Raw genomic sequence first — 57,671 nt, 5'->3', positions numbered from 1 at the left:
GAGAATTCGATCTCATCTGCACGGAGCAACGCGTTGTTGATGCGGCGTACGACCTGCGGAACCGAGTTGGCCGGGTAGAGCGACTGGTCCGGGTAGGTCTGGCCGGAAATGTTTGCATCCGCGGCGACCTGCCAACCGGAGAGGTAGATGGCCCGCAGGCCGGCCTTGACCTGCTGGACCGCCTGGTTGCCGGTCAACGCACCCAGTGCGTTGGTGTAGCCGCCGGTCGGGGTTTCTTCGGTCAGCTGCTTCCACAGCTTCTCGGAGCCACGCTTGGCCAGGGTGTGCTCTTCCTGAACCCGGCCCTGCAGTTTCACGACGTCGGCTGCGCTGTAGTCGCGGGTGGTCCCGTTCCAGCGTGGGTTGTTCGCCCAATCGTTTTCGATAGTTGCGATGCGGTTGTCGATCGAATTCTGCTCGGTCATTGTTCTGGCCCCTTCGCCCACATGTTGGTGTTCGCCCGAATCGGAGAGATGCGGTGAACTTCTTCGTGACACTTACTTTTCCGTAGATGCAAGGGGGCGAATAGGGGTATTCGAGGGAAAGATTCCCGGTTCTTCGAGAAAGCTGAAAAAAGTAGGTTTCTTCGCGTGAATAAGTGAAAAATGGCAGAAATGGTTGATTTGGAGACTTCGTAATCTGAAGAAGTGTTTTTCTTGAGGAATGAAGTGGTGGTGGTTTGGGGTTTTTGGGCGCGCCAAAGGCAGCCAAACCAGGTGTGTGCGATCTATGGCGGTTACGGCAGGTCTAGCGAAACGACGGCCATGAATCCGCGCCCGGAGATCGTCGGTTCGGCCGTATCACCGCCGATGACGGTATCGCGCAGTTCGAGCTTGCGCTCTTCGCCGTGCAGCGTCAGGACGCCGTTGCCCTGCAGCATGATGCCCAGCTGGCCATCGAAGAGGTACTGCTCGCGCTTCTTGGAAAGCTCAACGATGCGCACCGTGCCGCGTACCCGCTCGGGCCGGGTGAGCAGATGCAGAACCAGCAGCTCCTGTGCGGGCTGGCTGGTGGAGACCGGAAGCGTTGCCTCGATTTTCAGCGGGCGCAGCGGTTCCAGGCCTTGCGCCTGCCCGTCGACGTCGAGCTGGAGAAAATCTCCGGCTAGCAGGGTGAGCACCTGCGAGGTCCCCGCGTTGTGGAAGGACCCGGCCTTTTCGATCGAGCGAATCGAAAGTTGCCAGCTGCCCGAATCTTGGGATGCCGCGGTGAGCTGCCCGCCGTCAGTCAATTCACCGGCGCAGATCTGGCGGATCTGGCCCAGCTCCCACTGCTTCTTGCTGCTCTGGGCAAGCGGGGTGATGGAACCTGGCAGGAATTGCTGGGGAGCTTCACTCATGGTTCGAGTTTACTTCTCCAAGAGGGTCATCAGCTCATCGACCACCCGCGCGGTGCTCTGCGTGGCATCGATGACGGGCCAGCCGTGGGTTGCCGCAAGCCGCAGATACTCTGCCCGGCTGGCATGCAAGAAGGCGTAGGTTTCCGAATCCTCGCCGCGCGCAAGGATGCGAGCATGAGCGGTGCGCACGTCGACGTCGAGGACGACCACCTGCGCCCGCTGCACGCTGTTCCGGGCCAGCCAAGTCAGGAAGCGTCCGTGCGGCAACTGGCGGATGCTGCGCAGCGCAAGCTGGCAAAAGAGGTGGCGGTCCATCACGGTCACGCCCGGGAACAGCGCGGCTCGCCTAGCGTTCAAGGCGATGTTGCCGGTGCGGATCATCGTCTCCATCGCGTCCTGAAGGGCTATTGGCATAGTGAGCCCGAGCTTTTGTTCCGCACGCGTCAGCCAGCGGCGCCCGGCAGGGTTTGCCAGGCTTTGGGCAGCTTGGCCACGGAGCTCCAAGCTGCGCACCAGTTCGCGGATGGTGGTGGTTTTCCCCGCACCGTCCATGCCCAGAATAATCAGGGCCTGGCAGGAATCCTCGGCGGGGGCTCGAACGGCAGGCGTGATGGGTCTAATGGCAATGGAGGCGATCTTGCGGCTCCCTTCGAATATTGGTGGATGGACAGTGTGCTCGAAACGTATAACGAGTGGCAACGCCGTGGTGATACCAATTTCTGGCTGAAAATTCGATGTGAATCTCATGAAGGCTGCTTGTGCGGGACGCGGTTCAACGGCGGTAACCGGAGTGGCCATCCCAGGCAAGGGCGAAAACAGAACTCAGCGGTGAAAGCGAAGAAGCCGAAAACTTTGGCGCGTAAGCTAACGAAACGACGTTATCGACGCGATTTTTACCGAATTTCTAGAAAAATTACCTGTTCTTCGCTTAGGCTATGAATGTGACTGCACCCACATGGAATCGAAGCTCATCGCAAGAACCGGAAACCGATCAGGGAATTGACGCCGCCCTGGACACGCTCGCGCTCGGCCGGCGGATCCGCCACCTGCGCAAATCCCAGGGGTTGACCCTGGACGACGTTTCAACCTTGGTCGATACGGCGCCGAGCCAGCTGTCGCTGATCGAAAACGGCAAACGCGAACCGAAGCTTTCCCTGCTGAAGTCTCTGGCCAGGGCGTTGCAGGTAGGTGTTGATGATCTACTAGGTGCGGAGCCTCCCACTCGTCGCGCGGCGCTGGAAATCGATTTGGAACGGGCCCAACGCGGCCCGCTCTACGAGGCATTGGGTCTGCCCACGGTGCGGGTCGGCACGCGGTTGCCGATGGACGTGCTGGAATCCCTGGTCGGCCTGCAGCATGAATTGGAGCGCCGGCTCAACGAACAGGCGGCAACTCCCGAGGAAGCTCGTCGAGCCAACACGGCATTGCGCCAAGAGATGCGCCAACGCAACAACTACTACAAGGAAATCGAGCAGGAAGCGGCCAAGGTGCTCGCGGCGGTAGGCCACGACGAAGGCCCGCTCTCGCACCATCGCGCGGCGGATATCGCCGAGCATCTCGGCTTCAGCCTCCGGTTCGTGGGAAATCTCCCGCACTCGACCCGTTCGGTCACGGATCTGAAGAACAAAAGGATCTATCTGACCCAGACCAGCCGCTCCGAGCATGATCCGCGCTCGGTGCTATTGCAGGCGCTGGGCCACTACCTGCTCGGGCATGAGGCACCCACAAGCTATGCGGACTTCCTGGACCAGCGCGTCGCCACAAACTATTTCGCCGCGGCGCTGATGATGCCGGAGAAATCCACCACGGCATTCCTGCGCCGGGCCAAGGCCAACCGGGAACTGGCCATTGAGGATCTGCGTGATGCCTTTGCGGTTTCCTACGAAACCGCGGCGCACCGGTTCACCAATCTCGCCACCGAGCATCTGGGCATGACCTGCCACTTCCAGAAGGTCCACGAATCGGGCATCCTGCACAAGGCCTACGAGAATGACCGGGTGAATTTTCCTGCCGACCATACCGGCGCCATCGAAGGGCAGAGCATCTGCCGCTACTGGACCAGCCGCGTGGTCTTTGACCAGCTGGATAAGTTCCGCTCCTTCGAGCAGTACACGGACACGGTCAACGGGACCTATTGGTGCACCGCGCGGACCGAGCGGCACTCCTCGGGATTGTATTCACTGTCCATAGGCGTTCCCTTTGAGCATGTGAAATGGTTCCGCGGCCGCGACACCAAGGAGCGTTGCCAGTCGACCTGTCCAGATGAAAATTGCTGCAGGCGTCCACCGGCCGAGCTGTCCAGCGAGTGGTTCGGCAACGCATGGCCTTCGACGCGCGCCAACACCCACCTCTTGGCCGCCATGCCAACCGGGGCCTTCCCCGGCGTGGATGAGACCGAGGTCTACCGCTTTTTGCAGCAGCAGAGATAGCCAATAAGTGGCGATGAATCGAAGCGATTTGTTCTTGCCGGTGCGTCGGATCGAGGCAAGCGAGCCGAATGCCGAGTTGCCCGCGCACTGGCCTATGGTGATGCCGCCGGTACGCCAACTTCTGCTCGAAGGCCTGGACTTGGGAGCGGTGACCGTAATGGTGGGGGAGAACGGGGTCGGCAAGTCAACGCTGCTCGAAGCTCTGGCCATCGCGTACGGGTTGAACGCCGAGGGCGGATCCACCGGCGCCATGCATGCCACCCGGGCCTCTGAATCCACCCTCTCGCAGCTGCTGAAACTTCACCGTGGTGCTGCCGCCTCACGCAAGGGGTTCTTTCTGCGTGCCGAAACCATGCACTCTTTCTACACGTACTTGGAGGAATCGAGAGTGGGATCGGCGTTGCATGAGCGCAGCCATGGCGAATCTTTCTTGGACCTCATCGAGGAACGGATCCGGCTCAAAGGGCTGTGGGTCCTCGACGAGCCCGAGTCGGCGCTGTCCCTAACCGGCAGCGTGCAGTTGATCGAGCGGCTGCGCGGGATCGTAGAGCGCGGCTCGCAGGTGCTCATCTCCACCCATTCCCCGGTACTGGCCGCCTTCCCCGGAGCACGAATACTGGAGGTCGGTTCCTGGGGGTTCCGCGAGCGCGAATACGACCACTTGGAACTGGTCAGAAACTGGCGGGAATTCTTCACCGATCCGGACGCTTTCCTCGGCTCGCCGGAGACGGAGTAACCGCGCAGAATTGCTGCACCGATGATGGTGAAACAGATGGTGATCACCGCCGGGGGCTTGGTGATCCAGGGACCGAAACGACTGGGGGTTCTGGCCTTGCCCGAAGGTACACGCAGTCATTCGGATACCGTCTGTTTTTGTGTTGCGATGTGCCAGACATCAGTTCAGGTGCCTTCGAATGAATTTCTCGGTGGCTTCGGTCAATTGTGCGCCATCCTCGGCGACGCTGCGACCGGAACGGGCAACCTTGAATGAATGGTCACCGCCCTCGAACCAGATAAGTTCGCAGTCGGCGTTCAACCCTGCGACTACGCGAGAGATGATTGCCGGGTTCGCGAAGGGATCACGGGTTCCTTCGAGGAAAAGCATCGGTGTGCTCAGCGGGTAGAGATGCTCGTCGCGAAGCTTTTCTTCCTTCTTGGGTGCATGCAAGGGATACCCAAGAAAAATGAGCGCTTCGGTGGGCATGTCCTCGGCAACCGCCAGAGACGCCATTCGCCCGCCGAAGGATTTCCCGGCGGTAAAAACGGGTAGGTCGCCTGTCAGGTGGGTGCCGGCCCATTCTCGGACGTGTTTCCACACCGCTAGGGCAACGGGAGCCTTATTAGGAAACTTCTTCCCGGCGTCCATATAGGGGAAGTTAAAACGCAATACCGATACTCCACGCTGAGCCATTGCTTGGGAAAACCCCGACATGAAGTCGTGGTCTTTGCCCGCTCCAGATCCATGAGCCAGAATCAGAAAAGCGCTGGGATGCTCCGCGTGGTCAACGATGGCGGTGAGGGTTCCGCTTTCCCATGGGATTCTCATTTCCTGGTCCATGCCTTCAAGGCTAAGTCTTGTTGTTCGGTTCCACGAACCGGGTGTTCACCACTTTGGCTCGTATGCGCGGGCCGGGGCCCGTCACTGACCAAACGCCTACTGGGTCCACTCTGATTTGTGTTCGGTACTCGTTTCCTCAGTTCCCTGCACCTTGACGGTGAGAGTTTCCACCTGCTCCGGTCCGTGGGCTTTGCTGTTGATTTTGAGCATCATGTTGCCCGAAACGAAGTCGACGCCGGGTATCGAATCGGTATCGTAGGTGTTCCCCTGCCAGATCCCCGGGGCGAGGGTGACGACTAGCTCGCCAATTGCCGGGGAAGAGACCGAATCGATGTAGGCGTGGGGATCGGTGGGAATGCAGTCGCGATAGGTTTCGATCTTCTTGATGTTCGCCGAGCAGAATGACTCGTAGGTATCATTCATTGCTTCGAGCCACTGCACGTACTTTTCCTCGGCCCAAGCCTCCCGGTCAGCCGGGTCCGCTCCGGTGCGGGCACGCGAGAAGGTGCCCGAATGCTGCTTGTTCTCCGTGGCAAAGGTGACCGATTCGAGCTCCGGGGATTTTTTGCCGATGCTTTCGAACATGATCCGCCCCATAAATCGCAGTTCGTCCGTGGAGACTTCATGGCTTTCGGCCGATCCGTCCTGATTAAAACGGTATGAGTTGTCCAGATGAATGGACAGATGCCCGGGCTTGGGTGAATCCCACGAATTCATGAGCTTGTAGGCACCGAGAAAACCCTTGACCGACTTGATGCCGGAGTTATCCAACCAGGCCTGGATCTTGGAATCGGCCCAGTCCTGTCCGCTAGCGTCTATGCCGCGCGCAGGATCATAGTCTTGCGTCGCTGAGGATTCGGCCGCAGCGGGGCTCGGGCTTGGCGAAGGTGATGACGTCGTGGCCGAAGCCGGAACACCTGCAGTTTCGCCGGGCGGTGGGGTTGCTTGAACCGAGCAACCGGTCAGCGCCAAGGCGGCTAGCGCCGCGGTGAAAACTACGCGCAAGCGCATGAGAACCTCCGGAGACTCGAGTAAATATCAGTCTATCGAAGCAAATTCGCTCAGCAAGTTTCGGTAGTGCGTGTGACTTAGTGTGGGTCGGAAAGGCAGAAGGTAATGCCGAAGGGATCGCGCAGTACGCTCCACCCAAAGCTAGGATCCTCGGTGTGTTCTTCAACCAAGACCGCGCCAGCGGCCACAAAGCCGGCCACGGATTGTTCGCGGTCGCCGTCGGCCTCTAGATCGAGATGCACTCGATTCTTATCAGCGGAGACCGACCCAACCTTCTGGAATCCAAGCCTGGCGCTGAAGCCCGGGGCGGTAAGCATGGTGAACCCCGGGTACTGCCCGGCGTATTCGGCTCCGAGACGTTCCCGCCACCACTCGGCGGCAGCCACTTCGTCTAGGGCATCGAGGGTGATCATGGCGATGTTTGGCATGAGCTCAACCTACCGCGAGCCGGCAGTGGTTTCTAGACTTAAACGAAAAGCAGACCCAACAGATCGCGATGATCTGTTGGGTCTGGCTTTCATGGGGTCTTAGCTGCCGAAGTAGTCCATAACCGGTGCAGCCGGTTCCGCGGCTACGGCCGGAACCTGCTTGGCAACCGAGAGCTGGCCTCCGGCGAAGTCCACCTCGATGGTGTCTCCGGCGGCGACTTCGTCGCCGATCAATAGATCGGCAATGGCGTCTTGCACCTTGCGCTGCACCAGGCGGCGCAACGGGCGGGCACCAAACTCCGGGTCATAGCCCTCGGCTGCCAACCAGGTGATCGCGGCGTCGGTGACGTGGAGCTTGAGTTCCTGCCCCGCCAGGTGCTTGCGAGTCTCATCGAGTACCAGCTTGACGATCTGGGCGATCTCGGATTCGCTGAGCTTGCCGAAGAGCAGTACCTCGTCGAGCCGGTTCAGGAACTCGGGACGCATGAACTCGCGTACCTTGCCCATTACCTTGGCTCGAATTTCGGCCTTCTCGCTGCCGGCATTGATCGAGGTGAAGCCGAAGTTGCCGGCCTTGCTGGCGAGGTGTTCGCCGCCGAGGTTACTGGTCATCAGGATCAGTGTGTTGGAGAAGTCCACGGTGCGTCCGGCGGTATCCGTCAGCCGACCGTCATCCAGTACCTGCAACAGCACGTTGAACACGTCCGGGTGGGCCTTCTCGATCTCGTCGAGCAGGATCACCGAATACGGGTTGCGGCGGACCTTTTCGGTGAGCTGCCCGGGTTCGTCGTGGCCGACGTATCCCGGAGGGGCTCCGATGAGCCGCGAAACCGTGTGCTTCTCTCCGTACTCGCTCATGTCGATGCGCACCAGCGACTCGGAGGAGCCAAAGAGGTTGTTGGCCAGGGCCTTGGCCAGCTCGGTCTTGCCCACACCGGTGGGACCGAGGAACAGGAAGGAACCGATCGGACGCTGTGCCGGGGCCAACCCGGTACGGCTACGGCGTACCGCGCGGGATACCGCGGCCACCGCGTCATGCTGGCCGATGACCGAAGCGTGCAGCTGCTCCTCAAGGGAGGCCAAGCGGGTCTTGTCGTCCCCGTTGATCCGCGAGGTCGGGATGCCGGTAGACCGGGAGATCACCTCGGAAATCTGGGCCTCATCGACGATGCGGGTAACCCCGGAGTCTCCCGCCTGCTCGGCAGCGGCGATGCGTTCGGTAAGTGTTGCGATGTGGTCGCGCCACGCACCGGCATCTTCGAAGCGTTCCTCGCCGACGGCTCGGGCCTTATCGCGATCTGCTTCCACCAGTTCGTTGCGCAGCGCCTGCACGTCTTCGGTACCGCCTGCGGCGATTGACCTGCGGGCACCGGCGATATCGAGCAGGTCGATGGCCTTGTCCGGCAGGCGCCGGTCGGTCAAATAGCGTGCGGACAGCGAGACCGCGGCCTTCAATGCTTCCGGGGTGTACTGCACCTGGTGGTGGTCTTCGTAGGATTCGCGCAACCCGTCGAGGATTGCCAGCGCAACTTCCTGAGAGGGTTCTCCCACTGTGACCTTGCCGAATCGGCGGGCCAGGGCGGAGTCCTTCTCTACCTTGCGGAATTCATCCAGGGTGGTGGCGCCGATCAGGTGCAGCTCGCCGCGGGCCAGGCGTGGCTTGAGGATATTCGCGGCGTCCATATTTCCGGACTCGCCGGAACCTGCACCGACCAAGAGGTGCATTTCATCGATGAATATCAGTGTTTGGCCCTCGGCGTCGGCTACCTCTTCGAGCAGGCCGGTCAGCCGCTGTTCGAAGTCACCGCGGTACCGGGTGCCGGAGAGCATGCCGGGCAGGTCGATGGAGATCAGCTGGACGCCACGGATCTGCTCCGGGACTTCATCGGCAACGATGGCACGGGCGAGCCCCTCGGCGATGGCGGTTTTGCCGACGCCTGCCTCGCCGATGAGCACCGGGTTGTTCTTGGTTCGACGGGCCAGGATCTCAATGGTCTGGGCCAATTCGTCCTCGCGGCCGATGACCGGGTCGATCTGGCCGTCGGAGGCCAGCGCCGTCAGGTCGGTACCGTAGCGTTCCAGCATAGAGACGTCTTGCTCTTCGCCGGACTCTGCCTCTCCCGTCTGGGCGCGCTGGGCCTGCTCCATGGCTGCCTGTTGCAGGGACTGGCCGGTGATACCGTGCTGCGCGAGTAGCACGCCCACAGGAGATTCGGGGGAGAAGACAAAGGCGAGGAACAGGTGTTCCGGGTCGATGTAAGTCGAACCGTAATTTCGAGCGACCTGATAGGCATCGAAAAGGCTGCGCTGGGCGGCGGAGGAGAGGCGCGAGGGCTTCTCGGTGGCTTCTTCCCGACGTGGCAAGCGTTCGATGGCGTCTTTGGCCAGGGCTTCCAGATCAACGCCCATGGCGCTCAAGTGCTGGCCAGCGGGTTCGGTGCGAAGCAGCGCGACCAGCAGGTGCAGTGCGTCGATTTCTGCATGACCGTTTTCATGTGCGAAGGCAGCCGCGATGGACACTGCTTCGTGGGTGCGCTGCGAGAGCAGGCGGGTAATGTCGATGGGTCGCGCGGCTTGGGTGCGCGAGGAAAGGAACCGGGAGAGGAATTCCTCGAACGAGCCATCTGACGAGGAGCCGAAAAATGCTGGCAAGTGAGCCTCCTAATAGAAACTTGAGTGGTCTATGCTCATGTTCAACGTAATACGAGCGAATCTATTCCCGCAATGTCGGTCAAGGCAACAATAAGAGGCCGAGTTCACAACTCTAGGCTTGGCGGGAGATCTCAACGAGTCCTAGCCTGGCTGCGGCCACAAGTGCCTGCACACGGTCGCGTACTTCGAGCTTCATGAAGATTTTCGCCATATGGGTTTTCACCGTCGCCTCGGAGATCACGAGCTGTCGGCTAATTTCCGTATTATTGAATCCCTTTGCCAAAAGATCCAATATCTGCATTTCGCGATTAGTTAGTCCGAGATCTTCGATAAGTCCTGCAATGTCGTGCGATTTACTATAGACGTTTTTTACAGCGGAGATTAGATCAGAAGAAACCGACGGGGAGATAGCCGCCGAACCTTGGTGAACGGCATGGACTGCCGCGATGATTTCGGCCGGTTCAGTGTCCTTCACGAGGTAGCCGCTGGCTCCGGCCATGAGGACCGGAACTAGATAGTCATCAGACGAAAAGGCCGTAATTGCAAGGACTGCTGGGCTGTTTTGGGCGGCCTTGATAATTTTGGTCGCTTCAATCCCGTCCATAATTGGCATTTGCAAATCCATAAGAACAACGTCTACATCATTTGTTTCACAATAATTAACCGCACCTTCACCATTTTCTTGAGTATTAACGGTCACAATTCGACGATCAGTTGCTAGGATCGTGCTAAGCGCATGCCGAATCAGCGGCTCGTCATCGACGATGAGCACCTTAATCTGTTCCATTGGAGTCCTTTGAACGGTGGTTGGCACAAGAACCAACCTGGCATGAATCGAAGTATATAAGTTCAAGAGTTTGGGGTTTGAAATGAAAGCTTTAAAGATCTTGGCGGTGGCCGCGCTGGCGGCAACTCCGTTGGCGTTTGCCGCGCCTGCTATGGCGGCACCAGTGGCAGAGCCTACCTATTCTTCATCGGGCGTTGCGAATCCTGCCGGTTGGGGCACTGACTTCTCTAAATGGGTGTGCGAGAATTACGGCTACGCTTGCGGTTAGCGGCATATTTGACTTTACCCGCAACCAGGTAAAGTATTCCGCATATGAGACTGCGAATAAAAACCGCCCTGACTAAGCTTTTTGCTGGTCGGGGCGTTGTCGTCTGGACGGGTATTCTCGCCTTTGTCGCCATTACAGCGACTGAGGGATACACCTTGCTTCAGGACGGGATTGATAATTCGTCCTCGAGCGTTATTCGCGGGGTGGCCGTTGGGTTGCTGCTGTCCGCCTCGTTGGCGATCGGAATGCGATGGGTTGCCACCTCGCTCGGCATGTATCTAGCCACGCTCTTTTTCTTCTTCTGGGATGGCGGCCTCTTGCTATGGCTGGTCTTCTCGCTCGTTATCTTCAGTGTTCTCGCGGCGACGGTTGCATCTTCACTGGTGCGTAACTGGTATCTGGTGATGCTATTCGTGTGGATGGGGCAATACGGAGTTAGGGCAGGCAAGGACGCCATCTTGCTGGTGATTTTCGTTCCGCTTGCCCTGTTGGCCTATATCCTGGCCCGCAGCATTTTCAACTTGCGCGAACGAAATCTAAATGCGATTCGGCAGATGCAGGAGAACAGCGAGCAGAGCAGGATTGCCGTTGAGCGCGAACGCAAGAATATTGCGCGCGATCTGCACGATATCGTCGCGCACGATATTACCGTTGTGGCCATGCAGTCCAAAGCTGCAAAGTTCGCCAATAATGGGGAAGCGGCCATCGAGGCAATCGACATCATCGCAAAGCTCAGTACCGAAACATTGCATGATTTGCGCCTGATGCTAAACGTCTTGCGGACCGACGGAACGATGAGTGGCTCGCCTGGGTCCGGTGTCGACAAGCCGGCGGCGACAACTGTTTATGCGGTCCAGGGCGTGGAGATCTTCTCTCAACGATTGCATGAGTCTGGATTTGAAGTGACATCTCACACGGGCGAGAACATTTCGGCGCTCCCGAGATCTGCGCAGACCGCGCTATATCGGGTTATGCAGGAAGCGACGACCAATATCATCAAACATGGTCGTCGGGGAGGAGCCTGCACCATGTGTTTGGAGATCGTAGGGCCGAATGCTGTTCTTGAAATGACTAATCAGATGCCGAATTCGCATTCCACGAGAGAGGAGCTCTCCGGCGGTGGAATCGGGCTGATCGGTATGAAGGATCGCATGAATGCCTTCGGTGGGCGGTTCAGCACTAGCGTTGTGAACGATCAGTGGATACTTAGTGCCAGCATCCCCTTCTGAGCCCTACCCTCCTACTTAAGTATGATTTCGGAATTCTTGTAATCGCGATAAGTTATATACGTATCGGTGAAGACCGATCACCGCAGGGAAATTGGTGATGTTTTGCGAGTGGCATCATCAAGGGTTCCGCAGTGATTAAAAGGTACGTTGCGTCATGGATGAACTGATCTTTCTTCGGCGTTGTGCCCCCATCGCACGCCTGAGTTCGTTAGTGGCGCGACGTACCTTTTATAATCACCTTCAGCCTCAGAGCGCTGTAAACCACTCCCCGATTTCGGGATGACCCCATCGAGCTTTCTTGCTAAGCCTCTTGAATCCTATTGTCATTCGAGAGTGGGCATCACATGTTGGTTCAGGCTGAAAACCAGCCCCGCGAATCGCTGAGCATTGGGTCGGAAGCGGCGGATCAACTGTTTTTCGAAGCCTGCAACGCAAACACCTTCAGCGATGAACCGGTTTCGGATGAAGTGCTTGAAGCTACCTACGAGACCATGAAAATGGGGCCAACGCTCATGGATAACCAGCCGATGCGCATCCCCTAGGTGAAGAGTGCGGACGCTCGCCAAGAGATCTCTGAGACTATGGCGGGAACCAATAAGCAAAAGGCACTGAATGCGCCGGTCTTTGCGATCCTTTCTGTCGAAACCGAGTGGCACGAAGGGTTCGCGTCTTTCTTCCCTCACGCCCCGGAATGCAAGGCGATGCTTGGTGATCAGGGCATGCGCGTAGCAGTGGGCAACCATAGTGCATGATTGCAGGCCGGGTATTTCATCACGGCAGTTCAGGCCGTCGGCTTTGCAGCAGGCCCAATGGCCGGGTTCGACAACTCTGCCGTTGACGCAATCGTAAACACCGATGGTCGAAACGAGTCATTCTTTGTAGTGAACGTGGGAAAGCCTGGCGCGGATGCGTGGTTCGGACGCATTCCACGCCACGCGGCCGAATTCGCTACGGGCAGCATCTAGGCTTCGCAGTGCTTAGACACCGGAGGGGTGGGAAACGCATCGCGTTTCTCACCCCTCCGGTGTTTTGGCCCAGTTACTCAGTCATGCCGACAGGGTCGTTCTCCAGCAGGTGATCCGACACCTTGGATAGCGCACGTTCCAATGCCGCGCGCAGGATCACCGGGACGGTGATTTCTTCCTCAAGTTTCAGCATTCCTTCGCGTTCAAAGGTCCGCAAGATCGCTTCAACCCGTGGGACGGACTCTTCGAGGCTCGTGATGAGGTGATGCTGCTCAACAGGCAGATCGTCTTCGGAAGGGATCTGCAGAGCGAATTCTGTGCGTGGTGGCTTCGAGGAGGCCGCATGGGTCAATAGCCCAGCAACCATCTCGGCAACCTGTGCCTGTCCGGGAATTTGCAAGGTGGTGATCAGCACATGCGAATAGATGATCTCTGCGATGAGTTCCTTGACCAGACGAGCACCCGGTCCGCTGGAGGCTAGCAGGGCCTCTCGCAGTGATTCGGTAGGGACCGCATTCGGCGCGCTGTAGCGAAGCATCGCGGTGCCGATCAAGGCATCCCAGTAGGCCGCGAGTCGGGGGATGGAGGCAAGATCCGAAACAACTGTGCCGTCTTCGGGTTCCCAGGCATTGGTGCCTTGGGCGGCGGGTTCATCGACGGAGACCAAGAGTCCCAGCGCGCCGGCGGCTTCCTGGAGCGTCTGTCCGCTGATCATTCCGGAGGGGTCGCTTGGCTTGCCGTCTCCAACCCACTCGATCAGCTCACGTGCCGCGAAAACGAATGGCATCGCCTCCAGGACTGCGTTAGCTTCTTCGTCATCCATGAAGGGGACCACGATCGGCGAATCACCGGCCATGCGGGAGAGGAATTCAAAGGTCTCCTTGAATTCCTCGACGCTACCGCCGAAGTTCGCAGTGGTGCCCAAGAAGGTCAGGTAATGCTTGAAGATCGCCGCGCTCGCTTCGGAGACCTCTTTGCCCAGTGAGGAAAGGTGGCCTAGCTGTTCACCGAGAACGGTGGGGTCCAGTGTGGTCACGTCGACTTTATTGCGCAACTGCGCGTGCGCGATCAGCAGGGTAGTCAAACCCTCCAGGCCGGCGCGAGTTTCGCTGGCCGGCTGGTCTTCTTCTTGGAAGTGGCGGAACAGCTGCGACTTGAAGGGCTGCAGAGCCTGGCGAACCTCGGATTCGAAGGGGGCACTGCTCCCTCCCGGACGTCGAGCTGGGTGACCTGTGGAGGCCTTCTTCTTGGGGGGCTTACGTGATGCCATGATCTACTGCTGTTCCTTCGCTATGCGGGAAAAGGTCGTTACTTCCAGTCTACGCAGGGCGCTCCGCCCGGCGAGGCCGGACGATCCTTGGGAGAACCACCTCTGGGGGATACCGCAGGGATAGCCTAAAAGCTACGTATTTTATACGGGAAGCATGTGGACTTGCCGCAGAAAATGCAGATCACTTAGTTGTGTGGTTGCGGTCACCGTTGAATCCTCAGTGCCCGTTGATTTTCCTTTCTGTTCGCGCGAGAGTGAAGGTATATGGCTCCGCATGCGGGCCTCAAAAGTCGTTCTAGGAGAGTAGCCCATGGCGGTAACACCAGCACCGGATCATGTTGTTATTGTTGGCGCCGGATTCGTTGGACTGTCGACGGCTTGGTACCTGCAAGAGGCCGGCGTCAAAGTAACCGTGGTTGATCGTGGCGGTGTAGCGTCCGGGTCTTCGTGGGGTAACGCTGGATGGCTGACCCCAGCACTGACCTTGCCGATCGCCGAACCGTCGATCTTCTCCAGTGGTCTGAAAATGATGTTCGACCCGGCTTCTCCGCTGTACATCCCGCTGAAGGCCGACGCAAAGCTCTTGCGCTTCCTGCTCGGTTTCACTTGGCATTCCACTCCCAAGAAGTGGGAGCAGGCCATGCGCGTCTTCTCCGAGATTGGCACCAACGGCCTGGACTCCTTTGACGAGATCGCAGAGGCCACCACGGCCGGAGCGGGCGTAGCCGAAAAGACCAAGCCCGCGGATCCATTCCTCGCCGGATTCACGTCCGTTAAAGACAGGGAAGGGTTGCTGCACGAATTTGAGATGATCCACAAGACCGGCGGCAAGGTCGAATTCGACCTGTTGAGTGGTGACGAACTGCGCACCATCGAACCGACGCTGTCCAACAGCGTCGCGGCTGGTATTGCCATCAAGAACCAGCGTTATATTAACCCGCCTAAGTTCATGGATTCGCTGGCGGAATCCGTGATCGCCCGTGGCGGCGACATCATCGGTTCCTTCAACGTCACCGACGTGCGCGATAACGGTGCATCGGTCACCGTGGTTGGTTCGGAGGGGCGTGCGATCACCGCGGATCACGTAGTAATGGCCACTGGCGCGTGGATGACAGATCTGGCCAAGAAGTTTGGCGTCAACGTGGTGGTTCAGGCGGGACGCGGTTATTCTTTCACCGTAGAGCCTGAAGACATGCCAACTCACCCAATTTATTTCCCGGCCCAGCGCGTGGCCTGCACCCCCTTGGGAGATCGCTTCCGCATTGCCGGGACCATGGAATTCCGGGACGTGAACCACAAACTCGAGCCGAAGCGCATCGAGGCCATCGTCGCCGCTGCCGCACCGGTATACCAGGGAATCAATTGGGAGAATCGCAAGGAAGAGTGGGTGGGCGGACGCCCATGCACCGCGGACGGGCTACCTCTGGTCGGCCAAACCGAATCTTCGCGTATCTCGGTCGGAGGCGGTCATGGCATGTGGGGCGTCGCCCTTGGCCCGTTGACCGGCAAAATTCTTGCCGCGCAGATTACCGGCCAGACGGTGCCTAGCTTGGCACGTCACTTCAATCCGTTGCGCAAGGGGTTCTAAACCAGGGCGCATAGGTGCAAATGCTGGGCTCGGCTAATCATTCAACTGACATTTGCCGAGCCTTGTGTTTGTCCTCTCGCCTACAGCGAGGCGGGAATCGAGGCCGTGAGGGCCGGACAGGCAGTTACTCGTGGCGAGTGGAGTCGCCGGCAAGAATTGATTTGTAGCCTTCGCGGTAGCTAGGGAATCGGGGGATGAATCCAGAAGCGAGCAAACGGGCGTTGTTCAGCCTGCGGTCCGCAGACCGACGAGAAGCGTGGCTTTCTGCTTCGATCTCGGGAGATTTTTCTTCGAGCTCTTCGGCGAGGAAGCGGTATACGTCAGCAAGCTGTGCCGGTTCGCTGTCGGTGGCTATATAAAGGCTCTCGGCTCTATTTCCGAGTGCGGCGACGTGGACGATCGCCGCGGCGAGATCATCTCGGTGGATTCTGTTGGTCCAATGAGAGGTTCGGGGAAGTCGTGCGGTCCCGTTGCGCACCAGATCGATCAGTCGCGTGCGTCCCGGTCCATAGATTCCTGAAGCTCGGAGAATCGTTAGCGGCAGACCACTATCGGCCAGCAACAGCTCGGTTTCGGCCAGGATCTGCGATGTGGGGCGAGTCGGAGCTAGCGGTGATGATTCGTTGGCCCATTGGCCTTCCGTACCGCCGGTGACCGCGGAAGAAGAGACGTAGATAAGTCGTTGTAGGCCGGGGCATGAGGTGACCAGCGTCTCGACGAGGCGACGCGCTACTTGCAGATAGCCCCGGTCGTATCCGTCGACATCTCGGGTGGCGGGAACCGGAGTCAAAAGTACGATGTCGGTTTCCGGATCTATCTCCGGCCAGGCTTCTGGTTCGAGAAGGTCTACGCTGTGTCCGGTGAAAGAGGGCGGAAGTTTGCCGCCGTTTCGGCGCCATGCGGTGACCTGGTGGCCCGCGGCCAGGAAGCGTAAGCCTGCTTCGGTGGCGACATCTCCGCAGCTGATCAACAGTATCTTCATTCGGCGCCTCTTCTGTTGGTCGGATGGCACCATTAGTGGAGCCCTGCTACTAACCCTAGGGCTTGCAAGGCGGGTTATGTGCTTGATGAAGAGGTACGTGGTCCGCGGTTGCGGATAAATCGATAAAATAGACTGGTTGTGTGCCTTGGGCCGCGGTCTTGTTGACGGCGGAGTGCGGGTCGCAGGGGCGTTCGCATTGGATCGGCCTTTATAGATCACCATAGAAGGGTGCAAGAAGATTCGGTCTTCAATTTTTCGTAAGGTACATCCAGGCACTGCAGTCCTTGAGATTCTGCTGGTCGCGGCTTTGATTAGTGTTCTCGTGGCTATCGAACCAACCGGTTGGGATCTGTCGGTATATCGAGAAGGCGCACTGACGCTGTTGCGTGAGCCCGAAGCTCTCTACGGTCCATTCGTCGGTCCAGCGAATGCTCCGGGTTTGCCATTTACCTACCCCACATTTGCGGCTATTTTGTTTCTGCCCATGGCGTTTTTCCCTTACTGGGTTTCGGTCTCGCTCACCATGGCCGCCTCGATCATTCTGACCTACCTTGTCGCAAAAAATCTCTCTGCCCGGGTTGTGCGGAAATGGTCGACCTTGGCTCCTGTTATCACGCCATTAACATTGACGTGCCTGATGCTGATGTCCGCTCCCTTCCGGGACACGGTGTGGTTTGGCCAGATCAACATCTTGATACTTGGCGCCTGCTATCTGACCTTCGTGCGCTACAAGTCATTGATGCCGTTCGTGATTGCGGTGGGTATCTGCGCCGGCATTAAGCTCACCCCTATTGCACTACTGATTCTGCCTTTCGCAATGCGCAAGTGGCGTGCGGTGCTGGTCGGGGTAGCAACATTTATTGGTACCCAGGTTGTTGGCTTGCTTTTTCAAACGCAGAACACCTTGGACTACTGGCTAGACGTGGTGCAGGATCCATCGCGTGTGGGCAATGTGGGCTACATCGACAATGTCTCGCTTCAGGGAATGCTTGAGCGACTCAATGCTCCGTCCTTGGTATGGCTCGTGCTGGCCCTGGGTGTGGGCCTTTCCTTCGTCATTTTGCTCTGGAAGTTGCATGAGAAGGTGGATCGGGTGGTCCTGCTCGGTGTGGCGTCGGCCTGTCCGCTGCTCGTCTCTCCGGTGAGCTGGTCCCACCACTGGGTGTGGTTGCCGGTGATGACGTTCGCCTGGACCGTCTTGGCCCTGCGCTTCGCCCCGGTGCTGCGTCGCACGATGCTGATTTCCTTGGTGCTGTGCTACGTCGTGTTGTCGATTGGGGCCAAGAAGATCGTGGCGTTCGCTGGATATTTCCCGGATGGGGAATTGCCAGTTTGGTGCTACATACTTCCCGCGGTGCCCGTGCTGGTGCAACTCTTGTGTCTTGCTATTTCCTTGGCAAGCACGCGGCAAGCCAGCAAAGCGGAGCCCGCCAGTCTGCTTTCCTGAGCCGGGTAACTAGGGGTCGGCAAGCGCTGTACAATTCTTAGTATTCGAAAGTTTGTTCTAGCTAAGGGTGGTGTCTAGGTGAGCGATGCTGACTCGGTGATGCCCCCGGGGGCAACCCAAGGTCCGGTGCAGGCGGTCTCCGCCATGGGCTTCCCCTCGCCTGCGCGAGATTATTTTGACGGCGGGCTCGACCTGAACAGGTTGCTCGTCCATGACCGGGTTGCCACCTTCATCATGCGGGTAGCTGGCCACTCGATGCATTCGGCCGGAATCTACGACGGCGACGAAATTATCGTGGACCGCTCGCTGAGCGTGAAACACGGATCGGTGGTTGTGGTGAGCCTGAATGGGCAGATGCTGGTGCGGCGCTGGCAAGTTGACGGAGCGCATGTTAGCTTGCTCAGCGACGAGTCGCCGCTACCGGTAGTGCTCACGGAGGGCGATGAAGTTGAAGTCTTTGGCGTGATCACTAGGTGCCTGCACCATGTCCGCTGAGCCGGGAGCTTCCGAGCAGAGTGACCACGTGGCGCTGGTGGACGTGAACAACTTCTATGTCTCGTGCGAGCGCGCCTTCGACCACTCGCTGCGGAACCGACCGGTGGTCGTCCTATCAAACAATGACGGGTGCGTGGTGGCTCGGTCGCAAGAGGCCAAGGACCTGGGGATAGCCACCGGTGAACCGTTCTTCAAAGTGCGTCGCTATATGCAAAGCCATAACCTCGCGGTTCGCTCTAGCAACTATGAACTTTACGGCGACATGTCTGCTCGCGTCATGGAACTGCTTGGCCGCTTCGGCACCTGGCATGAGGTGTATTCCATCGACGAGTCATTTGTCGGATTGAATGGAACCCTTGAACAGGTGCGGAGCACCGCCGCGCAGATCCGTGCGGCAATCGACCAGTCGATCGGCGTGCCGGTGTGCGTCGGCGTCGCTGCAACGAAGACACTTGCAAAATTCGCAAACCATATTGCCAAGCACAATCCACATATGCGCGGGTTGTGCATCGAAGGGCTGATGGAACCGGGCCAAGTGGACAAGATCATGTCGCAGGTTCCCGCGACCGACGTCTGGGGTGTGGGGAAGAAATCCGGCGAGAAGTTGACCGGCATGGGAATCCAAAGCATCGCCCAGCTGCGCGCCGCTGATCCGCAAGTGATTCGCAAGAAGTTTTCGGTGGTGCTCCAACGCACCGTGCTGGAACTGAACGGGCAGCGCTGTATCGGGCCGATCGAAGAGCGATCGGACAAGGGCCAGGTGATGTTCACTCGTTCCTTCTCCACACCGGTTCGCACGCGCGAAGCGATGGCGGATGTCATGTCGATCTACGCGCAGAAAGCGGCAAGCCGCTTGGCACGCGAAGGACGCTATGCCAGCCTGCTGACAGTCACCGCCGGAACCAGCAGATTTGCGAACTCGGCGGCCTCATTTCCCACCGCTCAGGTACGGTTGGCCCGGCCCACCAGAGACCCGATCACGCTGACCCGAATCGCGGTCGGTGCGATGAGTGAGCTGATGGCACCCGGGGTCGACTATGTGCGTGGGGGAGTCATCCTCTCGGGGCTCAGCGACCACCCGGGGGCGGAAGAACTCGATTTGGGACTGCTCGATTCGCACAGTGCGCAGGAGTCCGAGAAGATCAACGTGAGCGACGTGGTGCAGCAGGTATCCCAGCGCTTCGGGGCCAAGGCCATCGGTTTAGGACGGGCCGGTATTGCCAAGGATCCCGAATGGTCGATGAAGCGCGAACATATGTCACAGCGCTACACCACCGACTGGGACGAGCTGCTCATCGTGCAAGCGTGAGGTTTTCGGTGGCAGAATGTCGAATATGAATACTGCGCTTCGTCGAACTTTGGGACTGGGCCTGCTCGGCACCCTGTTGCTCAGCGGGTGCACGGCCCCCACTGGCACCGCCGACCGGCCCGAGCCCGGTCAATCAAGCAATCCGAATACCCAAACGCCGGGCTCTGCAGCACCCGCGCCGAGTCCGACAGCAGCAGATCCACAGGCAGAACTGCGCGAGAAGGCCGAAGCGCTCGCCGATGAGATGAGCCTTGTCGAGCAGGCCGGCAGCCTCGTGATGGCTGGCGTATCGGCCGACGGTGCTTCTGCCGCGCAGATCCAGGCGCTCAAGCAGCAAGGGATCTCCAACGTGTTCCTGCGTGGCCGTTCGCAACTCTCGCATGCGCAGATTTCCAGCCACGTCGCGGAACTGCATGACTCATTGGCCGCAAATGTTCCAGCGGACCTGCCCGTCTGGGTTGCCACCGACCAGGAAGGCGGGTTCGTCCGGGTCCTTCAGGGACAGGGCTTCTCCGAGCTGCCCACCGCATTGGAGCAGGGTGCTTGGGATGCGAAGAGGCTTGGTGCGGAAATCTCCGAGCTGGGCGGAGAGCTAGCCGACGCTGGAATCAACGTAAACCTCGCACCGGTTGCAGATGTGGTACCGGCAAGCCTGGGTACAGGCAACGCGCCCATTGGCAAGTTCGGGCGGCAATACGCCAACAATGCGGGGGATGCCGCGGCCGCCATGCTGATTGTTAATGAGGAGCTGGCCGAGGCCGGAGTGCAACCGGTGGTTAAGCACTTCCCGGGACTGGGCAGGGTCTCTCTGAATACGGATACCCATGCGCAGGTGACCGACACAAAAGTCGGTGACGACAGCACCGACCTTGAACCTTTTGCGGCGGCGGTAGACCAAGACTTGGCCTGGGTGATGATTTCGAACGCCAGATACACCCGGCTCGATAAGGCAAACGACGCACCATTCTCGAAGAAGATCGTCACCGGTCTGCTGCGGGAGGACTTGGGCTACGAGCGGCTCATCATTTCCGATGACCTCTGCGACGCCAAACAGGTTTCCGCGGTTCCGGTAGGCCAGCGTGCGGTGAAGTTTGTTCGGGCCGGTGGCACCATGCCACTGTGCGTGGATGAAAGCAAGGCGCTGACCATGGCTGAAACGCTGGCCACGCAGTCCGGCGAAGACGAAGAGCTGGCGGGGCAGGTCCGCGAGGCAGCAATCTTGATTCTTGCCGAAAAGCTTCGCCTGCAGAGTTAATGATCGGCCCATTTTCCGGGCAGCAAAGCCTTTTGCGACAAGGGAAGACCCGGGCGAAACCCTACTCGCTAGGGAACGCCCGGGTCTAGATTGAAGGTCTGCGCGATCAAGCACAGACGCTTAGCTCAGGTGAGGTTTAACCCTTGCCGTTTCCTTTCTTGCCACCCTTGGTGATTTCCAGGACCTGTGCACGGTCTCCGGTCTGGTTCTTCTTCTCGCCGAGCGTGCCGGTGCTGTTGTGCAGGTGCAGCAACAACGCCTTGGAAGCAACGGAAGGATCTGCCACGGTGACCGGGAGCTTGGTGCCGTTCAGATCGGTGAATAGCGAACCCTGAGCCCCAAAATCAACCTGAGGTTCGGCAATATCGAACGTGACCCAGTCGGTCTGATCCACCGGGATCATCGCCCCCTGGTCATTGGTGTGGTACCAGGAGAAACTGGAGACGCTGTAGGAGATTTCGGTGGTATCCTCATCCAGGCCGAGCGCCGCAAGCGATACCGGCAAGACTGCCACATTGGTGTCGAAGCTGTTGGTGTCAACATCTCCAAGCACCCCGTTGACCGGCTGCAGATCCACCTGTTCGCCGGTCTTCAAATCGAAGGTGGCAGCGAGGTCAAGGTCGATTCCGTCGAGCGCGGTCGTGAAGGTCACGAAGTCGGCTTCGCCGTCGCCATTGGTGTCGATGTTGACATCCAATTCGGTGCCGCCGGCTAGATGCGCCCAGTTCCCCCAGGTCGAGATGCCCACGTTGAGCAGGCCATCGGCCACGCCGGTTCCCGGTGCGGTGCTTGAAGCGCCAACGTGCTGCAGATCCATCGAGCGGGCCCCTGGAACGCTGTCCATGGTCTTCGGCCCGCGTTCGCTGGAAGCACCCAATTCAAATGCGCCGAGCAGCGAGACTACCTCGGTGGCGCCTTCGCCCGCCCGGACATCCTTGCCCTTGAGCTTCAGCTCGGTGGTGTTCTCGCCCTTCTTCAGCTTCTTGACCGAAGCGGACATATCGGCAGAGAGCTTTGGAGCTGCCTGAACCGGGACGCGCAAGGTTGGAGCCTTCGAGCTGGTGAGCTCGACGCGACCGCTGGCATCGGAAACCCATGCGCGGGCCAGACCCGACTGGGCGCTGTCCATGGTCGGATCCAGGGTCTTGGTCCATGTAGCTGGATCCACGCTCAGGGTGACCTCGACGTTCTGCGAGGTTCCCGGAGCCAGGGTGAGACTCTGGCGGTCCAGCGTGAAGCTGGTGCCCGGGATCTCGGTAGCTGGCACGTAGTCGACCTCGTAGGTCTGCGTCGTGTCGCTGGTGTTCTCCACGGTGATTGAACGTGAATCGGTAAACGTTTTCTTACCGTCGATTTCAAGCACTCCGAAGACGACGCTTGTCAGATCCGCGGCCTCGGAATCGTAGGCGATGGCCGGGGTGGACAGGGCAGCTTCGGCCATGACGCGGCCCGAGCCTACACGGTTTGGACCATAGGCCTTGCCATTTGCCGCGAGGACATCGGCTGCCGCGGTGTTCATGATGGTGCTCTTGGCCTGCGCGGCGGTGAGCTCCTTATCCTGCATCACCAGGGCCGCCACACCGGCAACCATTGGGGTTGCCATGGAGGTGCCGGACATGACTGCCGGTCCGTTGCCGGTACCAACGCCTACCGAACCGATCTGTGTGCCGGGGGCCGCAACATCGGGCTTCACCACGCCGTTCGAACCATGTACGCCACGTGACGAGGAGGAGTTCAGGGTGTCCTTGACTCCGGAGTCGCCCGAAGCGGCACCCACAAACGAAGCATCCAAGCTGACCTGCAGCTCGCCAGCGTCGGCCGCTGGACGCAGCTTATTGGAGTAGTCCAGCGTGAACTGGGCGCCGGGGATGGTGGCGTTGCCGGCGATTCCGGCATCGAAGAGGTTGGTTTCAGCATCCAACAGGACGCCGGTGGCACCGGCGGCTTCGGCGTTGTTGAAGCGTGCGCCGGATCCACAAGGGAATTCGCCGTTCTCGCTCCACTGCAGCCAAACCCACTTGCCTTCCAGCGATCCTGGTTCAAAGGCCGAGCAGCCGAAAGCGTTATCGGCCGGAGCCATGGCCACTTCGCCGCTCAAGTCGGCCGGATCGGCCGCGGTGTAATTAAAGTTTGCCGAGTACTGGCCGGCGGCGGTTCCGGCAACGCCCTCGGGCGCATCGATCTGGATCTTATCCAGGGTGACCTGCGAGCCAACGGAGTTGGCGACGGTCAGCGAGGAACGCGAGTTGCCCGGCGAACCGCCGACATCGGTCACGTCCCCGGCATTGCCCGAGGCGATGACGGAGAGAATTCCAGCCTCGGAGAGCGCATCGACAATGTCATTTTCCGGATCCTGGACGGGGGAGTGATCCGAGCCGAGGGACATGTTGACCACATCGGCGCGGTCTGCGAAGTCGCCGTCTCCGTTTGGATCAAGCACGTAGTCAAGAGCCTGGCCGACTACGGCGGAGGAACCGCCGCAACCGAAGACGCGAATGCCGATCAGTTGCGCCTCCGGGGCGGTGCCCGGGCCGACCTTCATCGTGGCTACCTCATCGGCGGTCAGCGAAGCGTAATCGCCGGTGAAGGTGGAACCTTCCGCGTTGACGCCATAACCGGCAGCCGAACCGGCCACGTGGGATCCGTGTCCTGCGGCTTCGCAGTCCAGCGGGTTAGGGTCGGGATTTGGAATCGGCTGGTAGTCCGGGGCGTCTGGGTTGGCGTTGTAGTCATCGCCGACCAGGTCCCAACCGCCAATGAACTTCTCTGAATCGATGAGGCCGGAATCCGCCGTCGGGAGTTCAGCTGAAGCCTGTGCCTGCTTATAAGCCTCGATGGTTCCGGGGCCGCCAAAGCCGGCGTGCGTGTAATCTACACCGGTATCCAGCACGGCGATTTTTACGCCTTCGCCGGTGGTGTCCAACGCGGTCCACGCGTCGATAGCCTCGGTGTCGATGACGGCGCCGCGGTTAGTTGGAGATTTTGGCACGATGGCGCTGATTTTTGCGACATCTCCGCGTTCGGCCAGCGCGCGTAGCTCTTTGGCGTCACCGGTAAGCGCGACACCCCGCAAGGCGTTGGACGTTGTGTAGATGACCTCGGACTTGGCTTCCTTGGCTAGCTCCTTACCCTTGGCTTTAACTTGGGATCGGACCGATTTGACCTTTGCCTTGTCTTTTTTCTTTCCGGACTTTTTGACCTCCTGGTAAGCGCCGTCTCCTTCGAGCTGGACGAATACCGACACCTCGCCGGAGGACTTCGCCAGCTGGCCGCTGACCTTCAGGTCTGCAAGAGTTTGGCTTTTAACTATTGGCAGGGAAGCTGCATTCTCTCCGTCAGATGGTTGCGGGATGTTGGCAGCTGACGCCGGACCTGTCATCGTGACAGCCAATGCTAAAGCGGTGGCTGATCCCAGGATGAGGCGCGGCAATCGTGGATTGCGCCGAGTGACCATGATTCTCCTAGCTGAACAGGAAGCGGGATGCTTCCGTGTGAAGATGCGACGGTTTCACTCGCGGCAGGTCGGTGCGCGTTGAGTGATGACCGGGGCCGACGTCCGCTGAAACGTCGAGTCTCCTACTGAGGAATCCTAAGTGACCCACGTCATATATCAAGGGGTTATTGAATAGTGATATTTTTCAGCTAAAAACATTTTGCATATGCTTCACACCCAAAACCCCGGATCACCAACCGAAACTCGACGTACTAAGCGCCTAGTGGTTCTCTATTTTTTAGAAATTATTAACCAAGTGTTACTCCCGGGTAGGGGATTTCATCACTCGGGTGAGATTAGTAGCCGTCGGAGTCCTTGGCGAAGCCCCAGCCCAAAACGAGCGGACGCAATGTGCTCACGCAGAGCCCGTTGCATCCGCCCGTGAAGCTGCGAAGCAGTTATGGGAAATGGACCTTAAACGCGGTCGACGAAGCTGTTGACCCGTTCCTCGAGCAACCTGATCCGTTCGGCCACTACCACCATCGGGTCCGGATAAATCGGGTTCTTTGGCGGGGGAATCCGCACGTTAGTCGAGCATTCGAAGTTTGCGCAGATCATGGTGCCCAAGGTATCGCCGTCGCGGCCCGGTTGCCCTGCCCGGCGGGTACTGAACATGCTCACGTAGCAAGGGATATTTACGTCCCGGCAGATATCGCACATGGCGACACTACTGCGTTTTCGCAGTCCATCGGCCGAGCGCAGCAACAGCGCCCGAATCTGGCCGGCTGGATTGCTGTGGATGAGATAACCGCGCTGCGGCATCTTGGGATCGCGCCACCCAAGGTACTCGAGGTTTTCCCAGTCCAGCGCCGAGAAGTTTTCCGGCAAGGTCAGTTTCTTCGTCTCGCTGCGACTGGCGTTGAGGAAGGAGGAGCGAATGGTTTTTTCTGTCAATGGCTGCATTGCAGGTCCTTAAAGAGATCTGCGGGCGTACGGCGCGCGCAGAGAGTTGCGGGGAAAGGGCATGTCCCATCGGCAACGGAAAACAGGCAGAGCAGCACAATTAAACGCCTGCAACGCCTATGGCGTTGGAGCGGTGTTTGGAAGCTACCCGTCCGTCGAGGGGACGAACGGGGAAGGCATCAAAGTGGCTTGCATAGCCGACCTCCCTACCGCGTGCCCTGAGCACGCAACGACTTGACAGTGTGGTCTCCAGGCTCAAGCTGGAGCCGCGATTTTCCAATCATAGCAAAGGCCACACCCGCAGATGTGGCCTTTGCCTGCTACGACGCAAGTGCTGTTAGCGTCGGCCGCCCTGCCAGAGCGCATCGAAGGGGGTGTTTCCGGCGACGCGGTTGCGGATGCCTTCGGTAACAAAAGCCTTGGCGGTGCGCGCCGCTTCCAGCGGCGTCGCACCCTTGGCCAGCTCGGCGGTCACCGCTGCAGCGAGCGAGCATCCTGCGCCGGAGACGGCAACCTCGCCGATCTTCTTTTCGCGCAGCACTTCGAGGGTGGTTCCGTCGTAGAAGACATCGATTGCGTCTTCGCCGGCAATGCGCACGCCGCCCTTGGCCAGGACTGCGGCACCGGAAATGGCATGGATCTGTTTGGCGGCCGCAACAAGGTCATCCTCGCTGTTGATGCTCAGTCCGGAGAGCTGCTCGGCTTCGAAGTGATTTGGGGTGACAAAGCTTGCCAGCGGCAGCAGGTTCGATTTCAGCGCTTCGTCGGTGTCCAGCGCGTGCCCTGGTTCCTGGCCCTTGCAGATCAGCACCGGATCCAACAGCACGTTGTTCCACTGCTGGGATTTCAGTGCGGTGGCAACGGTGTTGATCGTAGCTGGTGATCCCATCATGCCAAGCTTGACGGTGCCTAGTTGGCCCTCGTAGCAGGTTTGGATGGCTTCGAGCTGGTCGGCGATGACCTGCTGCTCTACCGGCACGAAACGGTGATTCCACGAGGCCTTCGGGTCGAATGACACAATGCAGGTCAGGGCAACAATTCCGTAGGTGCCTAGCTCTTGGAAGGTCTTCAAATCTGCCTGCGCTCCGGCGCCTCCGGTGGCTTCCGAACCGGCAATGGTCAAGGTCAGGGCTGGGCCTGGGGTGTTGATTGTAGTAGTCATAGTCCCAATTGAAGGTAGTGCGGATTGAATAGGTGTTTAGCTTTGCTGCCAAATGCTGATTTTAGTGGCTTTGGACCAGCCTTCTGTCATCGCTTCGGAATGTTCCGCGGCGGCAACGAGAAGAATCCATGGCAAATCATGGCTGTAAGCGGCTCCGGCAAAATTTGCCAGTACTGCGCGCCGCGCCAAATCCGGGTTCGTTGGTGCGTACAGATCCGGGTCGGACAAGAGTCCAAAAGTTGAACCATAATGCATTCGTCCGCGCGCTACCGGGCGGTCGAATTCGGCCACCTCAACTACGTCGTAGTTGTCCATGGGAGCTTCGAAGGCGGTCGATGTCTCGGCCAGCTTGACGACCTGCTCTACGTCCTCCGGTTTGGCTGCCAGGAGGTTCAGCGTTGCGGTTTCATGCCAACCGGCCGAACTGAGCGAGGAGGCAACTGCCGGGTTCGGGGTCCCGAGCAGGATGACGCGACGATACTCGTTGGCTGGAACCCAGTCGTTTCTGGGCCAATAACGTAAAAGTTCAGGATCGTCGCCGTTCAGATCAACCGAGCGCAACTGATCTGGGCCGGGGAATGAGGCGATGCGGTCGCGTAGGAGTGCGTAGCCTTCAGTCCACTCCGGCAGGGGAGTCGCAGTTCCGCTCATCGTGAGATTCGCTCCTAAGCATCTCGGAAGTAATTAGGTCGGTACTTCGACTTTACGCCTTAATGGCGACGAGCACGGAACCATGAAGCGGAACCTGCGCCCCGCGATGCCACGGACCCAGCGGATCGAGCGCTTCCATGGAGGAAGGGGCGGCAACCGCCCAAATTACACCAAGGCCAGCTGCTACGAGGCCTTGGCCTTGGTGATGTTCGCCTGGCGGCTTGTTCCGGTGGCGGTACTGCCACGTTCCGCATTTTGGTCACCGCTGGAATCCATCAGGGCGAGTACATCTTCGAAAAGGGAACGCACCACCGGCAGGCGGCAGAGGATTGCAAACTTGCCGACGACGGGAGCGACGTTGCGCATCAGCGCTCGCGAACGTCGCTGATCGGGTGAACTGTCGTAGGCCCAAGCGGAGAATACCTGTCTGGACAGCAGCCAGAGGAACCTTGGCAGCTCACGCCGAATACCTAGCGGGGGAAGTGGCCGCGCGCCAGCGACCGCGCGTTCCCACAGCGACATCTCAAGCTGAGCCAGTTCGCTGTTTTCGGGATCGCGCGAGAGCAGGACCTTCAAGAATGCCGGCCCGAAATCGTGGTACTTCTCCATCACCTGCAGATTTGCGTTGAAGACCGTATGGATATTCGCTTCCAAGGTGTTGCCGTCGTCGAGTTGGCCATTGCATAGCGCGTATTGCTCCGCCCGCAAGGATAGGAGCAATTCGAGGACGATGTCTTCTTTGGAATGGAAGTAATAGTAGGCGTGCGACAGGGAAACCCCGGCCCGGGCGGCGATGGCGCGCATGCTCGCCGCTTGGTAGCCGTCTTCGGCGAAAGCTGCCAGAGCTGTGCGAAGCAGTTTGGCCTTGGTCTGCTGGCCCTTGCCGGTACGCGGTTCTTTGAGCTGCGTTGGCTCGCGAATAATTTCCATACGGGTCAAGTGTATCCAAGTATTGAACGCGTTCAAAAATCAACTCTGATTACGCTGAAGCGTGCGGAGCGAGTCACTGCCATTTTTGGTTCCTCAAATTCATATTTTGAAGAACACAATGTGAGATAGCTGATTGAAAATTTCATGGATATCAAACTCCGGTTGCCGTGAAGCAGGTCACGGTGAGTTTGTGATGGCTCCGTGGGATACTTGCAAGGCAAGTGCTAATACAGCGGGACAGCGCTCCGGCACATAACCACAGATCAGCGAAGAGTTGCTGGTATCTGGGTGTCGGTCCACGCGGAGTCTTGGCGAACCACTTTTAACGAGGAACATTTTCATGGGCGAAACTAACGCCAAATCAGTAGCCGCGCGGCCTTCAAAAGCAATTTTTGCCGCCGCCGGATCACCATACTTCTCCGCAGTGCTCGCGCTGATGGGAGCGGTCGTCATACTCTCCAATATTGGTGCGTCGAAGGGCGTGGCCATCGGCCCATTCATCACCGATGGCGGGTTTTTCCTTTTCCCATTGGCCTACATCATGGGCGATGTGATTTCAGAGGTCTATGGCCTCAAGGCCGCTCGCCGATCGATTCTCATCACCTTCGCCCTGGCCTTCTTCGCGGTGTTCGCCTTCTGGATTATGATCCAGCTGCCGTCGGCAGAATTCTACGACGGCCAAGAAGCCCTCGAACGCACCTTGGGGCCGATCTGGCAGATCGTGGTTGCCTCGGGCTTGGGCTTCCTGGTGGGGCAACTGGCCAACTCGTGGGTGCTGGTGCGGATGAAGCAGCGATTCGGGGAACGCGGGCTCATCGGACGGTTGATCGGCTCCAGCGGTGTTGGTGAATTCCTGGACACGCTGATCTTCTGCGCCATTGCGGCTCCGGTTATCGGAATCACCGATATGCCGAATTTCATCAACTATGTCGTGGTCGGGTTCGTTTACAAGACGGCGGTGGAGATCATCTTCGTGCCAATCACCTCGCTGGTGATCCGCTGGTTCAAGAAGCGCGAACCTAGCTATGCGGCGCTGCTTGCCGCACGGTAAGACACGAATCCCATCAGCAGTTTGGACGATGCCCCGGAGGCAGGCCACTAGATACTGTTGAGAGATGAGCATAGGGAACGTGCAACTGGCAGTCGAGCACTTGGAAATCGGCTACGCCGGTCAGGCCCTTTGCGAACCGATCAATCTGTCGTTGACGCCCGGTGCCGGTCTGGGAATCATTGGCGCGAATGGCAGCGGGAAATCCAGCTTGATCCGCACGGTGCTGGGCTTGCAGCCGGCGATCTCCGGTACGGTCAGCTTTCATGGTGCAGCCCTCGACGAAGGCTCGGCACGCTTCCGCAAGGACGTCGCGGTCCAGGTGAGCGACGGCGTATTCTTTGAAGAACTCACGGTGGCAGAACACCTTGAAATGGTGGCGCGAGGCCATGGGGTGCAAGACTGGAATGACGCGGTCACCCGAGAACTTGAGTTTTTCGAGCTGCAACAGGTTGCCAAGCAGCAGCCCCGGGAGTTATCTTCCGGGCAGCGGCGCAAATTGCTCCTAGCCGCGGCGCTGGTCCGCCCGGCAAGACTGTTGATCCTCGACGAACCCGAGCAGCGCCTCGACCAACGGATCAGGGTCCGGCTGTATCGCAGGCTGGCCCAGCTGCGCGAGCAATCCGTGAGCATCCTTGCGGTCACCCACGATCCGTTGATGATCCGCGACTGCCTCGAAAGTGCGCTGATGCTGCACGGCGGCCAGGTGCGAACGGTGGACGCGCAGTCCGGGGCGCTGTGGCTTGAGCGCTAGCAAGCAAGCCGACGAACTAGGCGGCTACGACCCACGGGAAATGATCACCCGGATGCGCAAGCGACGGGATCGTTCCGCGCGATTCGAGGCATTCTCCGATGCTTATATCTGGGTGCTGTTGGCGGTCATTGCCCTCGTCTATCTCTTCAGCGTGCTCTCCGGGGTGATCTTTGCCCTGCAGGGCGGTGGCATAGCGGCGCTGGATCTGCCAAGCGCGGTCTGGAACCTGCAGGATCTGGCGATCGTACTGATTCCGGCACTATTGCTCTGTGTATTTCGTGGGCTGCTCTACCTCGGCCCATGCGGGCTTTCCCCGGACAAGGCCAGCTGGTGGCTGCCGCTGCCCATCAAGCTCAGCGCCGTCAGGCAGCGTGCTCTCGGCAGCGCCATCGCGCTTGGTGCACTGGCGAATATCTTCGTCGGAGTCCTGTGGTTTGTGTGCCTCTTTGCGCTGTCCGGAGGATTCACCGCAGAAGTGCTGCTGCTGGGAATTGCTGCCGCCGCAGCATCCGGGGCGCTCTTGGGTGCCTTGGCCGCGCTCGCGCAAATCGGCGCCCGGCAAAGAGCCGCGCTCCGGGTGTGCCAGACGCTCTGGTCACTGCTCTTGCTGGGACTGAGTATTTCCTGGAGCCTGCTGCTGTTCGGGAACCGCTGGCTTCAGGGAGCCTACGGGCGGCTCGGAGAGCTGGTCTTTGAACCGAGCCTCTGGGCCGTTGCCTGCTCCGGGTTGCTAGTGCTCGCAGCGGCCGCCACATGGTTGGCGTTCAGCCGGATCGAGCGCTTGGACGCGAATTCCATGCGGCAGGCCGGGCAGGTACAGAACCAGCTGGTCGGATCGATGATCCAGATGGACCTGGGAGGAGTCCTGCCGGTGCCGAACGCGGGGCGCAACGCACGGACCAGATTGGCCCACGGTACGCTGCGCAGGTTGCCGGTGGTGCTTCAGATCTTGGTGCTGCGCTACCTGCGAGGCAGGCATTGGAATGGACCGCTGAGACTGGTCCTCACGGCCCTGGCCTTGACGCTGGGAGTCCGCGGCATCGCCAACCCGCTTGCGCTGACCGGATTCCTGGTGCTTGCACTATGCCTGCTGACGGAGAACCTCTCCCAAATGAACCGGCCACTGGCCAGCCAACCGGGTCTAGCCCAGCTGCTGGGATTGCCGCGGAGCCGGCTGGTACGCCCCGCCCTGGGGTTCACCTTGGGTTTGGCGTTCGGTGGGCTGCTCATCTGTTCGGCGTTGCCGGCCGCGCTGGGAATGATCCCGAGCGCGAATCTTTGGCCTTGGTGCGCCGGGCTGTTGGTGGCTGCCTGTGGCATCACGGCAGCGATGTGGGGCCGGGCCACGCGCGGGGAACGCGACTGGGAATCCTTGATCCTCGGATCAGCCAACGAGCTGCACACCGGTGCGTTGGCGCTCAAGGAATTTGGTCATTTCCTGCAGGCGTTGGCCTCGGGGCTGCCGATATTCTTCTTGCTTCTGGCGCCGGGGTCGCCGGTGCCGTGGGGAGTGTGGGCGCTGAGCACGCTATGCGCATACCCCGGCTATCTTGCCCTGCGCCGCGCCGGCGAACAGCAAACCGCAACGATCAGCTAGCCGCCGAGGACAGCGCGATGGCGGGCTACCCGTGCTCGGCCTGAACCGTGGTGGGCAACCCGCCGCCGTTTTTAATGCTCCGCGCCGTTAGCCGCGCAGGCCCTGCGGGTCGGGTTCGCCTTTGTAGTACTCGCCCAGGACCTTTTCCTTCAGCGCAAAGAAGCTGCCATCCTCGATGGCTTCACGGACCGAGTCCACCAGAGATACGGTGAAGTGCTCGTTGTGGATCGAAATGAGCGTGTGGCTGAGCAGCTCCTTCGACTTGTGCAGGTGGTGGATGTAGGCACGGGTGAAGTTCTGGCAGGTATAGCACGAGCAGCCATCGACCAGCGGGGTGAAATCGCGCTTGTAGCGGGCCCCCGAGAGGTTGAAGCGTCCGTGCGGGGTGTAGAACGCGGAATTGCGGGCCACCCGGGTGGGGGAGACGCAGTCGAAGGTATCGGCGCCGTTCTCGATGGCGGTGAAGATATCGTCCGGCTCGGAAATCCCCAGCAGGTGCCGTGGCTTGTTTTCGGGCAGTTCCTCGGAGCACCAGCCGACGATGGTGCCAAGGTTCTCTTTTTCCAAGGCGCCGCCGATGCCGAAACCGTCGAAGGCCATCGCGCCAAGGTTCTGGCAGGCCTTGCGCCGAAGGTCTTCATACTGGGCGCCCTGAATGACGCCGAACAAGGCCTGGTAATCCTTGCCCGCACGTGAATCGGTCAGTGCGAAGTGCTCGGCGATGCAGCGCTGGGCCCACAAGCGGGTGCGTTCCAAGGACTCAACCTGGTAGCCGCGCGAGTTCTGCAAGGTGGTCAGCTCGTCGAAGGCGAACATGATGTCTGCACCGATCTGGTGCTGCACATTCATCGAAATTTCCGGCGAGAAGCGGTGCTTGCTGCCGTCGAGATGGGATTTGAACCAGACGCCGTCGTCGTCGACATTTGCCAGGCGTTCCTTGCCTGGGGCTACCGCGTCGTCCGGACCGGACTGATCCACCGACTTCATGTCGATGACCTTCTTGAAGCCCGAGCCGAGGCTCATGACCTGGAAGCCACCGGAGTCGGTGAAGGTCGGGCCTTGCCAGCTCATGAACTTGCCGAGGCCGCCAGCCTCATCGAGGATGTCGGCACCTGGCTGCAGGTAGAGGTGGTAGGCGTTGGCTAGTACCGCTTGGGCGCCAAGCTCCGCTACCTGAACCGGGGTGAGTGCCTTGACGGTGGCTTTGGTGCCCACCGCGATAAAAGCAGGAGTTTTGATTTGCCCGTGCGGGGTGTTGATGACGCCGGTGCGGCCCAACATCTCCGAGCCTTCGGGGGAAGTGAGGCGCGTGCCTACCTCGAAACCGAATTCGGCTTGGCGGGAATGCGGGTTGCTGGGGTTAAAGTTCTTCTCGGACACGTACCAAGTGTGCCGTATGTGTAGCCGGGTGAGGAAAACGACAACCCGAAAGTGAGCCAAAACCTAGCGGTCGACTTGGTTAAAGGCGAATAATGCAAGTAACTGCACTGTGGCGAATGCGACGAAAGGATCCAGTGAATCTCCAGAATCTCAAGGAATCCGCGCGATCGTTGATAACCCTCGGACCTGCTCGGAAAGACCACTGGATCGGACTACGTACTGCCGTTGGCGTCTTCGCGCCGCTGATCTTCTTGCTCCTGATCGACCGGTTGGACCTGATGGTGTTCGTGGTCTTCGGCGCCTTTACCGGCGTCTACGGGCGCGTGGATGGCTACTGGAACCGATTGCGCATGCAGACCCGGTCCGGGCTGTTGTTCTTCGTGGTGATCGGGTTGGCGCTGCTGGCTTCGACCTTCTGGATCGACCATGACAATCCGGAACTCAAGGCCTGGCAGGTGGTGGGGGCGACAACCCTTGTCGCCGGCGTCTGCTCGGTAGTCACCGGGTATCTGCGGTTGCGTCCGGGCGGTTCGCTGTTCCATATCTTCGCCTTCGCGGCGATTGCCTCGATCGCCAAGCCCGCACCCTTTGGCGAAGCGATGTTCGCCGCGGCGGCGACGATCCTGCTGGCGCTGTTCATCGGGGCCAGCGGCGCCCTCGGCCAGTGGTCAAGCCTGTGGAAACGCACCCCGGTGCCGCCGTTGTCCGATAACGTGCGCAAGGCTATCTGGTGGGAAGGCCTGTTCTATGTGCTGACCGCTGGTGTGGCCGGTGCCCTGGCGAATATCGTTGGCAGCCAGGTCGAAGCGGGGCACAACTATTGGGCCATGGTGGCGGCCGTGGTTCCGCTCGCCGGACACACCACCGCGTTGCGCGTGCGCCGTGGCGTGCACCGTGTACTTGGCACCTTGGCCGGCATGCTGCTCATCGCGGTGTTGATCCTAATCAACCCGGCCATGTGGATACTAGTTGCCTTCATCGGGCTGTTCCAGTTCTTGGCCGAGATGCTGGTGATGCGCAATTATTTCCTCGCGCAGGTTTTCATCACTCCGTTGGCCCTGGTGGGCACCACCCTGATCACCGGGCTGTCCACCGCGGTGATGTACGACCGTGTGGTCGAAACGATCATTGGTTCCGCGGTGGGCATCCTGGGTGTCGTGCTCGGCAGCTGGTTTGGAAACCAAATCCGGCGGCGACTGGGAATCACCGAGTCAAACGGATAGCAACCTGGCTAAATATTGATTCCGACATGAGCTAATGCCTGACGGAGAATATTCCCGCGGCCCCCGGCAAACGCACCCTGAATGTCTTCGCTCAGTGCTTCCGCTGGCGATAGCCAGGTCAGTTCGAGCGCGTCTTGACGCGGGGTCGATTCACCACGCACTGGAACGATATAGCACATGGCCACGGCATGCTGGCGATCGTCGGTCAGCCCGGTCTCGCTGGGAGATGGGAAGTATTCGGCGACGGTGAAGGGGACCGGAGACGCCGGGAGCTGGGGGAGCACCATGGTGCCCAGATCCTTTTCAATGTGGCGGATCAGGGCGGCACGAATGGTCTCGCGGTACATGACTCGGCCGGAGACAAAGGTGCGCAGCATGTGCCCGGTCTCGTCGCCGGTGAGCAGCAAGCCCACCTCGTTGACGTAGCCAAGCGGATCGAGGCGCACCGGGATGGCCTCGACGTAGAGCATGGGGAGGCGTTGGCGGGCTTCGTAGAGGTCCTCCTCGTTGAGCCAGCCTGGATAAGGGTCGGGCGTACGCACGTTCATAGAACCATCTTCATACATATTTGCTCGACCGTGGTGAACTTCCCGCTGTGTTGCGCAATTCACTGCCGATCCGGACTTTCCGCTCTGGTGCATTAAAAGGCCGAACTGTAGGATTAGTTGAACCGTTTCACCTTATTTTGGCGGTATTTTTCTCCTCGAACTTCTCTCGGAAGCAGTGTCCAGCCTTGACGAACGCCCCAGAGCGCTTGAGCAAAAAGAACTTCACCACGATTACGGTGCTGATCGTATCCAGCTTCGTGGTAATCCTCAATGAGACCATCATGAACGTGGCGTTGCCCGTACTCATGGTCGAATTCAACGTCACCGCCGATGCTATTCAATGGCTGGCTACGATCTTTATGCTCACCATGGCCGTCGTCATTCCAATGACGGGTTTCCTCCTGCAGAAGATGAGCACCCGCAACGTCTTTCTGCTGGCCATGGGCATGTTTGCCCTCGGCACCACGCTGGCGGCGGTGGCCCCCGGCTTTGGAGTGCTGCTGGTGGCCCGCGTCATTCAAGCCTGCGGCACCGCGGTGATGATGCCATTGCTGATGACCACGATTCTCGATCTGGTCCCTCCATCGCGTCGCGGCGTGCTCATGGGCAACGTATCTATCGTGATCTCGGTGGCTCCTGCCATCGGCCCGACGCTCTCGGGATTGATTCTGCAGTACCTCTCGTGGCGCTTCATGTTCATCGTGATCATTCCGATTGCGATCCTGGCCCTAGTCATCGGCACTCCACGCCTAGGCAACGAGGCGGGTCAGGCCAAGACCCCGCTGTCCTTCGTCTCGATCCTGCTGGCGGTGCCCGGCTTCGGCGGTTTGGTCTACGGCCTCAGCCGCCTCTCGGCAGCCGGTGCGTCGCCGCTGAACCTCGGGATCCTCTTCGTCGCGTTGCTCTGCTTGGTGGCGTTCACCGTCTTGCAGAGCCGTCTGCAACGTGAAGACAAGGCGCTGCTGGATCTGCGACCGCTGACCTACCGCGACTTCACCCTGTCGCTGGTGCTGATGATGTTCGCGATGGTGGCGCTGTTCGGCGTGATCATCTTGCTGCCGATGTTCTTCACCAATGTGCTCGGCATGGAGACACTGACTACGGGCCTGATCATGCTGCCCGGCGGCCTGCTTATGGGTATCTTGGCCCCATTCGTCGGGCGACTGTATGACAAGGTAGGCCCGCGGCCATTGGTCGTTCCCGGTGCCTTGGTGCTCACCGCGGTGATGCTCGCCTATGCAATGATTCTGGATTCAACGACGCCGATCTGGCTTTTGGTCCTGTTGCATCTGGCGATGAGCCTGGGCCTGGCATTGATCTTCACCCCTGCGTTCACCACCGCGTTGAACCCCTTGCCGCATCACTTGCACTCGCACGGTTCTGCCCTGCTCTCCACCTTGCAGCAGCTCGGCGGCGCACTGGGCACCGCTCTGGTGGTTGGCGTAGTTGCCGCCACGACCGCTTCGAAGCTTGCCGAGGGAACCGACGAATTAGTCGCAGCCGTCGAGGGCTTCGCCCCGGGCTTCCTCGTGGGAGCCGCCTGCTCCGTGGGCATCCTCATCATCGGTTTCCTGATGGGTGGCAAAAAAGAACTCGTGGAGGCAGAATCCGAGAGTACTTCTGCCATGCACTAATCCGGCACCGTGCAAAACCCTCGCAGATAAAAATCTGTGGGGGTTTTGCCGTTCCCAAATGCGAACTCTTCTCAAATCTTCCCGTGGCCGTTAGGCTAAATCCCAAGTCAACAACGCAAAAAAAGGGGATTCGATGGAACTGCAGGATACTGTCGCGCTAGTCACCGGAGGGCTATCCGGTCTGGGCCGAGCAACGGCAAGCAAACTCGCGCAGAGCGCCACCCACGTGGTGGTGCTTGATCTTCCCCGTGAAGACGGAGACGAAATTGCGGCCCAGATTTCTGCAAATGTCCGTTACGTCCCCGCGGATGTCACCCGGGCCGAAGATGTGGCGCTTGCGGTGCAACGCGCTGCCGAGTTGGGGCATCTGCGCGTCGTGGTGAACTGTGCCGGCGTGGCGACTCCGGGCAAGGTGCTCGGCCGCGAGGGAGTGCTCCCGCTGGAGAAGTTCGCCAAGGTTCTCGAAATCAATGTCACCGGCACCTTCAACGTGGTGCGTCTCGCCGCCGAAGCAATGGCGCACAGCGAAGCCGTGCTCGATGCGCAGGGCACCAGCGAGCGGGGAGTGATCATCAATACCGCATCGGTGGCAGCCTTTGACGGTCAGATCGGCCAGCCCGCCTATGCGGCATCCAAGGGAGCCGTGGCCGCCATGACCTTGCCGTTGGCCCGCGAGCTTGCGGCGCACCAGATCCGCGTGATGACCATCGCTCCGGGAATTTTCCACACACCCATGATGGACTCGCTGCCGCAAGCGGCCCAGGATTCCTTGGGCGCGCAGGTACCGCACCCTTCACGGCTGGGACGGCCGGAAGAGTATGCGGACCTCGTGGCGCACATTGTTTCTAACCCAATGCTCAACGGAGAAACCATCCGACTGGACGGCGCCATCCGCATGGCTCCACGCTAGTCCTCGGCGCGCAACCCCCGCTGGTTGCGATGCTCGGCGTGGCTGATCTGGAACCGCCGGCTTTCGGCGCAGATGAACACGATTATTGCCATGAAAACCAGCAATGCTGCGAACCACAGCGGCGCGCTCTCCTGCCGCCAGGCCTGATAGGCGGCGGCGAACATGCCAAATCCGTAACCGGTGGCCAAGGCGTGGCGGCCGCGCTCGGTCTGCGCGAATCCGGCGGCCAGGAGGGTAGCTAGAACGGTGACGATGCTGATCGCCAGCAAGTGCTCCGGCCGGTTCCAGCCGGCCGCGGAAAACCACAGCTGCAGGGTGAAGGTCAGCGAAAAGCCGGTGAAAAAACTGACCGGCAAATCGGTTGCGATACGTTCTAGGTGATTGCGGGCGGTGTGCCTGTTCATTTGGAACATGCCGTACAGCCCGAAACCGGTAGCCAGGGTGGCCAGCAGGGCGCCAGGCCAGAGGAGGAACCCGGCGGTGAAGGTCAGCGCGCAGGCCATGAGCGCCACGGCGGATAACCCATAGACGGTGATGGCCCGCTGCCTGCGTGAAGATAGCTGGTGCGGCAGTACCGAGTATCCTGCACTGGCGATCATGGTGATCGCTATGGCCGGCCACACGAAGGCGAGCACCGGCGAGGTATCGAGCAAGCCGCCCTGGGTGCTGGAACTGGTATCCAAAGCGGTGTTCAGCGAGGTGACCAGCAGCAGGACCCCGGCCAGGGCAAAGAGCGCTGCACGGACCTTGTCGAAGTTTTCCACCGCAGGATTGGGGCGGCGATCCGGGGCGGCGTAGGGCAATTGCAGGCTCTGCTTCTGCGAGGCCTCGGCGATCGCCTCCTGGGCCGAGTCCACTAGCGAACGCAAATTCTCGGTGGGCTGCGGCTCTGCCATCGGGGTACCGTCCTTGGGTAGGCACTTCTTCGACTGCGGTATCAATAACCGCCAGGTGTGTGCAACAGCCTAGGATAGTCCAACGGATTTTAGAAGAGCCGCAGGCTAAGGCGCCTCGATTAAGCGTTGCCGCGAGCTGAAACTGCGCGGCTGCCCGCTTAGCGGGTCGGTGAATGAAATCGTGTGCGCCAGCAGCTGCAGGGGGCGCGAATAATCATCTGGTGCCAAATCCCACAACCGCGGGTAGAAGGCGTCGTTGATGATGCCCAGCCCCAGCGAGGCAAGGTGAACCCGAAGCTGGTGGGTTTTACCCGAGAGCGGGTCCAGCTCCATCAGCGCGACCGGCAGGCCGGCATGGTGACCCTTGCTGGTGCCGAGGGAACCGAGCGAGATCCGCGTCTGGGCATTGGGAATCCCGTCTTCGACGGTGGCACGCAACTGGCCTTTGACCTTGGCCATCCGGTTTTCGAAGACCAGCGGCATGCGCTGCAGCAAGCCATGTAATTCTTCGGTGCTCCGTACATTGGGGTGTTCCCCATTGGCTTCGAGCACTCGCCCGGTTTCCAAGCCGTCGCCCGGCTGCAGGGCGACGACCGCCTGGTATTTCTTGGAGATCTTTCGATTCTCGAAAAGCATCTGATATGCGCCGCGGGTCCGCGGGTTCGCTGCGAAGAGGATGACACCTGCGGTGGCGCGGTCCAAGCGGTGCATGGGAACTAGCTCGGGGTTTCCGGTCTGGTTGCGAAGGCGCACCAGCGCGGATTCTTGAATGAAACGGCCGCCCGGTGTGGAGGGCAAGAAGTGCGGTTTGTCCACGGCGATCAGGTGCTCGTCCTGATGCAGGATTTTTGCTTCGAAGGGGATCGGTGTCTCAACCGGCAAGGAGCGGTAGTACCAAATGAATTCGTGCTCGCCCAGGGTGGTACTGGCGCTAAGCGGCACCCCGCCTAGGCCCACGATTTCCTGCTCTTCGAAGCGGCGCATGAGCCCTTGCGGATCCACATGGCCGAAGCGTTCGAGCAAGTAGTCGGCCACGGTTTCCCACGGTCCGTTCTTCGGCACACGCAAACGTGTTGCGTTGACGCCATTACGAACCGGGAGTGGGGAGAGCATTGCCATGGGACCTATTCTTTCATTGCCTGGCAATTCGGGCAGTAATAGCAGTCTCGTTCCATCCCGGTTTTCTGCCCGGCAAGCTTGAATACCGCCACGCTCGTCCCGCAGCGCAGACAAGGCCTCGCGGCGCGGCCGTAGACCCATAACGGTTCTCTGGTGCGGGGATCCCCGGTGGTGACACGGCGGCCGCGGTCCTTATTGAGCTGCAGGAGACGGTGGGACATCGAGATGACCGCGGGCAGGTTCTCGACCTCGCCCACGGGGGTCAGCGGATGAACTCTGGTGAGGAACAGCACCTCGCAACGGTAGATATTGCCGATTCCGGCCAGCAGGCGTTGGTCCAGCAGCGCCTCTCCGATGACCCGCTCGGGCTCGGCGAGCAGGTTCAGGGCGGCAAGCTCGGGATCCCAGTTGTCCCCAAGCAGGTCCGGTCCGAGGTGGCCGACCAGCCCCTGCTCCTCGGCGGTGGGCACCAGCTGGAGCTGGGCGATATCAAACCCGACGGCCGTCCAGGGAGCGGTATGCAGCGCTACACGGGCGGTATGCGCCGGACGCTTCCAGCGTTCCGCCGGCGCGTAGAGATCCCACCGGCCATCCATCAGCAAATGTGAATGCAAGGTCAACGGCGCCTGCCCGCTGCCTTCGGGTGGGCTCAAGCGCATCAGCAGGTGCTTGCCGCGCGGCCGAACCTCGTGAACGGTGTAACCCGCCAGATCGGTGGTGGCCAGCTGCGGCACCCGGAAGTCGCTGCGGATCAGCCGCTGGCCGGCCAATGCCTGGTGCAGCCGTGCGGTGGCACGGTATACCGAATCGCCTTCGGGCATGGGACTCCTTCGTTTTGTCGACTACCGGCGGAACCGGATGCCCTGCGGAGTTGAATAGAATCCCGCCGTGAGCAGCGGTGCCGCCAACGGGTGGGAACTGACGGCCTGGCCATTAACCGTTGCGATGGCGATCTTGTCGATCTTCGCGGCCCGCAAGACCGCCACCAATTCGGTGGCGAGGAGCTGCCAGGCCTCTTCTGTGTGCTCCCCGAAGGTCAGGACCGTGCGGCCACCGCGTTCAAGATAGAGGCTCAGCGATCCGTCGAGCAGGCCGACCACGGCTCCTGCCTTGCGCCCCGGGCGGTGCCCGGTGTCGCCGACCGGCCAAGGCAGCGCCGCGCCGTAGGGATTGGCAGGATCGGTCGAGGCCAGCACGGTTGCGGCTGGTTTGCGGCGTGGGTCCTCGGGCAAGGAGAAGCCGCGCAACCGGTCGATGGTGTTGGATGTGGAGAACTGGGCGGCGCCGAGCTTTTCAACAAAGTAGCCGCGACGGGCGTGGCCGGCTTCCTCCAACTTGGTCAGGACCCGGTAGAGCTGGCCGAAACCTCCGGGGACGGATTCGGCGGCGACCGAGCCACGGGTGAGCACCCCGTAGCGTTCGAGCAATACCTCGGCGGTAGCATGCGCGGTGATAGTCGGGTCGCTGACCGGGACAGGAAGCAGGGACCATCTGGCCCCGCCGCGAATGGAACGGGCAGACTGCCCGGCTTGTTCGCGGGCCAAGCGGTTCAGGCCGGAAAGCCTGTTCAACCGGGCGGCGCGGGCACGCGGAGCCGGTTTGGCGATCTTGTGCGCGGTGCTGCCGCCGGCAAGGTAGCCGCGCACCGGGGCGAGGGTGTCAGGCGAAATAAGCCCCGCCCAGAACAGGTTCCAGCAGGAGTCGGTGACTTCCTGGGTCGTCGGCCGAGCCTCGTCCTCCGACCCGATGCGCGCGGCGAGCTCCTCGGTGAAGTAGGCGCCGGTGCTTTGGAATGAATTGAGTACCTTGAGATCCAGTGCGGTCAGGGCGCTGGCGTCTCCGCCGGAGAGGGTCAGTCCGGCATGCTCGGTGGTGTGCAAGGAGAGCCAACCATCCTTGCCGCCGGCGGCGCCTGCACCGCAGATCAGCACGTCGCCGGAACTGGTCAGTTCGTCGAGCCAGGCGCTCTGGTAAGCGCGCAGCCGGGCCGGGAGAATGAAGGATTCGAGGGCGGAGGCGGGCAGCTCGGAACCGGCCAGCTGGCCGATCACCTCGTAGAGCCCGTCGCTGCCCGACAGCTGGGAACCGACCTGTTGCCAGGCCGGCAGGAACCGCGCGTAGGTGGCTTGGTCGAGGGGTTCCACCTCGGCGCGCAAGGCCGCCAGGGACCGGGTGCGGATGGTGCGCAGGACCGACACGTCGCTGAACTCGTCTCCGGAAATGCCTTCCGGGACCAGTTCCAGCGGTCGGAAGGCGCCGAGCGACAACCGTCCGGCGGCAACCAGCCGGTCCAGCACCGGACGCAGCAGGGCAACTCCCAGGCCCAATGTGGCCGCCAGCTCGGTGGCGGTGAATGGCGTGTGCGTGCGTGCGTAGCGCGAGACGAGGTCTTCGACCGGATGCGCTGCGGGTTCCAGAAACACTGCCGGGATCCCGGTGGGCAAGGGCGTGCCCAAGGCGTCGCGAAGCTTTGCGGCGTCTTCGATTGCCGCATAGCTCAGCTCGCCACCCAAGCGCAGGGTGAAGGCGCGGCGGGTCGCGACCAGCGCCTCGGCGTGCGCTCGCGCGGCCGGCTCGTCGAGTTGTTCAGCTTCGTGCTCCGGGTGACGCAGGCGCCGGGCAAGTTCCGGCGCGGTGAGCGGGCCGAGCAAACGCAGCAGATCCGCGGCGCCCTCCAAGCCGGCGAACCGGCGGTTCGCCGCCAGATGCTGAAGTTGCTCACCGAGCTGCGCGATCACTTGGGCGTCGAGGACCTCGCGCACATCGTTGCGGCCAAGCAATTCGCCAAGCAGCACCGGGTCCAGGCTCAGCGCCGCGGCCCGGCGCTCGGCCAACGGAGCATCCGACTCATAGAGGAATTGAGCCACATAGCCAAAGAGCAAGGATTGCGCGAACGGGGAAGGAAGCTGAGTCTGCACTTCAACCAGGCGGATGGCCCGCGAGGAGACCTGGGAGAGGATTTCGCTCAGCGCCGGCAGGTCATAAACATCATTCAGGCACTCGCGCACGGTCTCCAGGATAATCGGGAAGTCCGGGTAGTTGCGTGCGACATCCAGCAGCTGGCTCGCCCGCTGGCGCTGCTGCCACAGCGGGGTGCGCTTGGTCGGGTTGATCCGCGGCAGCAGCAGCGCACGGGCGGCGCACTCGCGGAACCGGGCGGCGAACAGCGCCGAGTTGGCTACCTGCGAGGTGACCACGTCGACGATTTCATCCGCTTCGAAGGCAAAGAGCTCGGCTCCTGGAGGTTCGTCGTCCATCGCGGGGATGCGCAGCACGATCCCGTCGTCCGCGGCCATCGCGGAGGCATCCAACCCCCAGCGTTCGCGCACCCGGGCGCCGATGGCCAAGGCCCACGGGGCATGGACCGAAAGCCCGAAGGGAGAATGCAGGATCACCCGCCAGTCGCCGAGCTCGTCGTGGAATCTTTCGATAACGAAGTTCTGGTGGTTCGGTACCTGGCCGGTGGCACGGCGCTGCTCGCCCAGGTAGTTCAGCAGGTTCTGCGCGGCGTAGGGATCCAGTCCGCCGGACTCTAGCCGGGCCGCGGCGCTGCCGCCTTCCTCGGCAAGCAGCCCGGTAGTGAATTTTCCCAATTCGGCGCCGAGCTCAACGGGGCGTCCCAGCCCGTCTCCGTGCCAGAAAGGCAATTTGCCCGGCTGCCCGAAGGCGGGGGTCACCAGCACCCGGTCATGGGTGATGTTCTCGATGCGCCAGCTGGTGGCGCCGAGCGCAAAGACATCCCCGACGCGGGACTCGTAGACCATTTCCTCGTCGAGCTCGCCCACGCGTTTGGGCGCCTTGTCATCCTCGGACCCTGCGAGAAATACCCCGAATAGGCCCCGGTCCGGGATGGTTCCGCCCGAAATTACCGCAAGCCGTTGCGCACCGGGGCGGGCGGTGAGGGTACCGGCGTCGCGGTCCCAGATGAGCTTGGGCTTGAGCGTGGCGAACTCATCGGAGGGGTACTTGCCCGAGAGCATATCCAAGGTCGCCAGGTATACGCTGCGCGGAAGCTTCTGGTAGGGAGCCGCCCGGCGGACGGTATCGAACCAGGCCTCGACGCTCAGCTCGTCCATCGCCACCGCTGCCAGGGTTTGCTGGGCGAGCACATCCAGCGGGTTGGCGGGGATGACCATTTTCTCGATGGCGCCCGCTCGCATCCGCGTGACCACCAAGGCGGTGGAGAGCAGGTCCGCGCGGTGCTTCGGGAAGAAAATGCCTTTGGACACCGAACCGACCTGGTGCCCTGCGCGGCCTACCCGCTGCAGCCCGGAAGACACCGAATTGGGGGACTCCACCTGGATGACCAGGTCAACGAGTCCCATATCGATACCGAGTTCCAAGGAGCTGGTGGCGACGACCGCGCGCAGGCGGCCGAGCTTCAAATCTTCTTCGATTTGGGCGCGGGAATCCTTGGAGACCGAACCATGGTGCGCCCGGGCCAAAAGCGGTGCCTGCGGGTCGCTGGGCGCGCTGGATCCGGCTTGGGCCATCATCGCCGCCGGGCTGGAGCTTGCGGTATTCTCGGCGGCGAAGCCTTCGCGTTCGGCGTAGATTTCGTTCAGCCGCCCGGTGAGCCTTTCGGCCAGCCGACGCGAGTTGGCGAAGATGATCGTCGAGTGGTTTGCCAAGACCAGGTCCACCAGCTGGTTTTCCACATGCGGCCAGATGCTTGCGCCGGCCGTTGGCGAAGAACCGGGGCCCAAATCGTGGGCGCCCGCCGCCGAGGGTAGATCGGTCATATCCTCTACCGGGACCCGCACCGCCAGTTCCCATTTTTTGGTGGAAATGGGACGCACAATATTTGCCGGGGCCGAACCGGCCAGGAAGCGGGCTACCTCTTCGGCAGGTTCCACGGTGGCCGACAACCCAATGCGTTGGGCTGGGGTGGGCAGCAGGGCATCGAGGCGTTCAAGGGACAACGCCAGATGGGTGCCGCGTTTGGAACTGGCGATGGCGTGGACCTCATCGATGATGATGGTGTGCACCGTGGCCAGGGTTTGCCTCGCCTGGCTGGTCAACATGAGGTACAGGGATTCGGGCGTGGTGATCAGGATATCCGGCGGGTTCTTCAGTAGCTGACGGCGCACATTGGGGGGAGTGTCTCCCGAGCGCACGCCCACCGAAACCGAGGGCTGGGAGATCCCAAGCTGATGGGCCGTGGCGCGGATTCCGGCTAGTGGGGAGCGCAGGTTTCGTTCGACGTCCACGCCCAGCGCCTTCAGCGGGGAAATGTAGAGCACCTTGGTGCCGCTGCCCGAGCCTTGGGACTTCTCCGGCTCGAGACCCGGAAGGGCGGGCTTGGGAATCTCGGCCTGATGGAGCCGGTCCAGCGCCCAGAGGAAGGCTGCGAGGGTTTTGCCCGAACCGGTGGGAGCGATCACCAGCGTATGGTGCCCGCTGGAGATTGAATCCCAGGCGCCTTGCTGGGCCGCGGTTGGCTCGGTGAACACGTCAGTGAACCACTGGCGGGTCGCGGCACCGAACCGGGAAAGAATCTCACTCATATCTTCGATCTTAGGGGTGCGAACCGACCAAGCGAGGCCTTGCGGCATCCAAAGCCGAACTGAATTGCGCTGCTGCCAGGGGCGCTATTCGCTCTGTCTGCCCCATAGCGTGACGCACATGCTCAGCTTCGACAAATTAGGTTGCGTTTCTTCGCTGTTGGGAGAAGTAACAAAGCAGGACCGAAGAAACTTCGGTTCCACTTCAGGACGTGGCGCCACGTCCTGAATCAGTAGGGCAGGCATTTATCTCTCGTTTACCGATGATGCTAAGCAACTCAGCACCGTCTCTAGGCTCAACTTATCTCTGTGGTGTCCGGTTCGTTCTGAAAATTTCGACACCCCTACTTAAGTATGATTTACAAGTATTTCGGCATTGACTATGCTCAATATAGCAAATCGTCAGGAGTAAGCAGGTCTTCTGTTCGGTGAGCTTTCCCTTCGAGGGCACGGTACCCCTCGGTTTAGGCTACAGGCAACGCAGGAGGAAAATGCTGAAATTTTTTGGACTAACCAAGGATGACGCAGATGATGGAACATTGCCCATCTGGCAGGGTGCAAACAAGAAAAAACGGGTAATCTACTTTTCAGTTTCCCTAGTTCTGGCGATAGCTGTCTTTTTTGTAACGTCATGGTTGCTCGCAGACGTGCAACCAAAAGACTTCACCAAATATATCCCCGGCATGTTTGCATCGGGACTGCTCTTGTTTTCTACCGTGGTATCTGAACGCTCACTGCTGCGTGCTAAAGAAGGGCCCACGCGAAACGAAGACGAGCAGTAAATAGATAAGGCAACGTCCTTTTGTTTATATTTTGGAGAATGTGTGTCGATGTTTAAAAGCGCGTTGTGATGCTTTGCTCGGGGGTTCTCGTAGGAACTCTTCTAGTAGCAGCACCAAGCAGTGCTCTTGCGGCTGAAAGCCCTACCGTACCTTCAGTCGCTGTCGGGCAGCCCAAGGCGGTGGCGCTCGATCTGACTTCAAACCGGTTCGAAGATTGCCCTACGACAAATATTGAGGCCCCGAAAGCTAGCAAGCTCGGCGATAATCTAGGTCCCGGAATCACGGAAGAATTTGATACGGCAACACTCGTGGTTATCAACAAGTCGCGGATCGCCGCGGGCGAACCGGCTTTCGGAGTAAATGTCAAAGCTATGCGTTATTTCGATTCTGGACGGATCGCAACCCTGAGCGCTAACCCAGATCTTTCATCAGTTATCCAACGGCTGCCGAAATCCTCTACCAATGGATTCCCGGTGGCCGTTGCTGATTCAGTCCGCGCCAAAGGGCGCCTGAACCACCGACGCTGAATGCCAGGCTCCACGCACCCGGACCAAAATAGCCTTTCAAAACCTAAGAAACAAGGGGAACAGCTACTTCCCGTTCAGGCAGTCAGCAATCCGTGCCGCCACCGCTGGAACAGCTTGCCGATACCCTCCTGCAACTGGCATAGCAACTGTGCTTCTGGCGCTCTCGCCGGGATCAACAGCCGGCGTTGCCGACCACCTGAAACGATTTTCCCTGCCATCGAGAACAACCGGTACCGCCACCGCTTCAAATCCCACACCGAAGCCTCATGACCACCAGGCAGCACCGCCAGCTGCAGCCAAGACACCAAATTGACCGCGAACATCGCCAGGTCCGCCCATGCCTGATTCGCCGCAAAAGACCAATACGGCAGCTTGCCCAACCCCGTATTCTTCAACGTTTTGATCCGATTTTCGCACCTGCCACGCGCCCGATGCCGGGCATCGAGGAACGCCACGTTGAACCGTGGGCTGTTGGTCAAGAACGCGGTCACCCGGTTGCCGTCCGTATCGAACAGGTTCGCTTTCGCCCCGGGATGCAACGGCTCAGCACGTAGGTAAATCCGAGTTCCAGGCGGGTATTGCCTCAACTCCAAGACCTTCGTTGCATCAATCACCCACGCGTTATCTCGTTGACCACCATCAGCGTCCAGCGCTGGTTCCCAGTACTTCTTCTCATCGATCCACCGGATGAACCGCTCCTTGAGCACCGGCAAAGAATACGAGGTGGAGAATTGGACCCCCAATGAATCCAGATGGTGCAAGAACTCGCGGGAAGAGCCGGCACTGTCGGTACGGACCAAGATCTTCTCACCACGAAGGTTCCCGTCCTCGTCATAGAAATTTTCAGGCAGTTGGGCTAGGGCTTGGCTGAGCACCTCGATATGCGAGGCGGCGGAATTCGCGCCCCGGTTGCCTGGGCGCAACTGCACGGCGAGGACTTCGCCGGTGCCGTTGGCTTTGCCATAGTCTGCCATGGCGATCATCGGTGAGAACCCGTATCCGCCTTTGTAGGTGCCAGCACTATTTTGTTTCTCGGAATGAACGTGCACCAACGAGGCATCAATGTCGATGGTTAAAGGGTTCTTTGCCGTGGCCTGCCGGGCAGGATTCCGCGGCCCGGCAGCATTCCAGACTTTGGTGCGCAGGCTGCGGGTCATGGTGGCGAACCCGTAGGAGAAAGCTTCTGGCTGATCTTTGATCCGGCCCATGAACCGGCTGACCGTGGCATCCGACGCCACGGAGCCAAAGAGCTCTGGTGCGGCTCGTAGCTGGTCGATGTCTGTGGCTTGCTCGCCGCCAGCCGCCAAGGACAGGGCCAGTGCGCCGAGGATGTTTCCTGGACGGTGCGTTGCGGTGGCGGGTACGAATTGCGAGAATCTGTCTTCGCAGACCCTGCGGAAGTCCACCGCGTTCAGGAAACTGGTCAGCACCGACAACCCTGCATGGGAGACCAGGGTTTGGCCGGTGAGTTGGGTCGGGATGGCAGGGAAAACTTGGGTAGAATGGTTCACTGAAAAGGTGATCCTTCGAACGGGTATTTTGGAAGCTTAGACACTCCCATTTTCCCAGTTCAGGTCACCTTTTCATCTTTTAAGTCAGTTAATGACTACCGGCCTTCATGAAATACCCGGGCTAGAGCAGATCTGCCTTGAAACCTACGACCGAATCGTTGGGCTGGAACTTGAAGACCTCACCGTTGACGGATGCATCGTCAAAGCACCTTGCGGTGGCGAAGCCGCCGGGAAATCCCCGGTAGACCGCGGTAAACAAGGTACTAAACGCTCACTGCTGACCGACGGGAAAGGTATCCCTCTGGGCTGCGTGATCGCACCAGCTAACCGCCACGATTCACCTTTGTTGCGCCCCACGTTGGAACGTCTTTCACGCTTCGCCTACTTTCTTCCAGAGCGGATCACCGTGCATCTGGATGCTGGCTACGACAGCCAGAAAACCCGTGACCTGCTCGATGAGCTGGGGTGCGGCTACATCATCAGTACCAAAGGTGAACCGCTGCAGGCTGGGGCGCGATGGGTGGTAGAACGAACCAACTCCTGGCACAACCGTGGGTTCAAGAAACTGTCCATCTGCACTGAACGTACCGCACGGGTCATTGACGCTTTGATCAGTTTCGCGAATAGCATCATCATTCTTCGAAGGTTGATCAAGGAAGCATGGGTGAGTCATCGTTGGGATTCAAGGCCAAAACGAAAGCCTAAATAATCGCGTTGTGCCTATTGGCGGGATTTCTTAGGGTAAAAATATCTTCCCCACCACTGAACAAAAGCCTGGAACACCTATGCTCATGGTGCTCCGGGCTTTTGCCTTGACTGCCGTAAGTACAGCATTAGTCCTCAGGCAAACCGCCCTGGACAGCTCGCGAAAAGAGCTGTCGTGCCGCTGGAGCCGGTCCAGCGCCCAGAGGAAGGCTGCGAGGGTCTCGCCAGAACCGGGAAAGAATCTCACTCATATCTTCGATCTTAGGGGTGCGAACCGACTAAGCGAGGCCTTGCGGCATCCAAAGCCGAACTGAATTGCGCTGCTGCTAGGGGCGCTATTCGCTCTGCCGTCCTCTGCTGCCCGGCCCGGCGGTTGACCTGACCCCCAGTCGCAAATGCGGCTTGCTGCGCCAACTCGTTTTGGCTCTGGCCATCGAATGTGAGGCTCGCGTCGAGCCGCTTCGAGCGGTCGAATCCAATCGAATATTTGAACGTTAAAGAATGCGGTAGGGTGAGCTTTGGTCGGTTTTTCGCGTTGCCGACCACCGATTCCGGCCAAAAATCGGTGATTCTTGGCACAATCGAGTGCCCGGAATGAGAGCTGAATCGCTCCACCTTGTAGTGCCCATCACCCTTCTGACCCCATGTTTCGGCACTTTAACTGGCGTCCTGCTTCCAGCCCCGGCAGCAGGCAGGCAAATTGGCGGTTCGAATTAGTTCCCTAGAATTTTCTCTGGCCGAGAATTTGCTGCTGATCAAGCGCAAGGGCCGAACCGAGTGAAAGAGGCAGCTCCGTAAAGCCGAACTGACCGAACGTATCCGCGACCCCGCGGCCAAGCTGAGCGAAGGAACGAGATGACCTTGAATGAAGCCGGACCCTGGTCCGGGCGCGATGACGGTCCCGGGGTGCAGAACGCACGCTGGCACAACACCATCAAGCCGTGGCGGCCAGGCGCGGGAGCCGGTGCCACGCTGCTGGGCTTCGCCAGCGACGAGGGCGTGCGCCGCAACAAGGGCCGCACCGGGGCCAAGACCGGCCCCGCGGCGCTGCGCGCGGCGTTGTCTTCCATCGCTCTTCAGGAGCCGGCCAACCTCTTCGACGCCGGTGACGTGATGGTTGAAGGCCAAGAGCTAGAAGCGGGCCAGGAAGAATTCGCGAATGCGCTAGCCGGCCTGTTGCGCGACGGCCAATTCACCGTGGGGCTGGGCGGCGGACACGAGATCACCTTCGCCTCTTATGCAGGCATCGCCAAAGCGCTGGGTGCCGCCGGTCCGTGGAGCCTGGGCTGCCTGAATATCGACGCGCACTTCGATTTGCGCGTCGCGCAGGCGGCTACCTCGGGCACCGGGTTTGCGCAGATCGCCGCGGCCGAGGCGGCCGCGGGCCGTCCATTCCGCTACGCAGCGGTGGGCATTTCCGAGGCGTCCAACACCAAGCTGCTCTTCGACCGTGCGCAGGACCTCGGCGTGCAGGTGCTGCTCGACACCGAATGCCACCTGGGCAATCTCGATGCGGTGCGGGAATTTGTTGCCGGCTTCGCCGGCTCGGTGGATCACCTGTACCTGACCATCGATCTGGACGCCTTGCCCGCGTCGGTGGCGCCGGGGGTGAGCGCGCCGGCCGGCTACGGCATTGTCCTGGAGGTGGTGCGTGCCATCGTGCTGGCGGCAGCGGCCAGCGGCAAGCTGCTTCACGCAGACATCGCCGAATTGAATCCCGACTTCGACATCGACCAGCGCACCGCCCGCACCGGTGCCCGCCTGGTCCACGACCTCATCATGAGCAAAGGGTAAAAGCTATATGGATATACAACTTGACCTGGTGCAGACTTCGGCCCTGGCGATGATCTTGCTGGCCGGTGGCGAATGGGCCCGGCGCAGGATTGGCTTCCTGCAGCGCTTCTGCATCCCGGCCCCCGTGGTGGGCGGCTTCTTGTTCGCGCTGCTGGTGCTGGCGCTGCGTCAGACCGACGTCGCGCAGATCCAGCTCGATACCACGCTGCAGACTCCTGCCATGGTCGCGTTCTTCACGACCATCGGCCTGGCCGGTTCGCTGGCCACCATCAAAAGGGGCGGCAAGCTGCTGCTCATCTACTTGGTGGCCTGCTGGTCCCTGGCGATCATGCAGAACGTGATCGGGATGGGGATGGCCAAAGCCGTCGGTATCGAGCCGATGCTCGGCATCATGGCCGGGGCGGTAGGCCTCGAGGGCGGGCACGGCAACGCCGCGGCCTTCGGCCCGACCGCCGAGGCCATGGGTTTCGAGGGTGCGACCACGGTGGCGATTGCCTCGGCAACCTTCGGCCTGGTGGCCGGCAGCATGCTCGGCGGCATGACCGCTAACTTCCTGGTGGCTCGGCATAACGTGCAGATCCCCGAGAAGGCCGGGCTGCTGGGCAAGATGGCAGTTGCCGGGACCGTAGCCAAGAACATGGTGACCGGCGCCAATGCGGCCGGAGGCAAGGACGGCGCGGCTGCGGTAGCCACCGACCGGCGGACCGGGGACGCCAACGCCGAGGGCGAAGGACTCCAATACAACCGGCTGCTGACCGTCTTGGTGGTCATTGCCGCGCTCATGGTTGCCGGCACGGTGCTCGGCGGCTGGCTTTCGGAGATCACCGGCCTGACCCTGCCCGCGTACGTGGGGGCGATGATCGTTGCGGTGATCTTCCGCAACGTCAATGACAAGCTGGGCTGGTTCAAGATCAGCGACGAAGCGGTCGAGCTGATCGCAAAGTTCACCCTCGGTTTCTTCCTGACCCTGGCGATGATGAGCCTGAAGATGTGGGAGCTCGCCTCGCTGGCCGGCCCGCTGGTTCTCATCCTGGTGGTGCAGGTGCTGTTCATTCTGGCGTTCGCCGTATTGGTGGTCTTCCGGATGCTCGGCAAGGACTACGACGCGGCCACCATGGTCGCCGGCTTCATCGGCCACGGCATGGGCGCCGCACCCAACGCGCTGGCCAATATGGATGCCTTCAACTCCAAGTTCGGCGTCCGCTCCGAGCGGGCGTTCCTGATCGTCCCGCTGGCCGGCGCCGTGCTGATCGACATGGTGGCGCTGCCATGGATCGTGTGGTGCATGAACCTGGTCGGCTAGCCGAGCCAGAGGAGCCAACCCGCCGGCCACTGGCCGGCGGGTTGCTGTCTTTGCGTCCCGAGAAATCGATCTCTGTTGCCGGTTTTGCCCCAGGGACTGCGCCAGCTTGGGGTGTTCCAACTCTAGGTCCTGTGCGCTAGCACCGGTCTACACGTGGTGGTATTTGCCTCCGGCGAGGATGTCCTGGGCGCGGTAGAGCTGTTCGGTGAGGATCAGCCGCACCAGTTGGTGGGGGAAGACCAGCTTGGACAGCGACCAGGCGAAGTTCGCGCGCTGGTGGACCGAGGCGTCCACCCCGTAGGCGCCGCCGATGATGATGACGACATTGCGCGAGGAATCGATCGGAGCACGAAGCGTGTCCGCCAGCGTGGGGGAGTCCACGTTCTTGCCGCGTTCGTCCAAGAGCACCACGAAGTCATCCGCGGAGATCTTCGCCAAGATCCGTGCCGATTCCTCGGTGCGTGCCGCGTCGTTCTCGCGCGATGAATGGTTGAGCAGCTGCCAGGACAAATCGAAGGGCTTCTTCAGGCGTTTTGCGTAGCGGGAGATTCCCTCCTCCACCCAGGACTCGTGCTTCTTGCCAATGGCTAAAACCTTGATCGTCATGTGACTATTCTTCCGCATGAGCCGGCATCGCCGGTGCGCCCGGCTGGCCACTACGATGGAAGTCATGAGATCTTCCTGGTACTTCCGTCAAGGTCAACGGCCCCGCGGCACGCAGATCCTGTGGATCATCTTTGGTCTCGTGGTTGCCATGTTCTATTTCACCCGCCGCGTGCTGGTCTCGCTGCATGTGGGCGGCTGGGCCAAAGACCTGGATGAGCCGGCATACCGCTGGGTCTTGGAGCATCAGGTCCCCGCGTGGCAATCCCTCGCCGACCTGCTGTACTTCTGGGGTTCCACCCCGGGAATGACGCTGATCATGCTGGTGCTGACCGGGTTGCTGTGCTGGTTCACGCGCAGCGTTTGGCCGTTGGCGGCGGTCGCATTAACGGCGCTGGTCTCGGTGCTGCTGACGGTGCTGCTGAAGGCGAATCTTCGGGTGCCGCGTCCGCAAGGGATCCCCGGCGGACCTGCGCCGCCCGAATCGTTCTCGTTTCCCAGCGGGCATACGCTGAACGCGATGGCGCTGATCGGCATCGCCAGTTACCTGGCCATCGTCTACGGACTGCGCCGCTACGCCTATCTGATCGCGACCCTGGCCGGACTGTTTATCCTCGCCATGGGTGCCTCGCGCATCTACCTTGGACATCATTGGGTCTCGGATGTGGTGGTGGGGCTGCTCATCGGGGCCGCCTGGGCCGCGGTGGTAGCGATCCTGCATTTCTACTTCGTGCCCCGGCGGTCGGTGGCTAGCCGCCCATCACGCGGATCGGCGAACCCTTAGCCCAGGCGCGGATGTTTTCCACCGAGTCACGGTAGAACATTTCGAACTGTTCGGCGGTCACGTAGCCGATATGCGGGGTGGCGATCAGCCCGCGCGTGCGGGTGAGCTGGTCGAGCACCGGCAGCGGTTCCACATCGAATACGTCCACGGCCGCCAGCCGCAGCAGCTGGTTTTCCAAGGCGGAGATCAGCGCCGGGGTTTGCACGATGCGGCTGCGCGAGGTGTTCACCAAGATCGCTTCGGGCTTCATCCAGGACAGCTGCTTGGCGGAGATGGCCCCGGTGCTGCGCGCGGAGAGCTTCAAGTGGACGGTGAGCACGTCGCTGGTGGCGAAGAGCTCGGCCTCGGAGACCAGCTCGACGCCCACTTCGGTGGCCCGGGCCTTGGTCAGGTTCTGGCTGTAGGCGATCACCCGCATGCCGAAGGCCAGTCCGACCTTGGCCACCCGCGAGCCGAGATTCCCCAAGCCATACACGCCCAGGGTTTTCCCGGCCAGCCCGATGCCGAAGGACGACTGCCAGGGCGCGGATTCGGTGCGCGGCGAGTCGGTGGAGAACAGTTCCACGTCGAGCCGGCGGGCGGCGGCGAGAATCAGCGCCCAGGTGTGTTCCACGGCGTCGGTCGGAACGTACCCGGTATGGGTAACGAGCACATCGTGCGCCGCGGCAGCGTCCAGGTCGATCGATCCATTGCGCCGGCCGGTGGAAACCAGCAGCTTCAGGTTGGGCAGCCGCTGGAAGCGGGCTTCGCTGAAGGGTGTGCGCTCGCGCATCGCCACGATGGCATCAAAGGGTTCCAGCGCCGCGCAGACGGCGCTGTCCTCGTGGCCGAGGTGCTCGTTGAAGACGGTCAATTCGGCGTTCAGCTCGGCCGCGAGCTCGTCGAAATCCGCGAAGTCGCGAGCCGCGTTCTGGTAGTCGTCCAAGATAGCAATGCGCATGCCTTCATCATATGCGTGGGCGGGCTTTGGCACCGCAGCTTTGAGCCAATGAGTCGGCCGCGCGGGACCGGAAGGGCAGGCGAAGACACAAAGAAGGTGGCGTCCGCATTGGACTATGCGGACGCCACCAGCAGCTGCTGCAGATTACTCGATGACCTCGAAGGAGAGCTCCTCGGTGAAGGAGCGGCCGTGGACATCGGTAGCGGTGACCGTGGCGGTGTGTGCTCCCACCGTCAAATCCGTGGGCAGCTCAAGACGCCACAGGTGGTTGGTCTTCTCGGCCAGCCCGCCACCGTGGACGAACTGTTCGGCGATGGCCACCGGATCGGAGTATTCGGCGCCCACCAGTGGTCGTTCCCCCGCCATCTGCTGGGTGCGGGTGGCCAGCGAAGCTTCTTCGCCATCCAGAGTGACCTCCACGCTCGATCCGGTGCTGCCCATCCAGAAGTTCGTGGTCAGCCAGGTCTCTGCGGAGAGCTCGGCTTGGCTCACGGACAGCGGATTTTCAAGTGGGTCCACCGTGCCGCGTGGCTGGTCGACATTTTGTGCGTACCACTCGCGGTAGGCCGGGGTGTTCAGGCCCAGGGCCATCTGCTTGGTCTCGTCGCCGCCGGTGACGGTGAAGCGTTCGGTGATGACGTCATTCTTGATATCGAGGGTCAGTACACCCGGAGGGGTGCCATCACGCTGAATGGACGTGGGGTATCCGCTGTCAGTGACTCGGCCCGCGTACCACTGCCCGGAGACCGCCGGGACCGTCAGGTGGGTGAAGGGCAGTCCCTCCGCCCCAACCTCGTCACGCCATCCGTCCAGCAGATCCCCGGCACGCAGGTTCTCGGACATGTGGGTATGTCCGCCCAGCGACACGACTTCGCGGCCCTCAAGGATCTCGTAGATTTCCTTGACCTGCTTGGTGGTGTGCGAATCGCTGTAGAAGAATTCCAGCAGCGGGCTGTGCCCGGCCAGCACGATGGCCTTGTTCTTGGGAACGTTGGCTATATCCGCGCGCAGCCATTGAAGCTGCCGCTCGCCCAGATCATAGGTGTAGTCGCTCTTCTTGGCGGGAACTTTCGTGGGGTACGCGATGGTGCTCAGCGCGACCACGTGCGTCTTGCCAGCGTCATAGGAGTAGTACTCCGGACCGAATTGGGCGCGGTAGCTGTCGAATTCGTGCTCGCCGTCCAGGGCGTCAAAGTCCATGTCGTGGTTGCCCGGAAGGAAGCGTGCCGGCCCGTTGAGCATGGAGGTCAGCTCTCGGGTCTGCGCGAACAAGGACAGGTCATCTCCGACCAAGTCGCCAATGAACAGCGCCCCGCATCCGGTGTAATCGGTGCGCTCGGCCAGATCGGTGAAGACGCCGTTGCGGGCGAATTCAACTTCTTCCTGGTCGTAGGTCTGCACGTCCGCGCCGATGAGGCAGCTCTGCTCCGGGGACTGGGTGGCGGAGCTGCGGGTCAGCGGGAAGTTGACGGCTTGCGGCAGCGGGCCGGTGGGCTCGATTCCGCCGTATTTCAACTCCGGTGAACCTTCCGAAAGGTGGGTGTAGGAGAACTGGGCGACGTTGTTTTCATCAACCGGCACCTGGTAGCCGCGCGGTTGGGTGACGAACATGGTCATATTCTCGAAGGACGGCAATTCGTAGCGTCCCTGGCCGTCCGTGGTGGTCACCTCGCGTCCGTTGGAGACGGCGACCCCTGGCCTGCCCGGCTCGTTGGAGTCATGCTTGGAGTTTTGGTTGCTGTCCTCGAACACCACACCATTGATGGTGTTCGGGGTTACAGCCTGGTCTTGGGTGGAGGTGGGAATCGTTTCGACGGTGCCGCGGTAGGCGCTGGATTCCCAGGTGGCGCCGGATGTATTAGCCGGTTCCGGAATAGGGGAGGAATTCGCTGCGGTAAGGGCAACTGAGGTTGCAACGACGACCAGAGCGCCTGCGGTGAGTCGTACGGGGGTGATGCGATTGGTTTTGCCGGGTCGAGCGAATGATTTCACGAACGTTCCTCCGGGGTGGTGACCATCTGCCGGACCTTTGACCGGCCAGAGCCAACGTTGCCAGCCGGAGGTAAATAGCAAGCCCTGCTGAGGTAATCTCGAATAATCGATCTCGTTAAAACTAACTCGGTGTCTTGGGCTTATTTAACGTGTTCATGCGTCGAATACTAGGAGTCAGAAGTGGATTTAGCGCATATATTGCCGGCAGGGCGGCGCGGGCGACGTCTGCTGTGGGAATTTGCGCTGGCCGGCGAAGAGCAGGCGCTGCCTGCATTTGATGAGCATCCGCTGCGTTCGGGAATGTTCCATGCCGCTTATCAGGTAGAAGCATGCCGCGGTGATTCCGTGGTCATGTTCGGGCCGGGAGCCGAGGTGGGACGCGGGATCAAACTCAGTTTGGAAGAGCTTGCCGAACTCTTGAATGCCACCGAGCTAGTTGCGGTGACCGACATGCTCCTGAAGGCGGCGCTGGAACGCTCAGTCGATGCTGCCAGATACTGGCAGGAGCCGGATGGCGAAGACACGCTGTTGGCCTCGCCGGTGCTCGCGGAGCCGCTGCAACGAATCGCTGGACACATTGCGGACTCCGGCAATGCGCAATGGTGGTGTGCGCCCGTTGATCTGCGCTCACAGTTTCACGTGGAATTTGATCAACTAGATCCCAGCGCTTCGGTGACACTCGCAGACCGCAGCGTGGCCAACGAGCTCAAGCGCTGGAAGGAACTGCTGATCCTGACCGAGGCACGTTTCGCCGCCGAAAAGCCGACACCGGCCAGCGCAAACCTCGGTGGCGATTGGTGGTCAATGCCCAGCATGAACCTCGTGGCCACCAGCGGAATTTTCGCCGACAAACAGCCGTTGGGCTTGAGCTGCGTCGAAGACGGTTTCGGCTGGGAACAAGCGGTGACCCGAGCGGCGAGCGTGCCGCCCTCGGTGCGGATCCTGGAGATCTCTTTTGCCGCCGATTGGGTTCGGTTGTGCCGCAAATACGGCATCGAGGTCACCGCGGGCAAACGCCATGACTGGTATCGAACCACCGGCCGCGACGGCTCCTGGGTGATGCCCGACTGGTCGCTGGTCGCGCAGCACTACGACGGCGTGCATCTGAGCGTGGCCGGATATCTGGGCCTTGCCGGAGAATGCCTTGAAGTAGACGAAAATTTCGCCAGCGCGATCGCCGGATGGGACCCGGATAAGACCTATTGGTTCACCGATGAAATCAGATTCTATGCGGAACCCGTGAATTGGAGCTGCCTGGATGCAAACAGCGAGGCGCGCCGTTGGGTTTGCACGACGGGACAATAGAGTTCATGAGCAGGTCACGGGCGCAGCTGAACGGCCGGAAATCTGGTGCAATGGAAGCTATGACTGAAGCGAAATCCGAAAACCTGGCCGCTGCTACCGAGATCCTGCTGCAATTGCGCTGGTCGGATCAGGACGCATTGGGGCATGTGAACAATGCCCGCATCGTCACGCTGATGGAAGAGGCACGCATTCGCTGGACTCGTGAAGACGGCAAAACCGGCCGCTTCGAATTCGGCACGGTCGTCGCCTCGATCCAGGTCGACTACCTGCGCCCGCTCTACTACCAGCCGGAAATGCTGATCCGCATGGGGATTACCCGCATCGGGACCAAATCCTTCAGCGTACGCGGGATCGGCTACCAGGAGGGTCATCCGGTCTTCGACTCGACAACGGTGATGGTGCCTTTAGCCGCGGATGGCAAGTCCTCTAGGGCCCTGAGCGAATTCGAACGAAGCTGGCTTGAACGTTCAGTGATAGAAGCGCGCGCCTGAGCCATCGATAATTGCATAGACCGGCCTATTTGTCTCACGTGCTTTCTATGATGGGTAGAACGGCAACATCAATTCAGGCCGTTGAAGAGTTGGAAGAAGTGAGTCGAAAACGTGGATTACTACGCCGTCCAAGGATTGCGCGAGAACCATCCCGGGTGGGCGCTGCTGCG

General features: G+C 60.5%; 48 protein-coding genes and 1 pseudogene (2 of these 49 running past the window's edge). 24 read left to right on the top strand and 25 right to left on the bottom strand.

Features of this window, described 5'->3' with window-relative positions; genetic code table 11:
- From aceA to CQ017_RS09315, 3 genes are all read right to left on the bottom strand, one after another.
- On the bottom strand, positions 1-425 hold the beginning of the coding sequence (aceA, locus tag CQ017_RS09325) for an isocitrate lyase (protein WP_105553489.1). It extends 877 nt beyond the left edge of the window; 425 of the gene's 1,302 nt are visible here — the first part of the coding sequence; the start codon lies at positions 423-425; its stop codon lies off the left edge, out of view.
- Positions 426-736: 311 nt separating this feature from the next.
- Positions 737-1,339: a HutD family protein gene (locus tag CQ017_RS09320; RefSeq protein WP_105553488.1), complete on the bottom strand. Its 603-nt coding sequence runs from the start codon at positions 1,337-1,339 to the stop codon at positions 737-739.
- Between the two features lie 9 nt (positions 1,340-1,348).
- Entirely contained in the window at positions 1,349-1,891 is a 543-nt protein-coding gene (locus CQ017_RS09315; protein ID WP_258133568.1) for a thymidylate kinase, read from the bottom strand.
- Positions 1,892-2,280: 389 nt separating this feature from the next.
- Between CQ017_RS09315 and CQ017_RS09310 the strand changes: the two genes are divergently transcribed.
- The gene (locus CQ017_RS09310; protein ID WP_374954790.1) at positions 2,281-3,768 is read left to right on the top strand and encodes a helix-turn-helix domain-containing protein; all 1,488 of its coding nucleotides are present in this window, start codon (positions 2,281-2,283) and stop codon (positions 3,766-3,768) included.
- A 13-nt stretch (positions 3,769-3,781) separates the two neighbouring features.
- Entirely contained in the window at positions 3,782-4,504 is a 723-nt protein-coding gene (locus CQ017_RS09305; RefSeq protein ID WP_105553486.1) for an ATP-binding cassette domain-containing protein, read from the top strand.
- A 159-nt stretch (positions 4,505-4,663) separates the two neighbouring features.
- Here the strand turns inward: CQ017_RS09305 and CQ017_RS09300 are convergent, their stop codons facing one another.
- From CQ017_RS09300 to CQ017_RS09280, 5 genes are all read right to left on the bottom strand, one after another.
- The gene (locus tag CQ017_RS09300) at positions 4,664-5,314 is read right to left on the bottom strand and encodes an alpha/beta family hydrolase (protein WP_258133567.1); all 651 of its coding nucleotides are present in this window, start codon (positions 5,312-5,314) and stop codon (positions 4,664-4,666) included.
- A gap of 108 nt (positions 5,315-5,422) precedes the next feature.
- The gene (locus tag CQ017_RS09295; RefSeq protein WP_105553484.1) at positions 5,423-6,337 is read right to left on the bottom strand and encodes a hypothetical protein; all 915 of its coding nucleotides are present in this window, start codon (positions 6,335-6,337) and stop codon (positions 5,423-5,425) included.
- 77 nt (positions 6,338-6,414) lie between these two features.
- On the bottom strand, positions 6,415-6,765 hold the full coding sequence (locus CQ017_RS09290; protein WP_105553483.1) for a VOC family protein: 351 nt from the start codon (positions 6,763-6,765) through the stop codon (positions 6,415-6,417).
- A 99-nt stretch (positions 6,766-6,864) separates the two neighbouring features.
- Complete coding sequence (locus CQ017_RS09285) at positions 6,865-9,417, bottom strand: ATP-dependent Clp protease ATP-binding subunit (protein ID WP_105553482.1); 2,553 nt, start codon at positions 9,415-9,417, stop codon at positions 6,865-6,867.
- A gap of 112 nt (positions 9,418-9,529) precedes the next feature.
- Positions 9,530-10,204, bottom strand: coding sequence for a response regulator transcription factor (locus CQ017_RS09280; protein WP_105553481.1), 675 nt, complete (start codon positions 10,202-10,204; stop codon positions 9,530-9,532).
- Between the two features lie 312 nt (positions 10,205-10,516).
- Here CQ017_RS09280 and CQ017_RS09275 point away from each other — a divergent pair, with 312 nt between their 5' ends.
- Together CQ017_RS09275 and CQ017_RS18375 are read left to right on the top strand one after the other, a co-directional pair.
- Positions 10,517-11,701, top strand: a complete 1,185-nt coding sequence (locus tag CQ017_RS09275; RefSeq protein ID WP_105553480.1) for a histidine kinase — start codon at positions 10,517-10,519, stop codon at positions 11,699-11,701.
- A 344-nt stretch (positions 11,702-12,045) separates the two neighbouring features.
- A complete protein-coding gene (locus tag CQ017_RS18375; protein ID WP_258133566.1) occupies positions 12,046-12,243 on the top strand; it encodes a hypothetical protein in 198 nt (65 codons plus the stop codon).
- A gap of 496 nt (positions 12,244-12,739) precedes the next feature.
- Here the strand turns inward: CQ017_RS18375 and CQ017_RS09265 are convergent, their stop codons facing one another.
- Positions 12,740-13,936, bottom strand: a complete 1,197-nt coding sequence (locus tag CQ017_RS09265; RefSeq protein WP_105553479.1) for a hypothetical protein — start codon at positions 13,934-13,936, stop codon at positions 12,740-12,742.
- A 310-nt stretch (positions 13,937-14,246) separates the two neighbouring features.
- On the opposite strand from CQ017_RS09265, the gene CQ017_RS09260 reads away from it, so the two are divergent.
- The gene (locus CQ017_RS09260; protein WP_096285538.1) at positions 14,247-15,524 is read left to right on the top strand and encodes an FAD-binding oxidoreductase; all 1,278 of its coding nucleotides are present in this window, start codon (positions 14,247-14,249) and stop codon (positions 15,522-15,524) included.
- Between the two features lie 124 nt (positions 15,525-15,648).
- On the opposite strand, the gene CQ017_RS09255 is transcribed toward CQ017_RS09260, so the two are convergent.
- Complete coding sequence (locus CQ017_RS09255; protein WP_105553478.1) at positions 15,649-16,506, bottom strand: NAD(P)H-binding protein; 858 nt, start codon at positions 16,504-16,506, stop codon at positions 15,649-15,651.
- Positions 16,507-16,828: 322 nt separating this feature from the next.
- On the opposite strand from CQ017_RS09255, the gene CQ017_RS09250 reads away from it, so the two are divergent.
- The 4 genes from CQ017_RS09250 (at position 16,829) to CQ017_RS09235 (ending at position 21,012) form a co-directional block, all read left to right on the top strand.
- The gene (locus tag CQ017_RS09250) at positions 16,829-17,953 is read left to right on the top strand and encodes a glycosyltransferase 87 family protein (protein ID WP_105553477.1); all 1,125 of its coding nucleotides are present in this window, start codon (positions 16,829-16,831) and stop codon (positions 17,951-17,953) included.
- 78 nt (positions 17,954-18,031) lie between these two features.
- A complete protein-coding gene (locus tag CQ017_RS09245) occupies positions 18,032-18,448 on the top strand; it encodes a LexA family transcriptional regulator (protein ID WP_096285532.1) in 417 nt (138 codons plus the stop codon).
- Positions 18,438-19,757 carry a Y-family DNA polymerase gene (locus CQ017_RS09240; RefSeq protein WP_105553476.1) on the top strand — a complete coding sequence of 440 codons (1,320 nt, stop codon included), beginning with the start codon at positions 18,438-18,440 and terminating at the stop codon, positions 19,755-19,757. The genes CQ017_RS09245 and CQ017_RS09240 overlap by 11 nt, the downstream gene beginning before the upstream one ends.
- A gap of 25 nt (positions 19,758-19,782) precedes the next feature.
- Positions 19,783-21,012, top strand: a complete 1,230-nt coding sequence (locus tag CQ017_RS09235; protein ID WP_181148436.1) for a glycoside hydrolase family 3 protein — start codon at positions 19,783-19,785, stop codon at positions 21,010-21,012.
- A 136-nt stretch (positions 21,013-21,148) separates the two neighbouring features.
- On the opposite strand, the gene CQ017_RS09230 is transcribed toward CQ017_RS09235, so the two are convergent.
- The 5 genes from CQ017_RS09230 to CQ017_RS09210 all read right to left on the bottom strand — a co-directional run bounded on the left by CQ017_RS09230 (position 21,149) and on the right by CQ017_RS09210 (position 28,151).
- Positions 21,149-24,391 (bottom strand): S8 family serine peptidase, encoded by a 3,243-nt coding sequence (locus CQ017_RS09230; RefSeq protein WP_258133565.1) that lies wholly within the window; start codon positions 24,389-24,391, stop codon positions 21,149-21,151.
- Positions 24,392-24,919: 528 nt separating this feature from the next.
- Positions 24,920-25,408, bottom strand: a complete 489-nt coding sequence (locus CQ017_RS09225) for an FBP domain-containing protein (protein WP_105553473.1) — start codon at positions 25,406-25,408, stop codon at positions 24,920-24,922.
- Between the two features lie 337 nt (positions 25,409-25,745).
- Positions 25,746-26,570, bottom strand: coding sequence for a hydroxymethylpyrimidine/phosphomethylpyrimidine kinase (locus CQ017_RS09220; RefSeq protein ID WP_105553472.1), 825 nt, complete (start codon positions 26,568-26,570; stop codon positions 25,746-25,748).
- A gap of 36 nt (positions 26,571-26,606) precedes the next feature.
- Positions 26,607-27,221 carry a hypothetical protein gene (locus tag CQ017_RS09215; protein ID WP_105553471.1) on the bottom strand — a complete coding sequence of 205 codons (615 nt, stop codon included), beginning with the start codon at positions 27,219-27,221 and terminating at the stop codon, positions 26,607-26,609.
- A 183-nt stretch (positions 27,222-27,404) separates the two neighbouring features.
- Entirely contained in the window at positions 27,405-28,151 is a 747-nt protein-coding gene (locus CQ017_RS09210) for a TetR/AcrR family transcriptional regulator (RefSeq protein ID WP_105553470.1), read from the bottom strand.
- Positions 28,152-28,491: 340 nt separating this feature from the next.
- On the opposite strand from CQ017_RS09210, the gene CQ017_RS09205 reads away from it, so the two are divergent.
- The 3 genes from CQ017_RS09205 to CQ017_RS09195 all read left to right on the top strand — a co-directional run bounded on the left by CQ017_RS09205 (position 28,492) and on the right by CQ017_RS09195 (position 31,550).
- A complete protein-coding gene (locus CQ017_RS09205; protein ID WP_105553469.1) occupies positions 28,492-29,202 on the top strand; it encodes a queuosine precursor transporter in 711 nt (236 codons plus the stop codon).
- A gap of 64 nt (positions 29,203-29,266) precedes the next feature.
- Positions 29,267-29,953 carry an ABC transporter ATP-binding protein gene (locus CQ017_RS09200; RefSeq protein WP_105553468.1) on the top strand — a complete coding sequence of 229 codons (687 nt, stop codon included), beginning with the start codon at positions 29,267-29,269 and terminating at the stop codon, positions 29,951-29,953.
- The gene (locus CQ017_RS09195; protein WP_146112462.1) at positions 29,943-31,550 is read left to right on the top strand and encodes a DUF6297 family protein; all 1,608 of its coding nucleotides are present in this window, start codon (positions 29,943-29,945) and stop codon (positions 31,548-31,550) included. The genes CQ017_RS09200 and CQ017_RS09195 overlap by 11 nt, the downstream gene beginning before the upstream one ends.
- A gap of 87 nt (positions 31,551-31,637) precedes the next feature.
- Here CQ017_RS09195 and tgt read toward each other — a convergent pair whose 3' ends face one another.
- Positions 31,638-32,930 carry a tRNA guanosine(34) transglycosylase Tgt gene (tgt, locus tag CQ017_RS09190; RefSeq protein ID WP_181150525.1) on the bottom strand — a complete coding sequence of 431 codons (1,293 nt, stop codon included), beginning with the start codon at positions 32,928-32,930 and terminating at the stop codon, positions 31,638-31,640.
- Between the two features lie 134 nt (positions 32,931-33,064).
- On the opposite strand from tgt, the gene CQ017_RS09185 reads away from it, so the two are divergent.
- Positions 33,065-34,153 (top strand): FUSC family protein, encoded by a 1,089-nt coding sequence (locus tag CQ017_RS09185; RefSeq protein WP_258133564.1) that lies wholly within the window; start codon positions 33,065-33,067, stop codon positions 34,151-34,153.
- Positions 34,154-34,161: 8 nt separating this feature from the next.
- Here the strand turns inward: CQ017_RS09185 and CQ017_RS09180 are convergent, their stop codons facing one another.
- Complete coding sequence (locus CQ017_RS09180; RefSeq protein WP_096285505.1) at positions 34,162-34,701, bottom strand: NUDIX hydrolase family protein; 540 nt, start codon at positions 34,699-34,701, stop codon at positions 34,162-34,164.
- 185 nt (positions 34,702-34,886) lie between these two features.
- On the opposite strand from CQ017_RS09180, the gene CQ017_RS09175 reads away from it, so the two are divergent.
- Positions 34,887-36,335, top strand: coding sequence for an MDR family MFS transporter (locus CQ017_RS09175; RefSeq protein WP_105553465.1), 1,449 nt, complete (start codon positions 34,887-34,889; stop codon positions 36,333-36,335).
- Positions 36,336-36,468: 133 nt separating this feature from the next.
- Complete coding sequence (locus tag CQ017_RS09170; RefSeq protein ID WP_105553464.1) at positions 36,469-37,245, top strand: SDR family NAD(P)-dependent oxidoreductase; 777 nt, start codon at positions 36,469-36,471, stop codon at positions 37,243-37,245.
- Here CQ017_RS09170 and CQ017_RS09165 read toward each other — a convergent pair.
- From CQ017_RS09165 to CQ017_RS09150, 4 genes are all read right to left on the bottom strand, one after another.
- Positions 37,242-38,141, bottom strand: a complete 900-nt coding sequence (locus CQ017_RS09165) for a hypothetical protein (protein WP_105553463.1) — start codon at positions 38,139-38,141, stop codon at positions 37,242-37,244. The two genes, CQ017_RS09170 and CQ017_RS09165, sit on opposite strands and share 4 nt — an antisense overlap.
- A 105-nt stretch (positions 38,142-38,246) precedes the next feature.
- Positions 38,247-39,254, bottom strand: coding sequence for a pseudouridine synthase (locus tag CQ017_RS09160; protein ID WP_105553667.1), 1,008 nt, complete (start codon positions 39,252-39,254; stop codon positions 38,247-38,249).
- 11 nt (positions 39,255-39,265) lie between these two features.
- Positions 39,266-40,081: a DNA-formamidopyrimidine glycosylase family protein gene (locus CQ017_RS09155; protein ID WP_105553462.1), complete on the bottom strand. Its 816-nt coding sequence runs from the start codon at positions 40,079-40,081 to the stop codon at positions 39,266-39,268.
- Positions 40,082-40,102: 21 nt separating this feature from the next.
- Entirely contained in the window at positions 40,103-44,767 is a 4,665-nt protein-coding gene (locus CQ017_RS09150) for an ATP-dependent helicase (RefSeq protein ID WP_105553461.1), read from the bottom strand.
- A gap of 488 nt (positions 44,768-45,255) precedes the next feature.
- On the opposite strand from CQ017_RS09150, the gene CQ017_RS09145 reads away from it, so the two are divergent.
- Together CQ017_RS09145 and CQ017_RS17880 are read left to right on the top strand one after the other, a co-directional pair.
- Positions 45,256-45,546: a hypothetical protein gene (locus tag CQ017_RS09145; protein ID WP_105553460.1), complete on the top strand. Its 291-nt coding sequence runs from the start codon at positions 45,256-45,258 to the stop codon at positions 45,544-45,546.
- 179 nt (positions 45,547-45,725) lie between these two features.
- Entirely contained in the window at positions 45,726-46,073 is a 348-nt protein-coding gene (locus CQ017_RS17880; RefSeq protein WP_146112461.1) for a hypothetical protein, read from the top strand.
- 74 nt (positions 46,074-46,147) lie between these two features.
- On the opposite strand, the gene CQ017_RS09140 is transcribed toward CQ017_RS17880, so the two are convergent.
- On the bottom strand, positions 46,148-47,584 hold the full coding sequence (locus CQ017_RS09140; RefSeq protein WP_105553459.1) for an IS1380 family transposase: 1,437 nt from the start codon (positions 47,582-47,584) through the stop codon (positions 46,148-46,150).
- Positions 47,585-47,702: 118 nt separating this feature from the next.
- Here CQ017_RS09140 and CQ017_RS09135 point away from each other — a divergent pair.
- The 3 genes and pseudogenes from CQ017_RS09135 to CQ017_RS09125 all read left to right on the top strand — a co-directional run.
- Positions 47,703-48,293: pseudogene (locus tag CQ017_RS09135) on the top strand (transposase); the annotation flags it as partial.
- A gap of 851 nt (positions 48,294-49,144) precedes the next feature.
- A complete protein-coding gene (hutG, locus tag CQ017_RS09130; RefSeq protein ID WP_105553458.1) occupies positions 49,145-50,083 on the top strand; it encodes a formimidoylglutamase in 939 nt (312 codons plus the stop codon).
- A 7-nt stretch (positions 50,084-50,090) separates the two neighbouring features.
- Positions 50,091-51,386, top strand: coding sequence for a sodium/glutamate symporter (locus CQ017_RS09125; protein ID WP_105553457.1), 1,296 nt, complete (start codon positions 50,091-50,093; stop codon positions 51,384-51,386).
- Between the two features lie 147 nt (positions 51,387-51,533).
- Here CQ017_RS09125 and CQ017_RS09120 read toward each other — a convergent pair whose 3' ends face one another.
- A complete protein-coding gene (locus tag CQ017_RS09120) occupies positions 51,534-51,992 on the bottom strand; it encodes a 23S rRNA (pseudouridine(1915)-N(3))-methyltransferase RlmH (protein ID WP_105553456.1) in 459 nt (152 codons plus the stop codon).
- Between the two features lie 64 nt (positions 51,993-52,056).
- On the opposite strand from CQ017_RS09120, the gene CQ017_RS09115 reads away from it, so the two are divergent.
- A complete protein-coding gene (locus tag CQ017_RS09115) occupies positions 52,057-52,773 on the top strand; it encodes a phosphatase PAP2 family protein (protein WP_181150524.1) in 717 nt (238 codons plus the stop codon).
- Here CQ017_RS09115 and CQ017_RS09110 read toward each other — a convergent pair.
- On the bottom strand, positions 52,739-53,713 hold the full coding sequence (locus CQ017_RS09110) for a D-2-hydroxyacid dehydrogenase family protein (RefSeq protein ID WP_105553454.1): 975 nt from the start codon (positions 53,711-53,713) through the stop codon (positions 52,739-52,741). The genes CQ017_RS09115 and CQ017_RS09110 overlap by 35 nt on opposite strands.
- Positions 53,714-53,857: 144 nt before the next feature.
- Positions 53,858-55,705, bottom strand: a complete 1,848-nt coding sequence (locus tag CQ017_RS09105; protein ID WP_105553453.1) for a calcineurin-like phosphoesterase family protein — start codon at positions 55,703-55,705, stop codon at positions 53,858-53,860.
- Positions 55,706-55,885: 180 nt separating this feature from the next.
- Between CQ017_RS09105 and CQ017_RS09100 the strand changes: the two genes are divergently transcribed.
- The 3 genes from CQ017_RS09100 to CQ017_RS09090 all read left to right on the top strand — a co-directional run.
- Positions 55,886-57,010 (top strand): hypothetical protein, encoded by a 1,125-nt coding sequence (locus tag CQ017_RS09100; RefSeq protein ID WP_105553452.1) that lies wholly within the window; start codon positions 55,886-55,888, stop codon positions 57,008-57,010.
- Positions 57,011-57,060: 50 nt separating this feature from the next.
- Positions 57,061-57,501 carry a thioesterase family protein gene (locus CQ017_RS09095; RefSeq protein WP_258133563.1) on the top strand — a complete coding sequence of 147 codons (441 nt, stop codon included), beginning with the start codon at positions 57,061-57,063 and terminating at the stop codon, positions 57,499-57,501.
- Positions 57,502-57,612: 111 nt separating this feature from the next.
- Positions 57,613-57,671, top strand: the beginning of a protein-coding gene (locus tag CQ017_RS09090) for a DUF3375 domain-containing protein (RefSeq protein ID WP_105553450.1). The gene runs 1,384 nt beyond the window's last position; 59 of the gene's 1,443 nt are visible here — the first part of the coding sequence; its start codon is at positions 57,613-57,615; its stop codon lies beyond the right edge, outside the window.

The organism is Arthrobacter sp. MYb224 (genome assembly GCF_002975455.1).
Taxonomy (GTDB): domain Bacteria; phylum Actinomycetota; class Actinomycetes; order Actinomycetales; family Micrococcaceae; genus Glutamicibacter.
Note: the sequence above shows the minus strand (reverse complement) of the source record. Positions and strands in the feature narration are given on the sequence as shown.

Excerpts from the sequence above, each read along its gene's own strand:
- CQ017_RS09305 (WP_105553486.1), top strand. The coding sequence starts at position 3,782 with ATGAATCGAAGCGATTTGTTCTTGCCGGTGCGTCGGATCGAGGCAAGC.
- CQ017_RS09180 (WP_096285505.1), bottom strand. The coding sequence starts at position 34,701 with ATGAACGTGCGTACGCCCGACCCTTATCCAGGCTGGCTCAACGAGGAG.
- CQ017_RS09155 (WP_105553462.1), bottom strand. The coding sequence starts at position 40,081 with ATGCCCGAAGGCGATTCGGTATACCGTGCCACCGCACGGCTGCACCAG.
- CQ017_RS09125 (WP_105553457.1), top strand. The coding sequence starts at position 50,091 with ATGGATATACAACTTGACCTGGTGCAGACTTCGGCCCTGGCGATGATC.
- CQ017_RS09110 (WP_105553454.1), bottom strand. The coding sequence starts at position 53,713 with ATGCGCATTGCTATCTTGGACGACTACCAGAACGCGGCTCGCGACTTC.
- CQ017_RS09260 (WP_096285538.1), top strand. The coding sequence starts at position 14,247 with ATGGCGGTAACACCAGCACCGGATCATGTTGTTATTGTTGGCGCCGGA.
- CQ017_RS09300 (WP_258133567.1), bottom strand. The coding sequence starts at position 5,314 with ATGAGAATCCCATGGGAAAGCGGAACCCTCACCGCCATCGTTGACCAC.
- CQ017_RS09275 (WP_105553480.1), top strand. The coding sequence starts at position 10,517 with ATGAGACTGCGAATAAAAACCGCCCTGACTAAGCTTTTTGCTGGTCGG.
- CQ017_RS09255 (WP_105553478.1), bottom strand. The coding sequence starts at position 16,506 with ATGAAGATACTGTTGATCAGCTGCGGAGATGTCGCCACCGAAGCAGGC.
- CQ017_RS09240 (WP_105553476.1), top strand. The coding sequence starts at position 18,438 with ATGTCCGCTGAGCCGGGAGCTTCCGAGCAGAGTGACCACGTGGCGCTG.
- CQ017_RS09160 (WP_105553667.1), bottom strand. The coding sequence starts at position 39,254 with ATGCTCTCCCCACTCCCGGTTCGTAATGGCGTCAACGCAACACGTTTG.
- CQ017_RS09235 (WP_181148436.1), top strand. The coding sequence starts at position 19,783 with ATGAATACTGCGCTTCGTCGAACTTTGGGACTGGGCCTGCTCGGCACC.
- CQ017_RS09210 (WP_105553470.1), bottom strand. The coding sequence starts at position 28,151 with ATGGAAATTATTCGCGAGCCAACGCAGCTCAAAGAACCGCGTACCGGC.
- CQ017_RS09095 (WP_258133563.1), top strand. The coding sequence starts at position 57,061 with ATGGAAGCTATGACTGAAGCGAAATCCGAAAACCTGGCCGCTGCTACC.
- CQ017_RS18375 (WP_258133566.1), top strand. The coding sequence starts at position 12,046 with ATGTTGGTTCAGGCTGAAAACCAGCCCCGCGAATCGCTGAGCATTGGG.
- CQ017_RS09290 (WP_105553483.1), bottom strand. The coding sequence starts at position 6,765 with ATGCCAAACATCGCCATGATCACCCTCGATGCCCTAGACGAAGTGGCT.
- CQ017_RS09225 (WP_105553473.1), bottom strand. The coding sequence starts at position 25,408 with ATGCAGCCATTGACAGAAAAAACCATTCGCTCCTCCTTCCTCAACGCC.
- CQ017_RS09120 (WP_105553456.1), bottom strand. The coding sequence starts at position 51,992 with ATGACGATCAAGGTTTTAGCCATTGGCAAGAAGCACGAGTCCTGGGTG.
- CQ017_RS09265 (WP_105553479.1), bottom strand. The coding sequence starts at position 13,936 with ATGGCATCACGTAAGCCCCCCAAGAAGAAGGCCTCCACAGGTCACCCA.
- CQ017_RS09170 (WP_105553464.1), top strand. The coding sequence starts at position 36,469 with ATGGAACTGCAGGATACTGTCGCGCTAGTCACCGGAGGGCTATCCGGT.
- CQ017_RS09315 (WP_258133568.1), bottom strand. The coding sequence starts at position 1,891 with ATGGACGGTGCGGGGAAAACCACCACCATCCGCGAACTGGTGCGCAGC.
- CQ017_RS09165 (WP_105553463.1), bottom strand. The coding sequence starts at position 38,141 with ATGGCAGAGCCGCAGCCCACCGAGAATTTGCGTTCGCTAGTGGACTCG.
- CQ017_RS09230 (WP_258133565.1), bottom strand. The coding sequence starts at position 24,391 with ATGACAGGTCCGGCGTCAGCTGCCAACATCCCGCAACCATCTGACGGA.
- hutG (WP_105553458.1), top strand. The coding sequence starts at position 49,145 with ATGACCTTGAATGAAGCCGGACCCTGGTCCGGGCGCGATGACGGTCCC.
- CQ017_RS09150 (WP_105553461.1), bottom strand. The coding sequence starts at position 44,767 with ATGAGTGAGATTCTTTCCCGGTTCGGTGCCGCGACCCGCCAGTGGTTC.
- CQ017_RS09215 (WP_105553471.1), bottom strand. The coding sequence starts at position 27,221 with ATGAGCGGAACTGCGACTCCCCTGCCGGAGTGGACTGAAGGCTACGCA.
- CQ017_RS09280 (WP_105553481.1), bottom strand. The coding sequence starts at position 10,204 with ATGGAACAGATTAAGGTGCTCATCGTCGATGACGAGCCGCTGATTCGG.
- CQ017_RS09220 (WP_105553472.1), bottom strand. The coding sequence starts at position 26,570 with ATGACTACTACAATCAACACCCCAGGCCCAGCCCTGACCTTGACCATT.
- CQ017_RS09295 (WP_105553484.1), bottom strand. The coding sequence starts at position 6,337 with ATGCGCTTGCGCGTAGTTTTCACCGCGGCGCTAGCCGCCTTGGCGCTG.
- CQ017_RS09200 (WP_105553468.1), top strand. The coding sequence starts at position 29,267 with ATGAGCATAGGGAACGTGCAACTGGCAGTCGAGCACTTGGAAATCGGC.
- CQ017_RS09205 (WP_105553469.1), top strand. The coding sequence starts at position 28,492 with ATGGGCGAAACTAACGCCAAATCAGTAGCCGCGCGGCCTTCAAAAGCA.
- CQ017_RS09320 (WP_105553488.1), bottom strand. The coding sequence starts at position 1,339 with ATGAGTGAAGCTCCCCAGCAATTCCTGCCAGGTTCCATCACCCCGCTT.
- CQ017_RS09145 (WP_105553460.1), top strand. The coding sequence starts at position 45,256 with ATGCTGAAATTTTTTGGACTAACCAAGGATGACGCAGATGATGGAACA.
- CQ017_RS09115 (WP_181150524.1), top strand. The coding sequence starts at position 52,057 with ATGAGATCTTCCTGGTACTTCCGTCAAGGTCAACGGCCCCGCGGCACG.